General features: G+C 44.1%; 51 protein-coding genes (2 of these 51 running past the window's edge). 37 read left to right on the top strand and 14 right to left on the bottom strand.

The features are described from left to right. Positions 1-266, bottom strand: partial view of a LuxR C-terminal-related transcriptional regulator gene (locus L4C44_RS15930; RefSeq protein WP_060982966.1) — the beginning only. It extends 382 nt beyond the left edge of the window; only the first 266 of its 648 coding nucleotides appear in the window; the start codon lies at positions 264-266; its stop codon lies beyond the left edge, outside the window. Positions 267-544: 278 nt separating this feature from the next. Here L4C44_RS15930 and L4C44_RS15925 point away from each other — a divergent pair, with 278 nt between their 5' ends. From L4C44_RS15925 to tldD, 26 genes are all read left to right on the top strand, one after another. Then, entirely contained in the window at positions 545-1,102 is a 558-nt protein-coding gene (locus L4C44_RS15925) for a single-stranded DNA-binding protein (RefSeq protein WP_017061342.1), read from the top strand. Positions 1,103-1,263: 161 nt separating this feature from the next. Further along, the gene (gene csrD / locus L4C44_RS15920; protein WP_428805353.1) at positions 1,264-3,279 is read left to right on the top strand and encodes an RNase E specificity factor CsrD; all 2,016 of its coding nucleotides are present in this window, start codon (positions 1,264-1,266) and stop codon (positions 3,277-3,279) included. Positions 3,280-3,281: 2 nt separating this feature from the next. Then, a complete protein-coding gene (locus L4C44_RS15915; RefSeq protein ID WP_428805352.1) occupies positions 3,282-4,724 on the top strand; it encodes an MSHA biogenesis protein MshI in 1,443 nt (480 codons plus the stop codon). Beyond that, complete coding sequence (locus L4C44_RS15910; RefSeq protein ID WP_285955112.1) at positions 4,724-5,371, top strand: type IV pilus inner membrane component PilO; 648 nt, start codon at positions 4,724-4,726, stop codon at positions 5,369-5,371. The genes L4C44_RS15915 and L4C44_RS15910 overlap by 1 nt, the downstream gene beginning before the upstream one ends. Next, positions 5,364-5,699 (top strand): MSHA biogenesis protein MshK, encoded by a 336-nt coding sequence (locus L4C44_RS15905; protein WP_285955113.1) that lies wholly within the window; start codon positions 5,364-5,366, stop codon positions 5,697-5,699. The genes L4C44_RS15910 and L4C44_RS15905 overlap by 8 nt, the downstream gene beginning before the upstream one ends. Before the next feature lie 15 nt (positions 5,700-5,714). Next, a complete protein-coding gene (mshL, locus tag L4C44_RS15900) occupies positions 5,715-7,385 on the top strand; it encodes a pilus (MSHA type) biogenesis protein MshL (protein WP_146490466.1) in 1,671 nt (556 codons plus the stop codon). A 52-nt stretch (positions 7,386-7,437) separates the two neighbouring features. Next, entirely contained in the window at positions 7,438-8,277 is an 840-nt protein-coding gene (locus L4C44_RS15895) for an ExeA family protein (RefSeq protein ID WP_146490467.1), read from the top strand. Positions 8,278-8,279: 2 nt separating this feature from the next. After that, the gene (locus L4C44_RS15890) at positions 8,280-9,440 is read left to right on the top strand and encodes a tetratricopeptide repeat protein (protein ID WP_428805351.1); all 1,161 of its coding nucleotides are present in this window, start codon (positions 8,280-8,282) and stop codon (positions 9,438-9,440) included. Beyond that, a complete protein-coding gene (mshE, locus tag L4C44_RS15885; protein WP_048657952.1) occupies positions 9,430-11,154 on the top strand; it encodes an MSHA fimbrial ATPase MshE in 1,725 nt (574 codons plus the stop codon). The genes L4C44_RS15890 and mshE overlap by 11 nt, the downstream gene beginning before the upstream one ends. 12 nt (positions 11,155-11,166) lie before the next feature. Then, positions 11,167-12,390, top strand: coding sequence for a type II secretion system F family protein (locus L4C44_RS15880; RefSeq protein WP_048657953.1), 1,224 nt, complete (start codon positions 11,167-11,169; stop codon positions 12,388-12,390). A gap of 3 nt (positions 12,391-12,393) precedes the next feature. Next, positions 12,394-12,849 (top strand): MSHA biogenesis protein MshF, encoded by a 456-nt coding sequence (locus L4C44_RS15875; RefSeq protein ID WP_327784258.1) that lies wholly within the window; start codon positions 12,394-12,396, stop codon positions 12,847-12,849. Positions 12,850-12,928: 79 nt separating this feature from the next. Further along, positions 12,929-13,504 carry a prepilin-type N-terminal cleavage/methylation domain-containing protein gene (locus tag L4C44_RS15870; RefSeq protein WP_146490470.1) on the top strand — a complete coding sequence of 192 codons (576 nt, stop codon included), beginning with the start codon at positions 12,929-12,931 and terminating at the stop codon, positions 13,502-13,504. Between the two features lie 35 nt (positions 13,505-13,539). Continuing rightward, positions 13,540-14,007, top strand: a complete 468-nt coding sequence (locus L4C44_RS15865; protein ID WP_107898891.1) for a type II secretion system protein — start codon at positions 13,540-13,542, stop codon at positions 14,005-14,007. Between the two features lie 146 nt (positions 14,008-14,153). Further along, complete coding sequence (locus L4C44_RS15860) at positions 14,154-14,645, top strand: prepilin-type N-terminal cleavage/methylation domain-containing protein (protein WP_060982977.1); 492 nt, start codon at positions 14,154-14,156, stop codon at positions 14,643-14,645. Beyond that, a complete protein-coding gene (locus L4C44_RS15855; RefSeq protein ID WP_428805350.1) occupies positions 14,642-15,211 on the top strand; it encodes a type IV pilus modification PilV family protein in 570 nt (189 codons plus the stop codon). Before L4C44_RS15860 ends, L4C44_RS15855 begins: the two co-directional genes overlap by 4 nt. Continuing rightward, positions 15,211-15,951: a prepilin-type N-terminal cleavage/methylation domain-containing protein gene (locus L4C44_RS15850; protein WP_060982979.1), complete on the top strand. Its 741-nt coding sequence runs from the start codon at positions 15,211-15,213 to the stop codon at positions 15,949-15,951. Before L4C44_RS15855 ends, L4C44_RS15850 begins: the two co-directional genes overlap by 1 nt. Further along, positions 15,941-16,369 (top strand): MSHA biogenesis protein MshP, encoded by a 429-nt coding sequence (locus tag L4C44_RS15845; RefSeq protein ID WP_123322484.1) that lies wholly within the window; start codon positions 15,941-15,943, stop codon positions 16,367-16,369. Before L4C44_RS15850 ends, L4C44_RS15845 begins: the two co-directional genes overlap by 11 nt. 2 nt (positions 16,370-16,371) lie before the next feature. Continuing rightward, positions 16,372-20,682 (top strand): DUF6701 domain-containing protein, encoded by a 4,311-nt coding sequence (locus tag L4C44_RS15840; protein WP_428805349.1) that lies wholly within the window; start codon positions 16,372-16,374, stop codon positions 20,680-20,682. A 150-nt stretch (positions 20,683-20,832) separates the two neighbouring features. Next, positions 20,833-21,876 carry a rod shape-determining protein gene (locus L4C44_RS15835; RefSeq protein WP_017062957.1) on the top strand — a complete coding sequence of 348 codons (1,044 nt, stop codon included), beginning with the start codon at positions 20,833-20,835 and terminating at the stop codon, positions 21,874-21,876. Positions 21,877-21,970: 94 nt separating this feature from the next. Next, positions 21,971-22,858: a rod shape-determining protein MreC gene (gene mreC, locus L4C44_RS15830; protein WP_004735927.1), complete on the top strand. Its 888-nt coding sequence runs from the start codon at positions 21,971-21,973 to the stop codon at positions 22,856-22,858. Continuing rightward, positions 22,848-23,336, top strand: coding sequence for a rod shape-determining protein MreD (gene mreD, locus L4C44_RS15825; protein ID WP_004735926.1), 489 nt, complete (start codon positions 22,848-22,850; stop codon positions 23,334-23,336). The genes mreC and mreD overlap by 11 nt, the downstream gene beginning before the upstream one ends. Positions 23,337-23,343: 7 nt before the next feature. Next, on the top strand, positions 23,344-23,967 hold the full coding sequence (locus tag L4C44_RS15820) for a Maf family protein (protein WP_428805348.1): 624 nt from the start codon (positions 23,344-23,346) through the stop codon (positions 23,965-23,967). A gap of 20 nt (positions 23,968-23,987) precedes the next feature. After that, a complete protein-coding gene (gene rng / locus L4C44_RS15815; protein WP_017061363.1) occupies positions 23,988-25,457 on the top strand; it encodes a ribonuclease G in 1,470 nt (489 codons plus the stop codon). A gap of 10 nt (positions 25,458-25,467) precedes the next feature. Further along, positions 25,468-29,340, top strand: coding sequence for a YhdP family protein (locus tag L4C44_RS15810; RefSeq protein WP_428805347.1), 3,873 nt, complete (start codon positions 25,468-25,470; stop codon positions 29,338-29,340). 74 nt (positions 29,341-29,414) lie between these two features. Next, on the top strand, positions 29,415-30,227 hold the full coding sequence (locus tag L4C44_RS15805; RefSeq protein ID WP_146490473.1) for a carbon-nitrogen hydrolase family protein: 813 nt from the start codon (positions 29,415-29,417) through the stop codon (positions 30,225-30,227). Positions 30,228-30,246: 19 nt separating this feature from the next. Next, a complete protein-coding gene (gene tldD, locus L4C44_RS15800; RefSeq protein ID WP_017061366.1) occupies positions 30,247-31,692 on the top strand; it encodes a metalloprotease TldD in 1,446 nt (481 codons plus the stop codon). Between the two features lie 120 nt (positions 31,693-31,812). On the opposite strand, the gene L4C44_RS15795 is transcribed toward tldD, so the two are convergent. Further along, positions 31,813-33,192, bottom strand: coding sequence for a PhoH family protein (locus L4C44_RS15795; RefSeq protein WP_327784252.1), 1,380 nt, complete (start codon positions 33,190-33,192; stop codon positions 31,813-31,815). Between the two features lie 466 nt (positions 33,193-33,658). On the opposite strand from L4C44_RS15795, the gene rapA reads away from it, so the two are divergent. Further along, positions 33,659-36,568, top strand: a complete 2,910-nt coding sequence (gene rapA, locus L4C44_RS15790; protein ID WP_048657968.1) for an RNA polymerase-associated protein RapA — start codon at positions 33,659-33,661, stop codon at positions 36,566-36,568. A 91-nt stretch (positions 36,569-36,659) separates the two neighbouring features. On the opposite strand, the gene L4C44_RS15785 is transcribed toward rapA, so the two are convergent. Further along, positions 36,660-37,937, bottom strand: coding sequence for an NRAMP family divalent metal transporter (locus tag L4C44_RS15785; RefSeq protein WP_102530529.1), 1,278 nt, complete (start codon positions 37,935-37,937; stop codon positions 36,660-36,662). Between the two features lie 158 nt (positions 37,938-38,095). Here L4C44_RS15785 and L4C44_RS15780 point away from each other — a divergent pair, with 158 nt between their 5' ends. Together L4C44_RS15780 and L4C44_RS15775 are read left to right on the top strand one after the other, a co-directional pair. Continuing rightward, positions 38,096-38,830, top strand: a complete 735-nt coding sequence (locus L4C44_RS15780; RefSeq protein ID WP_428805346.1) for a pseudouridine synthase — start codon at positions 38,096-38,098, stop codon at positions 38,828-38,830. A 34-nt stretch (positions 38,831-38,864) separates the two neighbouring features. Beyond that, positions 38,865-39,827 (top strand): D-2-hydroxyacid dehydrogenase, encoded by a 963-nt coding sequence (locus L4C44_RS15775; protein WP_428805345.1) that lies wholly within the window; start codon positions 38,865-38,867, stop codon positions 39,825-39,827. Positions 39,828-39,917: 90 nt separating this feature from the next. Here L4C44_RS15775 and L4C44_RS15770 read toward each other — a convergent pair whose 3' ends face one another. The 4 genes from L4C44_RS15770 to argR form a co-directional block, all read right to left on the bottom strand. Continuing rightward, the gene (locus tag L4C44_RS15770) at positions 39,918-40,355 is read right to left on the bottom strand and encodes a universal stress protein (RefSeq protein ID WP_010434405.1); all 438 of its coding nucleotides are present in this window, start codon (positions 40,353-40,355) and stop codon (positions 39,918-39,920) included. Between the two features lie 107 nt (positions 40,356-40,462). Beyond that, positions 40,463-43,042 carry a TRAP transporter permease gene (locus L4C44_RS15765; RefSeq protein WP_428805344.1) on the bottom strand — a complete coding sequence of 860 codons (2,580 nt, stop codon included), beginning with the start codon at positions 43,040-43,042 and terminating at the stop codon, positions 40,463-40,465. A gap of 255 nt (positions 43,043-43,297) precedes the next feature. Then, positions 43,298-44,266 (bottom strand): TAXI family TRAP transporter solute-binding subunit, encoded by a 969-nt coding sequence (locus L4C44_RS15760; protein ID WP_017061374.1) that lies wholly within the window; start codon positions 44,264-44,266, stop codon positions 43,298-43,300. 342 nt (positions 44,267-44,608) lie between these two features. Continuing rightward, positions 44,609-45,079: a transcriptional regulator ArgR gene (argR, locus tag L4C44_RS15755; protein WP_004740827.1), complete on the bottom strand. Its 471-nt coding sequence runs from the start codon at positions 45,077-45,079 to the stop codon at positions 44,609-44,611. 332 nt (positions 45,080-45,411) lie between these two features. On the opposite strand from argR, the gene mdh reads away from it, so the two are divergent. Continuing rightward, positions 45,412-46,347 (top strand): malate dehydrogenase, encoded by a 936-nt coding sequence (gene mdh, locus L4C44_RS15750; RefSeq protein WP_428805343.1) that lies wholly within the window; start codon positions 45,412-45,414, stop codon positions 46,345-46,347. A 125-nt stretch (positions 46,348-46,472) separates the two neighbouring features. Beyond that, complete coding sequence (locus L4C44_RS15745) at positions 46,473-46,664, top strand: hypothetical protein (protein ID WP_428805342.1); 192 nt, start codon at positions 46,473-46,475, stop codon at positions 46,662-46,664. Between the two features lie 95 nt (positions 46,665-46,759). On the opposite strand, the gene ispB is transcribed toward L4C44_RS15745, so the two are convergent. Beyond that, positions 46,760-47,731 (bottom strand): octaprenyl diphosphate synthase, encoded by a 972-nt coding sequence (gene ispB / locus L4C44_RS15740; RefSeq protein ID WP_146490480.1) that lies wholly within the window; start codon positions 47,729-47,731, stop codon positions 46,760-46,762. Positions 47,732-47,999: 268 nt separating this feature from the next. On the opposite strand from ispB, the gene rplU reads away from it, so the two are divergent. From rplU to folA, 6 genes are all read left to right on the top strand, one after another. Next, the gene (gene rplU / locus L4C44_RS15735; protein ID WP_004740823.1) at positions 48,000-48,311 is read left to right on the top strand and encodes a 50S ribosomal protein L21; all 312 of its coding nucleotides are present in this window, start codon (positions 48,000-48,002) and stop codon (positions 48,309-48,311) included. 19 nt (positions 48,312-48,330) lie between these two features. After that, complete coding sequence (gene rpmA, locus L4C44_RS15730) at positions 48,331-48,588, top strand: 50S ribosomal protein L27 (RefSeq protein ID WP_004735905.1); 258 nt, start codon at positions 48,331-48,333, stop codon at positions 48,586-48,588. 330 nt (positions 48,589-48,918) lie between these two features. Beyond that, positions 48,919-50,091 (top strand): Obg family GTPase CgtA, encoded by a 1,173-nt coding sequence (gene cgtA / locus L4C44_RS15725; RefSeq protein ID WP_017061377.1) that lies wholly within the window; start codon positions 48,919-48,921, stop codon positions 50,089-50,091. Positions 50,092-50,256: 165 nt separating this feature from the next. After that, complete coding sequence (locus L4C44_RS15720; protein ID WP_285955129.1) at positions 50,257-51,024, top strand: threonine/serine exporter family protein; 768 nt, start codon at positions 50,257-50,259, stop codon at positions 51,022-51,024. Next, entirely contained in the window at positions 51,024-51,497 is a 474-nt protein-coding gene (locus L4C44_RS15715; RefSeq protein ID WP_017062945.1) for a threonine/serine exporter family protein, read from the top strand. Before L4C44_RS15720 ends, L4C44_RS15715 begins: the two co-directional genes overlap by 1 nt. Before the next feature lie 39 nt (positions 51,498-51,536). Then, positions 51,537-52,016, top strand: coding sequence for a type 3 dihydrofolate reductase (folA, locus tag L4C44_RS15710; protein WP_146490482.1), 480 nt, complete (start codon positions 51,537-51,539; stop codon positions 52,014-52,016). 78 nt (positions 52,017-52,094) lie between these two features. On the opposite strand, the gene L4C44_RS15705 is transcribed toward folA, so the two are convergent. The 6 genes from L4C44_RS15705 to lptD form a co-directional block, all read right to left on the bottom strand. Next, positions 52,095-52,898: a symmetrical bis(5'-nucleosyl)-tetraphosphatase gene (locus tag L4C44_RS15705; RefSeq protein ID WP_428805341.1), complete on the bottom strand. Its 804-nt coding sequence runs from the start codon at positions 52,896-52,898 to the stop codon at positions 52,095-52,097. Between the two features lie 29 nt (positions 52,899-52,927). Continuing rightward, entirely contained in the window at positions 52,928-53,308 is a 381-nt protein-coding gene (gene apaG / locus L4C44_RS15700) for a Co2+/Mg2+ efflux protein ApaG (RefSeq protein ID WP_004735899.1), read from the bottom strand. A gap of 88 nt (positions 53,309-53,396) precedes the next feature. Further along, positions 53,397-54,212 carry a 16S rRNA (adenine(1518)-N(6)/adenine(1519)-N(6))-dimethyltransferase RsmA gene (gene rsmA, locus L4C44_RS15695; RefSeq protein ID WP_017632191.1) on the bottom strand — a complete coding sequence of 272 codons (816 nt, stop codon included), beginning with the start codon at positions 54,210-54,212 and terminating at the stop codon, positions 53,397-53,399. Then, entirely contained in the window at positions 54,209-55,198 is a 990-nt protein-coding gene (pdxA, locus tag L4C44_RS15690) for a 4-hydroxythreonine-4-phosphate dehydrogenase PdxA (protein WP_061019093.1), read from the bottom strand. The genes rsmA and pdxA overlap by 4 nt, the downstream gene beginning before the upstream one ends. Further along, positions 55,188-56,483 (bottom strand): peptidylprolyl isomerase SurA, encoded by a 1,296-nt coding sequence (gene surA, locus L4C44_RS15685; RefSeq protein ID WP_146490484.1) that lies wholly within the window; start codon positions 56,481-56,483, stop codon positions 55,188-55,190. The genes pdxA and surA overlap by 11 nt, the downstream gene beginning before the upstream one ends. Positions 56,484-56,526: 43 nt before the next feature. Then, positions 56,527-57,671, bottom strand: partial view of an LPS assembly protein LptD gene (gene lptD / locus L4C44_RS15680; RefSeq protein WP_146490485.1) — the end only. Its footprint extends 1,189 nt past the window's final position; 1,145 of the gene's 2,334 nt are visible here — the last part of the coding sequence; its start codon lies beyond the right edge, outside the window — the gene reads right to left on this strand; the stop codon is at positions 56,527-56,529.

Here is a 57,671-nt window from a genome sequence, read left to right as displayed (position 1 = left end):
TGCTGGGGGACATTGAATAAAATGATTTCGTGATTTTTCCACATAACAGTCAGGTTAGGGCAAATAATCAGTAGTTGTGGTACCTCTCTGTAATCGACGAGCAAGATCCGGTTACTCTGTTTTCTATCAACAAGCATTAAATCGTCCGGTGTCATCTTATAAAGGATAATAGATAAGTGCTTTTCTATCTCTTTTACGTGTAGGTAGGTGTCGCTTGGATCGATGCACATAAAGTGTAAAGTGCGAGCATATCGAGACTTTCTCATTGAAACTCCGTGTTCTAGTAACATGAGATTTCACGTTGTCATGCACGCTTTCGCTTCTCTAGCACCTTGTTTATGACTTGCGTTGAATATCAATCTGCGAAGTAAATGAGTGGTTTGTAAGTGGAGAAAAAAGCAACATCGCTCTGAATATCATGATTTGTTACGTTTTTATTCTTTGTAGTGGAGTGAGAATAGGAAGCGATTTATCACAGCAGAAAAGCGTGCTATTCTTGTGCGCTAAAAATTTTCTGAGACTATGAATTTAGACGGAGCAAATCATGGCTAGCCGTGGAGTTAACAAAGTTATATTAGTGGGTAACCTAGGTAATGACCCTGAAATTCGTTACATGCCAAATGGCGGCGCAGTAGCGAACATTACCATTGCAACGTCAGAGTCATGGCGTGATAAAGCAACTGGCGAGCAGCGCGAAAAAACAGAATGGCACCGTGTTGCTCTGTTTGGCAAGCTTGCGGAAGTTGCTGGTGAGTACCTACGTAAAGGTTCTCAAGTTTACATTGAAGGTCAACTTCAAACGCGTAAATGGCAAGATCAAAGCGGTCAAGATCGCTACACAACTGAAGTGGTTGTTCAAGGCTTCAATGGTGTGATGCAAATGCTTGGCGGCCGTGCTCAAGGCGGTGCTCCTGCTCAAGGTGGCATGGGTAACAACCAACAGCAAGGTGGTTGGGGTCAGCCACAGCAGCCACAACAACAGCAACAACAATACAGTGCTCCAGCTCAACAGCAGCCGAAAGCACCTCAACAAGCTCCTCAGCAGGCTCAACCTCAATATAATGAGCCGCCAATGGATTTTGATGATGACATCCCATTTTAAGCTCTGTTTTTAATATATTATAAAGACAGTATTAAATTGGAAAAAGCCGCGTTTATCGCGGCTTTTTGTTACCTACAATTCTTAACGCTTTATTTACAACGTCAATTTATAGTATAAGTAGCAATACGGTATAATGTGAGTTGAAAAGGATTTCGTTATTCATGAGATATACCCCGACACTAAAATTGAGCACCCGATTGGTCGCATTTGTCACCGTGATAGTTATCAGTGCAATGTTCATCCTTTTTATTGGTGGCACACTCTCCTTTAAACGCATTGGGCAGGAGTATTTAGATCACTATTTGGTTGGTATTGTCGAGGTTGTAGATAAAGAGATGGAAGATCCAGACGCCGCGTATTCAATGCAGCGCTGGATGCCTAAGATGTTGCAAGCGAGCAATATTGTTGAGATGAAACTCTCGAACAAGACCGGTATCGTTTATCGTTTCAAAGATACCTCCCCACAGATAGATCCCAATCGTCTTTATGAAAAAAGCTTTATTTTAGAGCGTAATGAAGGCTACCGAATCGAATTTAAAGCGCTTCCTCCTTATATTGGCTACAACTACTCAATGGAAGCGATGTGGTCAATTACTTTGGCTGTCGCATTGGTCTTGTTCTGTCTGGCTCGCGGTGTTCGTTGGTTGAAAGAGCAACTCATGGGGTCTGAGATCTTAGAAGAGCGAGGAAGAATGATCCTTGCTGGGCAGGTTGAACCTCACGCAAAGGGGGATGAGCGTGAATGGCCTTATACTGCAAGTGAAGCCTTAGATGTATTGATTGAAGAGTTGCAAGACGCTCGTCAAGAGCGAAGTCGCTTTGATACCTTTATTCGTACCCATACCTTCCTAGATAAACTCACGGGCACGGCAAACCGAGTTTTATTTGATAATAAACTGGAATCGGTACTGCATGAAAGTGGTGCTCGAGGTGGTGTGTTACTGATACGTATCGACGAATGGGAACAAGTTCGTGATGCTAACGACAAGCAAACTACTGACGGCTTTATTATTGAAGTGGGTGAAGTCTTATCGAATATCGTTCAGCGTTATCCCGATGTCATTTTTTCTCGCTATTACGACGCGGACTTTGCTGTATTTATCCCTCACCAGGGTGCAAAAGATATTGCGACTTTGGCAGCTCAGTGTCTAAGGCAGTTAGATAAATTAAACCCGCCAGAGCCTTTGGAACCTGATAACTGGTGTCATATCGGTGTGACTATGTATACCGAAGGTGAGCGCCACAGTCAGATCATGGATGAAACGGAAACAGCATTAAAGAGTGCCCAGTTGGAGCGTATAAATAACTGGAGCCGTTACCCGAAACAGAATAAGAATGAGTTGGATAGAGGCAGTGTTCGTTGGAGAACCTTACTTGATAAAGCTCTGCTTCCTGAAAATTTAGTAATCTTTGCTCAGCGGTGTTATCTTATGCCGGAATCTGGTCAAGCTAATGAATTACATAGAGAAATATTTACTAGAATTCAGGACCCTGACAAGGGTTTATTGAAATCGTCTCGATTTATGCCTGCAGTAGAGCAAGTGGGTTATCAAGCTCAAATGGATCAATCTGTTTTGAAGGTTTTGTTGCGTTCGCTTAAAGAATCAACTCAATCTATCAATTATTCAGTGAATCTGAATGTTACCCCATTTGCTAATAAACAGCATTTTAAGTGGTTTAGGAGTGAGTTGTTACAACTCTCTGCTCAGCACCGCTCTCAGCTTGCTTTTGAGTTTCCGGAAGGACACTTGATTGCTCATCTTGATTATATGAGACCGGTGGCAAAGATGCTGCGAGGTTTAGGGTGTAAAGTTGTGGTTGGTCAAGCGGGGCGAACGATTGTTAGCACTCACTATATAAAGGACTTGAAGGTTAATTATATTAAGCTTCATCGAAGCCTAATAAAGAAAATTGATCAAAGGCATGAGAATCAGCTGTTTGTTCGAAGCTTAATTGGGGCATGCGGTGATTCTTCAACTCAAGTTATTGCTGTTGGAGTCGAGACAAAACAAGAAAAGAATACCTTGATAGAGTTAGGCATTAACGGCTATCAAGGGAGATATTTCGACGAAGAACAACAAATTATCCCTTTGCCTAATCACGTTGAAAAGGCTGCAAAAGCGGAATCTGTTGTAAAAGTTGGACGAAGAAATCGATGGCGTAAGAGTAGTAGTTAAGAATGAATTTTAAAGCGATTTTAGACAAGATAAAGCCAACGAATAATAAAGGTAGCTCGCAAGTTGTCCTGCTGGGCAATGATGCCATTTATATTTCATCGACAGAACAAGAACCTCAAGTAACCAGCATTCCCGTGGTTAATGGGGACTGGGAGAGTGCGCTAAAAAAATCGCTTAGCAGTGAGGCGTTTACCAGTAATCGTCTCCAGTTGGTTGTCTGTGCTAACTACTACCAGACTTATCAACTTGATAAACCGGACATTCCAGAGAGTGAATGGTCGGTTGCGTTGCCATTTTTACTCAAAGATCTCGTCTCTGAAAGAGTGACTGAGATCACGGCGAGTGCGGTCGCGCTTCCGACGTCGAACAAGCTGCAAGTGTATGTCTTGCCTAAAAAGCTGTTAGATAAGCTTCTAAATATTGCCAACTCGGTTCAGATCGAATTAGTTGGAGTAGCTCCTGAAGATGAAGTCTGGGGTTACAGTGCTGGCGAGTTGTCTAACTTCATCCTTTTACAGCGCAGCTCAAATTCACACTTTAAGTTGGGTGCGTTTGTTGAAAATACCGTTTGTTTTCAAAGAACGATTCGAAGTGTTGTTCCACCTTTAACTGGCGTAGCATCAAGTGCTCTGCAGTTGGATGGCCTTGCTTTAGAACTCCAACGTTCGATAGATTACCTTTCTTCGCAAATTAAAGGCACTCAACTTCACCAGCTGAAAATCTGCTGTGATGAGGAAGATGAGGCTGAATTACAAAGCGCCTTAAATAGTACATTGAGCTCGACAGTTTCATTGTTGGTAGAAGGTGAGCGTGATAATTCAGAGAGTTTGTTGGTTAAACTCGCAGCTGAAAAAGATACTTTTAATGTCAACCTTTATCCTGAACATCTTAAGCCTAAAAAAGAATATTTTACGCTTACCAATGTTGTTGCGAGTTGGGGACTAGTTTGTGTTTTATTGCTTGGTGGTTACTTCGCGATGCAGTATCAAGTTTCTAATCTAGATAAAGAATTAACAGCTCTGCAACAAGACTCCAATCAACTTAACAAGCAAGTTAACCAATTGAATAGTAAGTTAACTCAGCATAAACCGTCTCCAGAGAAAGTGGCTGCTGTTGCGCGTCTCAAACGTGAGACTGAGGCTAAAAAAGAGGCTTTGAAGGCGGTCGGACAATACGACGAATCCCAACAAGTCGGGTATTCTGGCGTCATGAATTCCTTAGCTAAATTAGGCCGAAATGACATCTCTCTTTCGCACATCTACATGACCCATGATACTTTAGATCTTAGTGGTTTGGCTCGTAACGCAAATGTCGTTCCGAACTGGATTGGTCAGTTTAAAAGTGAGCTTAATTTAGTCGGACGTGCTTTTGAAAAACTTAAAATTGGTCGTAATGACCAGGACGTGGTGACGTTTGAATTAAGTACTCGCAGGGAGAGTAAATAATGCAACAGTGGAACCAGCTTAGCGATAAGTTTCTCGCATTAAGCCAAAGAGAAAAATGGCTACTTTTCGTGTGTGGTTTTGTTGGCCTGTCCATGCTGTTATTCACCTTATTGGTTGAGCCCGCGTATCTCGACTTACAAGCGAAAAATGCCAAGACCACGAGCTTGACTCAATCGAATCAAAGGCAGCAGGGTGAATTACTTGTTCTGCAAGCTAAGTTAAATAAAGACCCAGATAAAGAAATTAACCTCGAATACAAGAAACTCATGCGAGAGAGCCAAGACCTTTCTTTGCAACTTTCAGAGATTGTCGATGGGTTGATTACGCCTTCTCAAATGTCGCAATTATTGGAGAGTGTTCTTAATGCCGGTAATGGTCTAAAGCTAGAGTCGCTAGAGTCGTTAAAACCGGAAGCGATTTCGAATAATAAAGAGACCAGTGAATATTCTGGCTACTTTCTTCACCCTGTGAGAATGGAATTGACGGGTAGTTACTTTGATATTTCAGCTTATCTTCAAGCGCTTGAATCTTTGCCTGTTAGCTACTACTGGCGTACATTTGAATACTCAGTAGAAGAATATCCTAAAGCTCGACTGGTGTTCGAGGTATACACACTAGGTACTAGACAGGAGTTTATCGGTGGTTAGAACTCTTTTGTTGTTTCTGCTGTTTGGCAGTTCCGCGGTGTGGGCTGAGCAAGACCCCACTGCACCATTAGGTTGGCTTTCACCCCAACAAAAAGCAACGTCAGCTAAGAAAGCGCCAACTCGTTATCGCTTACCGTCCTTAGAAAGCATTGTATGCAAGGGAGATACACCTTGCTATGTGATTCTGAATGGTCAGATTCTCGGACAAGGGGAAACGATCAGAGGGTACCGAGTTAAGAACATCGATCCAGAATACGTCACTCTGCAGAGAAGCTCTAAGCAGTGGAAATTAGAGATGTTCTCTTTAGATGTTAAGAATAATAATTAAGGTTAGAGTGAAGACATGCGTAAACTTGTAGTAGCAATCCTAGTGTCATCTTTGGTCGGCTGTTCGATGGGGCATAGAGATCCTGTTGAGATTAAAGAATCTTTAAACGAATCAATTAATGAAGCCAATAGCAGAGCGCTTCATGATCTTCCTTCGTCGGTACAAGATGACCTTATGCCTCAGCTTAGTTCTGACTCTATGTCTCCGGGAATGGAAACGGTTAAACGTTTTCGTATTCAGGCAAAAGGTGTTGAAGCGAGAACCTTTTTTGCAAGCTTAGTGAAAGGTACTGAGTATAGCGCTGCTATTCACCCAAGTGTTTCAGGAAAGCTCACTTTTAATTTAACCGATGTGACATTAGATGAAGTGTTAGCTGTGGCTCAGGATATGTATGGCTACGATATAGAAAAGCGTGGCAAAGTCATTCAGGTTTACCCAGCAGGTTTGCGTACAGTAACGATTCCTGTCGATTACTTACAAGTTAAACGTTCTGGTCGCTCATTAACGACGATCACAACCGGAACGATCACGACTTCTGATTCAAACTCATCGAGTTCTTCAAGTTCCAATTCAAACTCGTCTAATTCATCCAACTCTTCTAACTCATCGAATTCTACATCGAACGGTGGTACAGAGATTGAAACGACCTCTGAAAGTGATTTTTGGCCACAGCTTGAGACGGCCGTTGCCCACTTAATTGGTTCTGGTGATGGGCAGAGCGTCGTCGTTACCCCGCAAGCCAGTGTGATTACGGTTCGTGCTTATCCTGATGAAATCCGTGAAGTTCGTGAGTTCTTAGGGATTTCTCAGAAGCGCTTACAACGCCAAGTGATCTTGGAAGCGAAGATCATGGAAGTGACTTTGAGTGATGGCTACCAGCAGGGTATCAACTGGACTAAGATGTTCTCGTCAAATGGTACTAACTACACAATCGGCATGGGCTCTATTGTTAAAGATGCAGCCGGTACGATAATCCCAGGTACATTGCCAGGGATGGACCCAATTGGTGCCGCTTTAGGTGGTCAATCTAATATTGTTGTTTCTGGTAGTAGCTTTGAAGCGGTATTAAGTTTCATGGATACACAGGGAGATTTGAACGTACTATCTAGCCCTAGAGTGACAGCTGCGAATAACCAGAAAGCGGTTATTAAAGTGGGTACCGATGAATACTACGTAACAGATTTATCAAGTGCGGTTGGTAGTGGTGATAACGCGAATGTTGCTCCTGAGGTTGAACTAACCCCGTTCTTCTCGGGTATATCTTTGGATGTGACACCTCAGATCGATGATAAAGGCAGTGTGTTCTTACATGTTCACCCGGCAGTCATTGAGGTAGATGAAGAGGTCAAAGAGCTTAACTTGGGTTCAACTACGGGTGTTGTTACGCTTCCTTTGGCAAAAAGTTCTATTCGTGAGTCTGACTCTGTGATTCGTGCTCAAGATGGTGATGTGGTTGTTATTGGTGGCTTGATGAAATCAAATACCAGCGATGTAACCTCTAAAGTTCCATTCCTTGGTGATATTCCGGCCCTCGGCCACTTATTCCGTAATACCAGTCAGTTGACGCAAAAAACTGAGCTTGTGATCTTGCTTAAACCGACAATCGTCGGTGTGAACACATGGCAAACAGAGTTAGAACGTTCTCGAGATCTGCTTCAACAGTGGTTCCCAGATGATGAGGAGTAGTTACTTACTTTTTCAATGTAGATTGGCAGTATCTAACTAAGCTAGGTTGCTTATGTATCAAGCTCATTTTGGTTTTGAACAACTGCCATTTACCTTAACGCCGAATACCGATTTTTTTTATGGTTTAGCGCCTCATTTTGAAGCGATTCAGACGGTAATATCGGCGTTAGAAATGGGCGAGGGTGTGATTAAGGTTACCGGAGAGGTAGGCACTGGAAAAACCATGGTTTGCCGGATGCTAGTCAATCACCTAAATGATTGTACCGCTCTAATTTACCTGCCAAACCCTGTGCTCTCAGGTGCAGACTTACGCCAAGCTGTTGCTAAAGAGCTCGGTTTGACTATCGACAGTGAAGCAACCTTAGTTGATAACATTCAGCATAAGCTTATTGAATTGCACAATTCGGGTTTAAGAGTGGTAGCGATTCTTGATGAGGCCCAAGCTCTATCGGATGAAGCTCTCGAAACATTAAGGCTGTTTGGTAACCTTGAAACAGAAGATAAAAAGCTGCTGCAGATTGTTTTATTGGGGCAGCCTGAGTTGGATACTCGACTAGAGGCTTACCATCTCAGACAGTTTCGTCAAAGAATCACGTTTAGTTCAACATTGAGGCCACTGACTCTCGATGAAACGGTGGCGTATATTGATAACCGGATCACTAAATCTGGTGGTAATCCTGAGTTATTCAGTTTGAACCAAAAGAAGGCGATCTGTCGTTCGTCACTAGGTATTCCGAGATTGATCAACCAACTTTGCCATAAGGCTTTATTGCTTTCGTTCAGTGAAGATAAGAAAAGTATCGACAACCAACATCTGTTTTCCGCTATGCATGAAACATACGATGTATGTAAGCCTAAATTTAAAACGCCAATACTGTGGGGTTGGAATTAATTATGAGTGTTATTAACAACGCCTTGTCTGAATTGGCAAAGAAAAAATCAGCGACTTCGATTGAAGCGGCAGTTGTACCTAAAGTAAAAACACGTTCCCCATTGGTTTGGGTCGCAGCAGGTTTTACTCTGAGTTTAGCAATGGGCGGTTGGGCGATATCGCAAGGTCCTGCTGTCGAACATTCAATCTCAACTCGAGATGTACAGGTTCAGGTCTCTGTCGTTGACAGTTCCAATGATTTTCAGGAAGTAGCTCAACCTATCTCATCACCAACCAAGAAACTGGTGAAGCTAGACTCTGCGAGTTTTTCAACAGAAAACACTGCGATGGTAAAAAGCGCTCAAGCTAAGCCAGTTGTATCTAATTCGGTTGCTGCGTCTATCCCACAACCTACAAAACAGCAAGCATCAACTAAACCTCTAAGCACGCCCCAAACGACTAAGACTGAAATTCCTCAGCCGATTTACGTTGCTAGTGTGGCAAAAACAGACTCGTCCTCTATCTCTAATGACTTAGGAGCTTCTGGTAGCTCAGAAAATAGTGGAATGTTGATCGAACAGGTCGAGTTAACGCCTGAGCAATTATCTGTGAATGCACAAGGGCGAGCTCAAAAAGCGCTTGATGCGAATGACCTTACTGGTGCTCTGAAAGGCTACACTGAAGCTCTACGTTATACGCCACGAAATGAAGATGTTCGTCAGAAACTCGCGATTCTCTATTTTGGTAAGGGGGATACACGTAAAGCGTACGAGCTGTTTCAGTCAGGGATTAAGCTTAATATTAACAGCGAAAAGCTACGCTTGGGCCTATCTAAGCTTTTGGTTAAAGCAAACCAAGCAGAAGCGGCCTTAAGTCCATTAATACATTTACCGCCGAACCCTACGCAAGACTATCTAGCTATGCGTGCAGCATTGAGTCAAAAGTCTCAGCAAGAAGAAGTGGCCTTGGAAAGTTACCAAAAGTTGGTTGAGATTGATTCAGATAATGCTCGCTGGTGGTTAGGTTTAGCGATCCAGCAAGAACGTCAGCTCGATTTCGTAGCAGCTAAAGCGTCATACCAAGGTGCATTAACCAGAGTAGGTATCTCATCTCAATCACAAAGCTTTGTGCGTGACCGGTTAAAAATACTCAATGCTTTAGAGGAGAGCGGCGATGCAAATTAGATTAAGAAAAAGGCTTGGTGATTTGCTTGTCGAAGAGGGCATTATCACGGAGACTCAAGTTGAGCAAGCATTGGCTGCTCAGAAAAGCACCGGTCGTAAGCTGGGTGATGCACTGATTGAACTTGGCTTCTTGTCAGAGCAACAGATGTTGAGTTTCTTGTCACAGCAGTTAGCGATTCCTCTTATTGATCTAAGCCGAGCTGTTGTCGATGTCGAAGCGGTACAGCTTTTACCGGAAGTACATGCTCGTCGCCTTCGTGCATTGGTGATTGGACGCCAAGGTGACACTTTACGTGTTGCAATGAGCGACCCTGCCGACCTGTTTGCCCAAGAATCTTTGCTTGGTCAGTTAGGAGATTACGCACTTGAATTCGTTGTTGCTCCAGAGAGGCAATTGGTTGATGGCTTCGATCGCTATTACCGAAGAACTAAAGAGATCGCCTCATTTGCTGAGCAGCTTCACGCTGAACACCAAGTTAATGATGCCTTTGATTTCGATATCGCTGAAGAAGACAGTGACGAAGTTACAGTAGTAAAGCTAATTAACTCGCTATTTGAAGATGCAATCCAAGTCGGCGCTTCTGATATCCATATCGAGCCAGACTCAAACGTACTGCGTCTTCGTCAGCGTATCGATGGCGTGCTGCATGAAACACTGCTGAACGAAGTGAATATTGCTTCTGCACTTGTATTACGCTTGAAGCTGATGGCAAACCTCGATATCTCAGAGAAACGTCTTCCTCAAGATGGTCGCTTTAATATCCGTGCTAAAGGTCAGTCGGTTGATATTCGTATGTCGACCATGCCAGTACAGCACGGCGAGTCTGTAGTTATGCGTCTTCTTAATCAATCAGCGGGTTTACGTAAGTTAGAAGCGTCGGGTATACCGAGCGATCTGCTGGTTCGTCTTCGTCAACAGCTGCGTCGCCCGCACGGTATGATCTTGGTTACTGGGCCGACAGGTTCGGGTAAAACCACAACCTTGTATGGTGCATTAAGCGAACTCAACGAACCGGGTAAAAAGATCATTACCGCGGAAGATCCGGTGGAATACCGTCTTCCTCGTGTGAACCAAGTTCAGGTAAACCCTAAGATCAATCTCGACTTTTCTACAGTCCTAAGAACCTTCTTGCGTCAGGACCCCGATATCATTCTTATTGGTGAGATGCGTGACCACGAAACGGTTGAGATTGGTCTAAGAGCTGCATTAACAGGCCACTTAGTATTAAGCACCCTCCATACCAATGATGCGGTAGACAGTGCACTGCGCATGATGGATATGGGAGCACCAGGTTATCTGGTAGCGAGTGCTGTTCGAGCGGTCGTTGCACAGCGATTGGTTCGCAAAGTGTGTACCGATTGTAAGGTTGAGGATGAGTTAGATGAACCTCGTAAGCAATGGCTGAGCGTTCGCTTTCCTAACCAAGTGGGTGTGCCGTTTATGAAAGGCCGTGGCTGTCAGAACTGTAATTTAACCGGTTACCGTGGGCGTATTGGTGTATTTGAAATGTTGGAGCTAGAACAAAACATGATGGATGCGCTAAGAGCGAATGATGCGGTTGGTTTTGCTCAAACAGCCCGACAGTCTGAAAATTACAAACCGTTATTGGCTTCTGCGATGGAACTGGCTCTGCAAGGTGTCGTGAGTCTCGATGAGATCATGCATCTTGGCGAAGGCGATGCTTCTGGTGCCACCGACCCAATTTATTTGTAGGGGTAGAGTGATATGCCAACGTATCGTTATGTAGGTCGCAGCTCTGATGGTAGCCAAGTGAGTGGTCAATTGGATGCGAATAACGAAGATCTTGCTGCTGAAAGTTTGATGAGTAAGGGGATCATTCCAACCTCTATCAAATTAGGTAAAAGTGGCGGTTCAGTCTTAGATATGGATGTATCGAGCCTGTTCTCTCCGAGTGTACCTTTAGAGGTGTTGGTTCTGTTTTGCCGACAGTTATACAGCCTAACCAAAGCGGGTGTACCACTTTTAAGGTCGATGAAAGGCCTTACCCAAAACTGTGAAAATAAGCAGTTGAAGGCTGCTCTCGAAGAAGTGGTTGCTGAGCTTACTAATGGTCGAGGATTAGCGGCATCAATGCAGATGCACCCTAAGGTGTTTAGCCCGCTGTTTGTATCTATGATTGGCGTTGGTGAAAACACAGGTCGTTTAGATCAGGCTTTGCTTCAATTAGCTGGATACTACGAACAGGAAGTTGAGACGCGTAAGCGAATCAAGACCGCTATGCGTTATCCAACGTTCGTGATCAGCTTTATTTTGATCGCAATGTTCATTCTTAACATAAAGGTTATTCCACAGTTCTCTAGCATGTTTGCGCGCTTTGGTGTCGACCTGCCGCTGCCGACTCGTATCTTGATTGGTATGTCGGAATTCTTTGTGAATTACTGGGGCTTAATGCTTGGCGTGATCTTTGGCCTTATCTTTGCGTTTAAAGCCTGGGTTAAAACAGACAAAGGCTTGGAAAAGTGGGATAGATTACGCTTAAAAATGCCTGTTATTGGTGGAGTGGTCAATAGAGCATTATTGTCACGATTTTCACGTACTTTTGCTTTGATGCTAAAAGCCGGTGTACCACTTAACCAATCGTTAGCTTTGTCGGCCGAAGCCTTGGATAACCGTTTTCTAGAGTTGCGAGTTCAAGCCATGAAATCGGCTATTGAAGCGGGTAGTACGGTTTCATCGACTGCGATTAACAGCGAAATTTTCACACCGTTGGTGATACAAATGATTTCAGTAGGTGAAGAAACTGGTCGTATTGATGAACTCTTGCTTGAGGTGGCTGATTTTTATGATCGTGAAGTCGATTACGATCTCAAAACCTTAACTGCCAGAATCGAACCAATCTTGTTAACCATCGTTGCAGGTATGGTGTTGATTTTGGCGCTAGGTATTTTCTTACCGATGTGGGGAATGCTGGATGCAATCAAAGGTTAAGGAATGCTAAATAACCTACAACGCTCACGTTTTGTTATTTGGACTGTGGTTATTCTTTTTCTTATTGTCGGTGTGCTTTCGGCATTTAAAACGGTAGAAGAAGAAGCGACTAACACGGCATTTATTGTGGCGAGCAAGCGGATTTTAGAGCAAGCCAATTTGTTCAAACAGCAGTATTTGTTATCAGGCTCCGAGCAAAACAATGATTCGGAGCACTCCAAAAGTTATAGTCGAACGGGCTGGGTAAAGCCGATTCAAGGTACGGAGCGAGACTGTAATTATTGGCTTGAGGAATTATATCCCCAAGAGAGTATTTTAGGGCTAAGATCGCCAAGTATTGAAGACAAAAGTGATAACATACATTTTCATTGTCGTTATCATTATAGTGATAAGTATCAAATAGATATATTACTCAAAAATGAAAGGTTTAGTGTGAAAGCCAATATTTTGGCTTTGTGAAAATATTGACACTTTTTTTATGGTTTTATACGTGTGCAAATGTATAATGCGCGTTAGCAATTAGATGAGTAGGTAGAAAATGCTTAAAAATCAAAAGGGTTTCTCCCTAGTCGAGTTGGTTATTGTGATTGTAGTCGTTGGTTTATTGGCGGTTGCTGCTTTACCTCGTTTCTTAGATGTGACAGATGAAGCCAAGAAATCAAGTATTGAAGGTGTCGCTGGTGGTTTTGCTACGGCAGTTTTGTCGGCGAGAGCGCAGTGGGAAGCAGAAGCAAGGCCATCAGAGAAGATAGGTGTTGAAACATACAATACTGTAAATTATGATGGTGTTGATTTTTGGTTAACAAGATCAAAGAACAGTAACAATGTTGAGACTGATTTTCGTGATGGTTACCCTTGGACTCTGAATAGCGATTCTAGTACAGCGCCACAAGATATTTCAGACCAAACATGTTCTGAGTTGATGGAAAACTTATTGCAGAATCCACCTAAAGTAGGTGCGGTTTCAGATGTTGCTAGCGACTCAAATTACAAATATTCAGCGCAAGCGAATTCAGGTGATGCAACGTGTACTTACATTCAATTAGAAGGTAGTACCGAGCACCAATTTGTTTACGAAATTAAAACTGGTCGTGTGACCGTAACTTTGCAGTAAGTCTGCGTAAAATTAAACATAGAGAGAGCTTAACTATGAAAAGACAAGGCGGTTTCACCCTAATTGAACTAGTGGTTGTAATTGTTATTCTTGGTATTCTTGCTGTAACTGCGGCACCACGTTTCCTAAACCTGCAAGATGATGCGAAGGAATCAGCGCTTCAAGGTTTAGCTGGTGCTATGAACGGTGCTTCAGGCATTGTATTTGGTAAAGCTGCTATTGAAGGCGAAGAAACTTCAAATACAACTGTAGATGTTGAAGGCGTTCAAACTATTTGGGGTTACCCAACAGCTACTTCTGCAGGTATTGCTGCTGCTATCGATATGGATGGTTTTGTATACCTTGCTGACGGCTCTGTTAGTGCTGGCGCTACAGTTGATTACGGTTTTGAAGGCTTTACTGCTCAATGTGTTCGTTACACATCAGCTACCTCTGCAGCACAAGCTACAGCTAGAGTAGTTAGCTCTACTGGTGATGATGCTGTTGCTGGCGCATGTGAGTAACCTCCATTATCTAGATCTGAAAGGCCAGCTCCTGCTGGCCTTTTTTCTATCTACGACACATAAATATCAAAACTATTCATATACATAAGATCGTCAGTTTCGTTATCTTGTATAATCAGTATTCGCTAGGCAGTTAGAGGCTCATTATGGATAACAGCCCCACACCCAACGGCTTTACTCTGGTAGAGCTGATCATCGTTATCATTATCCTCGGTATTATTTCAACGTTTGCCGCGAGTCGCTTCGTTGGTACCTCTAGCTATTCCACTTTTACTGCACAAGAACAAGCTATCTCCGTTATTCGCCAAATCCAAGTCAATCGAATGCAATCAAACGTCTCCGCTGCTAACGATAGCTTTCGTCTTGCTATTAATAGTGATTGTTTAGGCTCTGTGGCCGCGTGTAACTTAAATCTTTCGAATAGCGCTCAAAAAACACAGGCCGATGCACGTAGTGATTATGTGCGTGAATCAGATATTTCATTTTCTCCAGCGAATACGGTTATCGACTTTGACCTGTTGGGTAACCCTTCGGTAAGTGCAGGTGTGAATATTACGATTAACTCAACCACTTCGAGCAATAGCGCCCAAGTCTGCATTAATTCTCAAGGTTATGTGCGTGAGGGAGTGTGTCTATGATTCGTTCACGTGGCTTTACTCTAATTGAAAGCATTGTGGTGATTATCGTATTGGGCATTGCGATGGTCACTATTACTAGCTTTTTAGCACCACAAGTTGCAAGTTCTGCTGACCCACATTATCAAAACCGTTCAGTGGCGCTAGGCCAGAGTTTGATGAATCAAATATTGGCACGTGGTTTTGATGAACATAGTGATTTTGATGGTGGTTTGGTGCGCTGTGGGGACGCAGATGCGACTGCTTGTTCTGCTCCTAATGAACTCGGAGTGGATGGGGCAGAGGCAACGCCCGCAGCTTTCAATGATGTCGATGACTATATTGGTTGTTGGTACACTGACACTACGGAGTCAGCGTGTGTCTCATCAACGAAGTACCCACTCGCTAATATCCTAGATGAAAATATTGAAGACAGTTATGCCAATTTTCGTGTTGAGGTTTCCGTGTTTTATGATCAAAACATGGACGGTGTTAACGACAACGCTATTGGTACGATGAAGCGCGTTGAATTACAGATCTTTGGTGGTAACAACCGCTATAGCGTGATCGCTTACAAGGGGAACTACTAATGAAGCAACGTGGTTTTACTCTTATAGAAATGATTGTAACGATCGTGGTCGTTGGTGTGATTGGGTTAGCGATTGCTGGGTTTGTTGAATATGGCATGAAAGGGTATGTTGAGACTATTGACCGACAAAAGGTGCAAGTGAAAGGGCAATTTGTTGTCGAGAAAATGTCGCGAGAGATAAGCCACGCGGTTCCTAACAGTTTTGATTCGAGTATTATGCCTGCTTCGGCTTTTGCTCAAAAATGTCTCACCTTTTATGCTATTAAGTACTCAGGCTTTTATCACCTTGATGAAGCGACAGACGAGCTACATTTTATTATCGGCCAGGACTCCCCAATACTTGATGCAGATGACTTTCTAATTATTAACCCAACGAATTACTCTGACTTAGGAGCGGGTTCAACTAAACGGATTTCAGTCTCAGGTTTGATCTCTACGAATAATGTGTTTACCGCGACCTCTGTTAATCTTAGTAGTCAGTCTATTGCTCAACGCCATTATATTTACGATGAGAGTGCTTCGGTGAGTTACTGTTTGGTGAATGATACCGTTCAGAATCAAGGCCTAATTCAACGCAATGGAGTCACCGTTGCGGATAGTATTAATTATGCTGAAAGTAATTTCCGTTATGAAGAACCTAGCTTGCAGCGAGGTGGTGTGATTCACATCGACCTTGTACTAGAGCAAAACAGTGAAGTAAGTGTTTACCAACAAGATGTGCAGGTACTCAATGCGCCATAGAAAATCATCTCAACAAGGCAGTGTTTTGGTCGTCGCAGTATTTGTTATTGTGGTGATGGGCTTCCTTGCGACTTCTTTAGTACAAGTTCAGTGGTCAAATCACGATACATTGACGCGTAAACAGCTTGGAACACAGGCTTGGCTATTAGCACATTCAGCGAATGAGTGGGCACTCACTCAAGTTTATCCATTAACGGTGTCGCCTGCGGTTTCAACGAGTGTGAGCACTGTGTGTAGCAACTTAAATGCCAATCAAGTGAGTAGTGGTATGTCAACCATCTGCACTGTCGATCAATTAACTTGTCGACAAATCGGCGTTTTAGATGGCGTTGGATTTTTTAAAATAGAATCAACAGCTATCTGTGGTTCGGGTATCAACCAAGTACAGCGTATCCAAGAAGTTTGGGTGAGGGAGTAAGTATGAACTTGTTTAGGTATGTAGCTATCTTCTTTTGTTTGTTTTTTGTAGGAAATACTTACGCAAATCAATGTTCTAACTTGAAGGGGAATGAGGATTTTACCATTTCATTCCAGGTAGAAGGTGATGATGACTATCAAGATTTTTATTTAAAACAAGGTAGCCATGGGCATGTCATTTGGTATACAAACCATAAAAGGTCGGATCCATCATATATTTTCAATGAGCAAAATCTGATTGATGATCGCCTGTATGAAGTAACAATTACTAATGATGCTTCTAATGATGAAGTTAAATACTATCGACGAGATATTGATAGTGGATTAGGTGCTAGCCTTATTGAAACTAAGTACGAATCTTTGAAAAATGGTAGCTTATCTCCGGTCTATGATGATGACGATATTACTAACGTCAGTTGTAGTGACGGCATATCCCCTCCGCAGCCACCCCCTGTGAACTTAAACCCTCAGTTTGAGTTTGGTACTCTAACTGATACAGAGTGTACTACGTCTCAAAATGGCCAACGTACTTGTACGATTATTTTTGATAACACTTATGATTCGGCTAAGCCAAAGCCATTAGTCTTCGTTATGCCTACTATCGATGCAGGTCTATCTAAGCTGTCTCTTAATCAAACTGAATTACCTTCAACAGCTTCCGTTACTGCTACTACAAGACTAACTGCCACCATTGTTCAAGAGGTTGCCCCTCATCGAAATGCAGCGAATCACGTTAATTTTGTAAATGATGCCCCAATGCATAATATTGATTACTTTGTTATTGAACCTGGAGTTATCACCCTAGGTAACAAGGCGAAGATAGTCGCAGGATCGATTGAAACTAAGGTTGCCGCTTCATATATTCAAAGTGAACGAGGCAACAAAGTTACGATTAACTATCAGGATTATGGCTTACCTTCCAACTTCTCCAATACTCCGGGGGTTCTTGTTCAACCTCAAACCAAAAGAAACAGTTCTAAGTGGTTTACTGGTATGGCTAGAGAGGTCAAAAAAGATAGATTTTTCTTGTCACTAGAGAAGTCAGAGGTGACGAATAACAATAACCTTACTCAGAAAGAGACCGTGGGTTTCGTTGCTGGTGAGGGGAACGGGTTTATTCAAGGTGCACGTTTTTGGTTAGGAGATGGGCAGACTCTCAAAACGACCGAACTTAATGAGAAGGTCATCTCTCCTATTGAGCAGGGATGTTTAGAATATACCGATATAGCATTTGCGGGTTTTGATGCCCCACCGATTCTAGTTGCTAACAAGAACTCTCGTGACGGTAATAATGGCGGTTGGTTGCGTCGTTGCGATGTCACTAAAAACAAAGTCTACTTCGTAGTTGAAGAGGACATGGATAAAGATAAAGAGCGTGGTCACGTAAAAGAAGACGTTGGTTTCTTCATGTTTGACAGGCCTAATGACATCGGGATTTGTGAAGGTTTTAATAATAAAAGTCCTGTACAAACATGGAAAGGCTCCAATGGGAGTTTGGAAATCAATGGTTCTCCCCAAATAGTAGGGGCGCTGAGAGATGGCGGGAATCGTTATGTAGGCTTTTTAAATTCGAATACCAATGATAGAACGGGTGTCGCTTGTGAAGGCCAGCAATGCTTCGGCTTAGATGATTTACTTATTGATAAAGAAGCATTAGAAGATGTACCAGATAATTTAGGCAACTCGTTAGATATCCCTTATACCCACAATGTCACTTCCTTACCTATCACTGTTGGTGGTGTGAAGATCTACGAATATGACAGCATCTCAATTGGTACTGGTGCTGTGGTCGAAATAGAGTCTGGTAAATATAAAATTGGCACACTTAATATCAATGGCACGGGGGAATTACGCGTCAAGAGTGGCGATACGGTGACCGTCTTTACTAAAAGCTTATCTGTAAACAACGGTAGCTATATCGGTGTTCCAATTGTTAATTGGAGCGGGGATAAGCCCATTCTAGCTGGAGATACACACTTTAGGGTCAACGTATTACAAAGTGGTTCCAGTTTTGTCAGTTTAAATAGCAGTGGCTCTGCAAATAAAACCACGTTTGTAGGTCTGTTATACAGCGAACAGAATGTTGACATGAGCGGTACAGCAAGAGTGTATGGTGCTGTTTCTGCTAAATCAGTCAATATGTCATCAAGCTCTTTAATTCATGCTGAGACCAGCTGTATTGTGCCTGTCGATGATTATGATATAGATATTTCCCCTGCGACGGATCTAGCCTTGATGTGTGGCGACGACTCCCCTCAATTTACGATTAACACTTCGAATAATGGTGTGGCAGAAAGTCTAGGGGTGACTATAGATATCACGCCAAGCCCTGAGGAGTTTGATGTTTCTGTCATACAAGGCTCAGGTACTTACCCTAATTATGTTTCTAATAATGATGGTGAATTAACTTTAAAAGTTGTCGCTAAAGATACTGCCAATATTGACTTTGATACAGGTTATAAGCTAAAGGCGACATTAGTGGATGATTCTGGCAAAGAGGTAGAAAGTCAGTTCAAGTTCGTACCATTTAAATTCTCTTTAGTGGATGGCAATATTCCAACGAATCGTCTTGACGTTATTGCGGGGCAGGCTACACCGACAGTAACTAAAGTTTTAGCGTGTGATTCTGGTGATTCAATTGTTGTTGCTGAAAACTATACAGGTGAGGCTGGGGATGAAATTACCATTACTCACAAGCTTGATAGTTCTTGGAGTGGTTCTGATGGCTCGCTGACTTACTTACCAGAGTTCAAAAAAGGTAGCGCCTCAACTGACTTAACTATCTCTGAATCAGGGCTTTTCAACGTCACTTTAAAAGACAATAGTTTTGATTGTACTGGTTTTGCTGGCTGCCCCGAAGATGGGAGTTACGATGTTGAAGGGAGTTTCTCTGTTTACTCTCGCCCGTGGAAATTTGCAATTTGTACGAATAAGAGTTCGGACGGAAACAGTAACGATAAAGACTCAGACAGTTTCAGTAGTGCGGGAGAGTCATTCGATGTTTATGCTCGCCCAATAAAGCATACAAATTCATCTGCAGTTTGTACTGACGATAACTTGTTGACGAACAATTACTTTAAGTCGACAGCAAGCGTAAAAGTTACAACGACTTTAGATACCCCTCTAATTGCGGATTACCCTGACGCTGAGTTGGGTGATTTAACCCCGGTAGCTCAGCTAACTAAACAAATTTCGTCGAATGACCAGGCTAATAAAGGTTATAAGTTCGAGAGTCTGAAATACTCAGAAGCGGGCAGCTTTAACTTCATTGCGACAGAAACTGGGAGTTTCTACGGTTCAATTTTAGGTGGCTTCTCTGGCAGTAAATCGATAGGTCGCTTTTATCCTAAATTCTTTGTTCAAGGTACTCCGGAATGGAATGTCGCCAATCAAAATGATATCGCATACTTAAGTCAACCATATGATTCTACAATTCACCAAGTATATCCAATGGCATCTGGTGAAAGTGATACGGATAATGCGCTCAATAACTACCGCTTCTTTAATGAAAACTTGCAAGCAAAGTTTGGTGTTGTAGATGATAGCAACATAGATAACGGCTTCTTGCTAGATACGGATGCCGGATCTTGGCCTGCTGATCGTAAACATTGGTTACTGAATGACAATGCAGCTGAGCTGCAACGAGTTACGGATTCAGATGATGTTAGCCGCAGAGATGGCCCTTTCAATACCAGTGATGCTAGCTCAATAGCCACTAATTTTGGTTTAACAGTGACAGGAGTAGATCCTGTGTCATTTACGGACTCTGATCCTGTGACCGATTCGGCAGTATTCCCAGTCCAACCTCCGGCCCGCTATGGCCGAATGGTACTCGATGATATTGGTGGCAACTCAGGTACTACTCTAACGATTCCACTTCGTGCTGAGTTTTGGGATGGCAGTGAGTTTGTTGTGAACGAGGATGATGATCGCAGTACTTTCAATGGTTCAAATGTTTGTAAGCAAGTCATTTGGACCAGTAATGATGTGAAAACCACATTAGCTTCACTTAGTGGCAGTGGAGATGTAAATGATGGTGAAGAAGAAGTAACTGCGGTTCAAAATACGCCGACTGGTACGGATGCACCACGAGAACAGGTTCGTTTGTGGCTAAGAATGGATGACTCGGAGCCAAGCAAGAAGACGGGCGAAAATGACATATTATGTTCTGGTAGCGATCAAGACCAGCCATGGCTGCGTTACAACTGGCGACACTTGGGGGACGAAGATCCCTCCACGGTCGTCACATTTGGTATCTATCGTGGTAACGATCGTGTGATCTACCGAGGTGAAAGTGGCTTAACAGGTCAGTAATAATATAATTTTTGCCCCTTAAGTTAGGAATCTGTAAGAAATTGCGGGTTTCAGTCCATGTTTGTACTTCAATGCCTTGCCGTAACAGCAAGGCATTGGTACATTTAGTGCAATTTTTGTCTTCTAATTCTTGCAGGATGAGCGAAGAATATGTTTAAAAAACTTCGTGGCATGTTTTCAAACGACCTATCGATTGATTTAGGTACAGCCAATACCCTTATTTATGTAAAAGGCCAAGGCATTGTTCTTGATGAGCCTTCAGTTGTAGCTATTCGCCAAGATCGTGCGGGTTCTGCAAAGAGTGTCGCTGCTGTTGGCCACGCTGCTAAGCAAATGCTTGGTCGTACGCCTGGTAACATCTCAGCGATCCGTCCAATGAAAGACGGTGTAATTGCCGACTTTTACGTAACGGAAAAAATGCTCCAGCACTTCATTAAACAAGTGCATGACAACAGTGTGCTTAAACCAAGCCCTCGCGTTTTGGTTTGTGTTCCTTGTGGTTCTACGCAAGTAGAGCGTCGTGCTATCCGTGAATCAGCACTAGGTGCTGGTGCTCGTGAAGTTTACTTAATCGATGAACCAATGGCTGCAGCGATCGGTGCTGGCCTACGTGTCTCTGAACCAACAGGTTCAATGGTTGTTGATATCGGTGGTGGTACTACTGAAGTTGCGGTTATCTCGCTAAATGGTGTGGTTTATTCGTCTTCTGTTCGTATCGGCGGTGACCGTTTTGATGAAGCGATCATCAACTACGTTCGTCGTAACTACGGCAGCTTGATCGGTGAAGCGACAGCAGAGAAGATCAAACACGAAATCGGTTCAGCTTACCCTGGCGATGAAGTAGAAGAGATCGAAGTGCGTGGTCGTAACCTTGCTGAAGGTGTACCTCGTAGCTTTAGCCTAAATTCAAACGAAATCCTTGAAGCACTTCAAGAGCCTCTATCTGGCATCGTATCTGCAGTCATGGTTGCGCTAGAACAGTGTCCACCAGAGCTGGCTTCTGATATCTCAGAAAATGGTATGGTACTAACAGGTGGTGGTGCACTGCTTAAAGACCTTGATCGTCTGCTAACTGAAGAAACAGGTATCCCTGTTGTTGTTGCAGAAGAGCCATTAACGTGTGTTGCTCTAGGTGGTGGTAAAGCTCTAGAGATGATCGACATGCACGGCGGCGATCTGTTCAGCGAAGAATAGTATCTAGTGTTAGGCTCTTTTCTTACCTAGTTTTATGTAAAGAGCCTAGGACCTTGTCTATAGGATCAAATGTAGCTCTAGGACCAAATATAGAATGAAGCCAATTTTTGGTAGAGGTCCCTCTCTACAATTGCGCCTGTTTTTTGCTGTAATTTTATCAGCCAGCCTTATGCTGGCTGATAGTCGTTTAGATGCTTTCTCAAATGTTCGCTATCTATTAAACAGCATGGTTGCCCCAATTCAATATGCAGCTAACCTTCCTCGTACGATGTTTGACGGTGTATACGACCGTTTTAGCACTCGTAAAGGGCTAATCGAATCAAACCATAATATTAAACGAGAAGTCTTGCGACTGAAGAGCGAGCTGATTTTGCTTGAGCAATATCAAGAAGAAAACAAGCGCCTTCGTAAGCTGTTAGGATCTCCGTTTATCCGTGATGAGAAGAAAGTCGTTACAGAAGTTATGGCGGTAGACACTTCACCATATCGTCATCAAGTCGTGATCGACAAAGGTCAGATTGATGGAGTGTATGAAGGTCAGCCGGTGATCAACGAGAAAGGCATTGTTGGCCAAGTGACTTTTGTTGCTGCTCATAATAGCCGTGTCTTACTGCTAACGGATGCAAACAATGCGATTCCCGTCCAGGTTATCCGTAATGATATCCGTGTGATTGCTTCTGGCAATGGCATGATTGATGAAATCCAGCTAGAGCACATTCCAACCAGTACCGATATACAGGAAGAAGATCTGTTGGTGACATCGGGTCTTGGTGGAGTCTATCCAGAAGGTTATCCAGTCGCCTATGTTACTGCCGTTGATTACGATCCAAAACGAGAGTTCGCCGTTATCAAAGCAGAGCCTGTGGTTGAGTTCGATAAGCTCAGATACTTGTTGCTTGTATGGCCTGATGAAAATAAACAGATGCAAGCGGATCAATCCAGCATAGAACAAGCATTGTTAGAGGGTGAAGATGGCCAATAGCGTTTTGAGAAGCAAGGTCGTAATTGGCTGCTCATTTTTAGTAGCCCTTATTCTGCAAACGATCCCTTGGCCTGGTAGCTTAGATCTATTTAGACCATCTTGGTTGCTGCTGGTTACGTGTTACTGGGTTTTGGCTCTGCCACATCGTGTTAACGTAGGTAGTGCTTTGATTCTAGGCTTATTGTGGGACCTTTTGATCGGTTCTACTCTGGGTATTCGAGGTATGATGATGGCAATAGTGATGTACATTATTGCGATGAACTTCCTCGTTATTCGTAACATGGCGCTATGGCAGCAAGCGATGATCATTGCTGCGTTAACGGTGTTGTTTGAGGTATTGATCTTCTTTGGTGAATATTTGATCCAAGATGTCGTTTTCAACCCATTATCGCTATGGAGCGCATTGATAAACTGTATACTTTGGCCTTGGATGTTTTTATTAATGAGACGCGTGCGTCGCCATTGGCATGTGAGGTAGCGTGACAATGCAAAAGAAACATTTAGTTTTGGCATCCGGTTCACCACGCCGCAAAGAATTACTATCGCAACTCGGTTATGAGTTCTCTGTCCTTGTAACCGATGTTGAAGAGTGTAAACACGCTCAAGAAACCGCCGAAGAGTATGTTAAGCGACTATCTTTAGATAAAGCCTTAGCGGCATTGTCTTTATTGAAAGATAACCCTTCTGAAAGGCAGCATGTCGTTCCTAGTTCTGATACTGTAGATAATGGCTCTGATATAGTCGTTCTTGGTTCTGACACAGTCGTCGTTAGCCAAGGGCAAGTGCTTGAGAAGCCCAGCGATTTTGCTGACTCTAAGCGTATGCTTACTCAGTTAGCGAATGAACGTCACCAAGTGATGACAGCGGTTTCTGTGGTTTCAGAAGAAAAACAAAGAACAGAAATCATTATTACCGACGTATGGTTTAAACCCCTCAGTGAAAAAGAAATAGAACAATACTGGCAAACAGGGGAGCCATGCGATAAAGCCGGTAGCTATGGGATCCAAGGTTTGGGCGGACGCTTCGTTACCCGAATCGAAGGTAGTTATTATGCCGTTGTCGGCTTACCTTTATTTGAAACGGATCAGCTACTGCAAGAATTCCTATAATTACTAATCTGAGGTGCACCATGAGTGCTGAATTGTTGCTGAACGTGACCCCGAGTGAAACTCGTGTGGCCATGATTGAAGGGGGGGCTCTTCAAGAGATCCATGTCGAACGAGATGCTCGACGCGGTATCGTAGGAAATATCTATAAAGGACGTGTAAGCCGTGTTCTTCCGGGAATGCAGGCGGCTTTTGTGGATATAGGCCTTGAGAAAGCAGCTTTTTTACACGCCTCTGATATTGTTCCACACACTGAATGTGTTGCTGAAAATGAAAAGAAGCAGTTTCAAGTTCGTGACATTTCAGAACTTGTTCGCCAAGGGCAAGACATTGTGGTGCAAGTGGTCAAAGACCCTCTTGGTACTAAAGGTGCCCGCTTAACCACTGATATCACTCTACCGTCTCGTTATCTGGTATTTATGCCGGGCGCAAGTCATGTTGGTGTATCTCAACGTATCGACAGTGAGTCTGAACGCAACCGTCTTAAAAAAGTTGTGTCTCGTTACTGTGACGAACACGGTGGCTTCATCATCCGTACCGCAGCAGAAGGTGCAGACTCAAATGAGTTGGCACAAGATGCCGCCTTCTTGAAGCGACTGTGGCTAAAAGTATTAGAGCGTCGTGGAAAACACAAAGCGCGTACTCGCTTGTATGGTGAGCTTTGCTTAAGCCAACGTATCTTACGTGACTTCGTCGGTACTGAACTGAGCAAGATTCAGGTCGATTCTCGTCTAGAATATGAAAACTTAAAAGAGTTTACCTCTGAATACGTGCCTGAACTGACAGACAAGCTTGAGCTGTATGAAGGTGATAAGCCAATTTTTGATATGTACGATACCGAGAACGAAATTCAGCGTTCATTGGATCGTAAAGTTGAATTAAAGTCTGGTGGATATCTGATTATCGACCAAACTGAAGCGATGACCACGGTTGATATCAACACTGGCGCGTTTGTTGGTCGCCGTAATTTAGAAGAGACGATTTTCAACACCAACGTAGAAGCAACTCAGGCGATTGCTCGCCAGCTACGTTTGCGTAACCTAGGTGGCATCATCATTATCGACTTTATTGATATGTTGTCTGAGGAACATCGTAAGCGAGTACTAACTTCTTTAGAGGCTGCGCTCGACAAAGACCGTGTAAAAACCAATATTAATGGCTTCACGCAGCTTGGTTTGGTTGAGATGACTCGTAAACGTACTCGTGAAAGTATTGAGCATATCCTGTGTTCTAGCTGTCCTGCTTGTGAAGGTCGCGGCAGTGTGAAGACAGTTGAAACCGTTTGTTATGAAATTCTTCGAGAGATCACGCGAGTGAATCGTGCGTACGACGCCGATAAATTTGTGGTCTATGCGGCAGCTGCCGTGGCTGAGGCGTTAGAGGGCGATGAATCTCATGCGCTTGCCGAGCTTGAAGTGTTTATTGGTAAGCAAGTTAAAATTCAGGCTGAGCCTCTGTACATACAAGAGCAGTTTGATGTTGTTATGATGTAATGGAAATTTTGTGAGCTCAAGCGTTACTCTGATTCTACGTGCATGTTTATGGTTAGTGGTTACTCTCTTGGTAACACTAGCCATTGCCGTAACTACACTGCGTGTAGCCTTACCTAATTTAAATAAGTATCAATCTGAAATTGAGCTTTGGGTAAACCAACATTCCGGTTTTGAGTTTTCTATTCAAGACGTGGGCGGTTTTTGGCGTAACACTCACCCTTCTATTGCTCTGCAAGGCGTTAAAGCTAGCCTCCCCAAGGCAGAAGATGTGACCTTCTCTGTTGAGCGTGTTGAAGTCGAGTTTGACTTGATTCAATCGCTCGTGCAGATGCGCCCGGTTGTGGCAGATCTAGTCATGAATCAAATGTATCTTGATATCCGCTCTATTGATCTGTTTGCCGGACAAAATGGCAAAGACGAACCTAAAGATCCTGGATCTTCCAAGCGAGTGATACAAGAGCTCGATAATTTGCTTCTGAAAACTTTGGTGGATGTGACCGCTAAAGATTCCTCTCTTTTATATCGAACTATTTCTGACGAAGAACGTCAGCTTGATATCGAAACTCTGAAATGGCAAAACTCTGGTAAGCATCACCTTGCGGAAGGCGTGGTGAGTATCAAAGATGCCAATCTAAACTCTTTGTCAGTGAGCGCTAACTTTGTTGATGGCGGCTCGTTAACGGATATGACGGGCGAGTTTTATGTCAGTGCGGACAGCATTTCGGTTAAGCCTTGGTTAACTCGTTATATGCAGGCGGAATCCGGTATTGAGACGGGCACTGTGAGCTTGAATAGCTGGCTAACACTGCGTAATAGCAAACCTGTGAGCGCTTATGTTGAAGTTCTGCCTTCAGAATTGACTTGGAACGAAGATGGCAAGCATGACCTGATGCTTGAGTCAGGTATCTTTAAGTTGTCTCCCATTGATGATGGTTGGCAAGTAAATGGCCACTCACTAAACCTTAGAACAGACGACACACCTTGGCCTGAACTCGACATTGCGTTCAAGTGGAACCAAGGTCCCTGGGAGCTCAATGTCTCTGAATTAAACATTGAGACAATTACGCCGTTGATTAAGCTGCTGCCTGACTCTGAACAATCAACCAAAATGATCAACGTATTGGCGCCGGGTGGTTCTGTCTCTGATATTCGCGTATCTATGGGGGCAGACATTGAGAGCCTGCGTTACTCTGCCAGTTTTTCTGAGCTGGCGATTGAGCAGTGGGAGTTAGTCCCCGGCTTTAGTCAAGTATCAGGTAGTGTGTTTGGTTCGGCTTCGGAAGCGAAAGCCAGCCTTCACGTTATTGACGATGTGTTTCCTTATGGCGATGTTTTTCAAGCGCCTCTGAATATCAAACAGGGTCAGGTTGATATTGTTTGGCAACAAGATGAGAGTGGCTGGAAACTGTGGTCGGATAAAATCACGGCAGCAACGCCAGATTTACAAGTACTAGGCGCATTCCGTTTGGACTTCCCAAAGGATGCGAGCCCATTCTTATCTTTCTACGGTGAAGCGGACGCTTACAATGTCGGTGAAACATGGCGTTATTTACCTACGCTGGCTCTTGGGCAAGATCTGACAGACTACCTTTCTACTGCGATTCAAGCGGGTAAAGCGGATACCGTAAAACTGTTGTGGCATGGTGATTTATCTCAATATCCATACACCAACCATGATGGTATTTTCCAAGTTTGGGTCGGATTAGAAGACGCTAAATTCAGTTTCGACACCGCGTGGCCACTGATTACTGACCTTCAGCTTGATCTGTTATTTGAAAATGATGCAATGCATCTAGATTCTCGCTCAGCACAGCTGATGGATGTGACAGCCGACCGGATCACTGGACGTATTCCTTATCTAGGGGAAGGCGGCCATATTGAGATTGAAGCGAAGGCAACGGCGTCTGGCAATGCGGTGCGTGATTATATGACGGCTTCGCCACTGGTTGACTCAGTGGGCGCAGCGTTAACCGCACTTCAAGTGAGTGGTGATGTCTCTTCCGAGTTCCAGCTCAATATCCCGTTTGATTCTGAAAAAGAAGCAAGAGCATGGGGTTATGCTGACCTTAGTGGCAACCATGTTGAGATTGAAGCGCCGCCAATGGTGCTTGAGAACACCACGGGCCGTATCGAGTTTGATAATGATGTAGTGACGGCAAATGGCCTCGCCGCTGATTTACTTAAGCAAGGTATATCACTCGACTTTAAAGGTCAGAATGATGGCCCTGGCTATGCTGTTGATATCGATGTGTTAGGTGATTGGGATGTTAAGCCTCTAGAACCTTACATTGGTGAGCAGTGGTTAAGTCGCTTGTCAGGCCATGCGCAATGGCAGAGCCAGATTGATATCCAACTTAATGATATCGGATTTACTTACCAACTTGATTTACAGTCTGATCTTAAATATCTGGCGAGCGATTACCCGTATCCACTGGCGAAAAAATCACTAGAAAGTGGGGCGGCAAGGCTACAAGCATCGGGCAATCAAGAAGCGATTACCGCGCGTCTGCAATTGCCGAACACTAAGTACCAAGCTGAGATTGATATTACAGGTGACGTTCCTGAGTTAACGGCGACTAATTTAGTTCTGGGCCGTGGTGGCTACAAAATTAGTCCTGTTGTAGGTCATCATGCGTTGATTCGTACTGACAAATTCAATGCTGATGATTGGTTATCGGTTGTAATGGAACCAGTGCAGCCATCTAATGCTGTGCTTAGCCAAATGAACACGCCAACCATTCCAGCACCAAGCCGTATTACCTTTGAGAGTAATGAGCTGATCTTGGGGGGGATATCTTGGAATGATGTCGATTTTAGCGCCCGCAAGAACAAGCAAGCGTGGCAAATGGAAGTCTCTAGCCAAGAGCTCGAAGGGGATATTAATTACCTGCCACCTTACGATTTGACCGTTTCACTGGATCGTCTACATCTGTTCGTTCCTGAATGGAGCGACAAGAAAAATCAAGAACAACTGCTGCAACGTAAAGCACAAGAAGCGCCATTGATCTCTGAGTTAGATAGGAAGATCCACGATGTGATGCCGAACCTGAAGCTGACCCTGAACGATTTTTGGCTGCAAGGCTATAAGGTTGGCAAGGTCGATGTTGAAATGACTAGGAACGCAGATCGTATTGAGTGGAACAAGATTCAGGTTCGAAGCGGTGGTAACAAAGCAGATGTTAGCGGCTGGTGGGAATTGCAAGGTGATAAGAGTCATTCATCGCTAGCCGTTGACGTTGAGGGTGAAAACAACAGTGAGTTAATGGAGCGCTTCGGCATTACTTCTGGGATTCAAAAAGCGCCATTCGCGCTAGAAGGTCAACTGAACTGGGATGGTTCGCCTTGGGGGATCAAAATGGACACCCTTGATGGCAACGTTAAAACCAAGTTTGGTAAAGGTATTATCTCGGATGTGAGCGGTGCGGCTCGCTTGCTTGGTCTGTTTAGCCTAGATTCGATCATCCGTAAGATGCAGCTCGATTTCTCAGATGTGTTTGATAAAGGCATGGCATTCAACAGCATCACAGGAACGGGTGAGATTCAAAATGGTATCTTCCTGACTAACGACCTCAATATGGATGCGGTGGCTGGTGAAATGAAGATCAAAGGTATCGCTAACCTCAACACACGACAGGTTGATGCTGAGGTGAACTTTACCCCAGATATTACCTCAGGTATTCCAGTATTAACGGCCTTTGCGGTAACTCCTCAAACGGCGCTGTACGTATTGGCGGTAACCACGGTTATTTCACCGGTTGTTGAGGTCTTTACTCAGGTTAACTATTCGGTGAAAGGCCCTCTGGATTCACCAACGGTGAGTGAGCTTTCTCGTAGCTCTGGTGAATTCCAGCTTCCAGAGAAACTCCGAAAATTGGCTGAATAGTTGTTAGACACTAGTGGGTTAATATACGACTAAAATTAAAATTCTGAATCATAATAAATGGAGAAGCGGTACACATGGATTGTGTTGGATTGATTCAAATGACTTCAGGCCCTGATCCTGAAAGCAATCTCGATTATCTCGCTCAAGAGATAGTTAAGTGCAAAGAGCTAGGCGCTAAGTGGGTCGTTTGCCCTGAAAACGCATTAGTTTTTGGCAGTAAAGCTGACTATCACCACTATGCTGAGCCTTTAAATGATGGACCTTTGCAAAAGAAAATTTCTGAGCTAGCAAAGCTTCACCGAATTTGGATCGTTATTGGTAGTATGCCGATAAGCACAGCTAAAGGTGTGACTACTACAACCTTGGTGATTGATGATTTTGGTGGTTTAGTCGCTCATTACGATAAGCTGCATATGTTTGATGTGGATGTCGCCGATGCGCATAAGTGTTATCGAGAGTCGGATATTTTCACACCAGGTGACCGAGTTGTGACAACGGAAACGCCTTTTGGTCGCTTAGGTTTGAGTATTTGTTATGATGTGCGCTTTCCTCACTTGTATTCAGAGTTACGTAAGCAAGGTGCACAAATCATGGTTGTACCTGCAGCGTTCACCGCTGTAACCGGTCAAGCGCACTGGGAAGCACTGTTAAGATGCCGCGCCATTGAAACACAATCGTGGATTGTCGCGGTGGGGCAAGGTGGTAAGCACCCTTGCCAAAGAGAGACATGGGGACACTCTATGGTGGTTGATCCCTGGGGACGAGTAGTCGCACAGTTAGACCAAGACCCTAAAAGTATGGTGGTTGAGATCGACATATCCAGTTGCGAGTCAATTAGGCAAAATATGCCAATCACGCAACACTCTCGATTCACCAATCAATTTTAATTACAAACAAGAGCCATCTATGAGCATTAATCAAATTGAAGAAGCGCTACTGAACCCGACAGGGCTTACGGAGCAAAATATCGCAGATACATTGGCGAGCATTGCTACCCGCCAAATTGATTATGCTGATATCTACTTTCAGTCAAGCTGGCACGAATCTTTGGTGCTAGAAGACAGCATTATTAAAGACGGCTCTTTCAATATCGATTGCGGTGTTGGCGTTCGTGCCGTATCTGGCGAAAAGACCGGTTTTGCTTACTCTGACCAAATTCAATTGGATGGTCTTAAGCAGAGCGCAATTGCGGCTCGCGGTATCGCTAAACAAGGTCAAAACGGCAAGGTTCAAGCGTTCAAACGCAACTCTAATCAAGCTTACTATGATGCAGTTAACCCGCTAGCGAGCTGGGAAAAACAGCAGAAAACAGAATTACTCAAATCATTAGATGCTTACATTCGCACTAAAGAACCTATGGTGACGGAAGTATCGGTGAGCCTAAGTGGTGTGCATGAGCAGATGTTGGTTGCTGCGACTGATGGGACTTACGCTGGCGATATTCGTCCGCTGGTTCGTCTATCTATTAGCGTACTGGCACAGAAGGGTGATCGTCGTGAGCGTGGTAGCGCTGGTGGTGGTGGCCGTTTTGGTTATGACTTCTTCTTAAGTGATGACAAAGGCACTCAAGTAGCTTATCAGTTTGCGGATGAAGCGATTCGCCAAGCATTAGTTAACCTTGAAGCGGTGGCTGCGCCTGCTGGTGCAATGCCTGTGGTTCTTGGTTCTGGCTGGCCGGGCGTTTTGCTGCATGAAGCGGTAGGCCATGGTTTAGAAGGTGATTTCAACCGTAAAGAGTCGTCAGTATTCTCTGGCAAAGTTGGTGAGCAAGTAACTTCAAGCCTATGTACGATTGTCGATGACGGCACATTAACGGATCTACGCGGTTCATTGAACGTCGATGATGAAGGTGTTAACGGTCAGTACAATACGCTAATCGAAAACGGAATCCTAAAGGGTTACATGCAAGATAAGTTGAACGCTCGTCTAATGGGTGTAGCACCGACAGGTAATGGTCGTCGTGAGTCATACGCGCACCTTCCAATGCCACGTATGACGAATACATACATGCTACCGGGCGAACACACGCCGGAAGAGATCATCGCGACGGTTGAGAAAGGTATCTACGCACCGAACTTCGGTGGCGGCCAGGTTGATATTACTTCAGGTAAGTTTGTATTTTCAGCTTCTGAAGCGTACATGATTGAAAACGGTAAGATCACTCATCCAGTGAAGGGCGCAACGCTAATAGGTTCTGGTATCGAGGCAATGCAGCAAGTATCTATGGTTGGTAACGACCTAAGCATCGACCGCGGTGTTGGTGTATGTGGTAAGGCTGGTCAAAGCGTACCTGTAGGTGTTGGTCAGCCAACATTGAAACTAGACTCTCTAACGGTTGGTGGTACTGAGTAATTTAGGTCAGCAGCACGAGTTAGCTTCAAAAACTCTCGTCATAAAATAGATTGAAAGCGCCTCCAATGTGAGGCGCTTTTTTGTTTTTAGGTTACTGATTCAGTGAACAAACATAACTGTCTACATGTTCTCTTCAGCAAACTCTGCCAGTCGGCTACGTACCACACCATTAAGGTGGATATTGGCACTGCCTTCGAAGTTTTTAAAACGCTCGACCATGTAGGTGAGGCCTGACGTCACAGGGGTTAAGTAGGAAGAATCTATCTGAGCCAGGTTTCCTGAACAGACGATCTTGGTACCTTCACCACAACGGGTGATGATGGTTTTGATTTGAGACGCGGTGAGGTTCTGACACTCATCCAGAAGTACAAACGCATTCTGGATCGAGCGGCCACGCATGAAGTTGATGGATTTGAACTGGATATTGGCTTTATCGCAGATGTATTTCATCGACCCTTCGGTACAGTGATCATTCTTGTGCAGCGCCTCGAGTGTATCGGTCACTGCAGCTAACCAAGGTAACATTTTCTCTTCCTCGGTTCCGGGAAGGAAACCAATGGATTCACCGATGTCCGGTGTGTTTCGGGTTACGATGATCTTATCGAAATGTTTGCGCTCAATGGTTTGTTCAAGAGCGGCTGCCATGGCAAGCAAGGTTTTCCCGCTCCCCGCAGCACCAGTTAAAATCACCAAATCAATATCGGGATCAAGTAAGGCATCAATCGCCATGCCTTGATAGACGTTCTTTGGTGTGATGTCCCATGCCCTGCGATTCATCAGTCTTTCGCGGCTGAGGTCTCTCAGGGTAATGCTTTCCGGCTCAATTTCTTCGACTCGAGCCGCAAAGTCACTCTCCTCGTCAATCACATATTGATTGAGGAAAGTGGGCTCGAACGGCGCTTTTGCTAAGGTGTGCAGCGTCTTTCCGCCTAAACTTCTGCTCTCGACATTATCGATACAATCCCAAAATGCGCCTTCCAGTTGTTGGAAGCCTTTGGTTAGATATTGGATATCATCAATCAGTTGGTCGGTTTGATAGTCCTCAACAAAACGGACACCGGCTCCTTTGGCTCGCAAACGCATGTTGATGTCTTTGGTAATAAGAACCACTTCGCGCGGCGCGCGTTTATTTTGAAGATAGAGGACGGCGTTGAGGATTCGGTTATCGCCTGCCTTGTCATCGGCGAAGGCTTTGATGCTTTCTTGAAGTTCGTAATCAGCGAGTATTGAAATACTGCCAGATGCGTTTATGTCTTTAGAAAAAGGGATGCCTTCCGATATTTGATCTGGTGTGGCTTCCCTGAACAGGTCTTCGAGTGTTCGAATCGCAATTCTCGCATCTCGAGCAACGTCTCTTTTACTGTCTTTGATTCTGTCGAGTTCTTCTAGCACTGTCATGGGGATAACGACATCGTGCTCTTGGAAAGAAAATATAGCGAAGGGTTCGTGAAGTAGGATATTGGTGTCTAAAACAAATAGCTTCCGGTTGGTCTCGCCCATAGCATCTCCTTGCCGTAGTACGGCTTGCTTTGCATCGATTGAACGTAGATAAAGCTCATATAAAGATTAGTATCTGATTCTGGTGATAGTCAACTACTCACCTAAACTTCATCTAGAGGAACAGCGCCATATTGTGATGAGTGAATATGGCGTATTCGTTTGAGAGCAGCAATCTGCTACCTATAGATTAACCATGAATTTTTGACAGTTTGATTGCACTGGCGAAAACAGAAAAAAAGCACGAAATCATCTCCTTTAGGCGTGACCTAAATCACAGCATCGAGTAAGATTAGCGACCTTTTTCTGCACCATTTTCTTGAGATATTTATTATCTAGAGCGCACTTAAAAAGTGGCTGCAAACTAGGCATTTTTGGCTATATTTTTAGTTCAGGAGCGAGAACGTTCTTGTTTGAAACTGCAGTTAAAAAGACCAAATTCCAACTATAAGATTGAGGTAGTCGATTCATGACATTTGCTTTGGGGCAACGCTGGATAAGCGATACGGAGAGCGATTTAGGTTTAGGTACCGTTGTAGCAATGGATGCTCGCACAGTGACACTAATGTTTGCAGCGTCAGAAGAAAACCGTGTTTATGCACGTACTGATGCTCCCGTAACCCGAGTAACGTTTAATGTAGGCGATGTCATCGAATGCCAAGAAGGTTGGTCTCTGTCTGTCGAAGAAGTTATCGAAGACAAAGGACTGCTAACCTACTTAGGTACTCGCGAAGATACCCAAGAAACAGAAGTCACTCTGCGTGAAATCTTCTTAAGTAACCAGATCCGCTTTAACAAGCCACAAGATAAACTGTACGCAGGTCAAATCGACCGTATGGATAACTTCGTGTTGCGTTACCGCGCGTTGAGTAACCAGTACCAACAACACAAGAGCCCAATGCGCGGCTTGTGTGGTATGCGTGCTGGCTTGATCCCTCACCAGTTATACATCGCTCATGAAGTGGGCCGTCGTCACGCTCCGCGCGTTTTACTGGCTGATGAAGTTGGCCTAGGTAAAACCATCGAAGCGGGCATGATCATCCACCAACAGGTGTTGTCTGGCCGTGCTGAACGAATTCTGATTGTGGTTCCTGAAACTCTACAGCACCAATGGCTTGTCGAGATGATGCGTCGTTTCAATCTGCACTTCTCTATCTTCGATGAAGAGCGTTGTATTGAAGCGTTTGCTGAATCGGACAACCCATTTGATACCCAGCAGTACGTTCTGTGTTCTTTGGATTTCCTACGTAAGAGCCGTAAGCGCTACGAGCAAGCACTTGAAGGCGAGTGGGACTTGCTGGTTGTCGATGAAGCGCATCACCTTGAGTGGAGCCAAGACAAACCAAGCCGCGAATACCAGGTGGTTGAAGGCTTAGCGGAAAATACGTCTGGTGTGCTACTACTAACAGCAACGCCTGAACAACTAGGTCGTGAGAGTCACTTTGCACGTCTGCGTCTGCTTGATCCTGACCGCTTCTACGATTACGAAGCATTCGTTGAAGAAGAAGACCAATACGCACCGGTTGCTGATGCTGTTACTGCATTGTTCTCTGGTGTGAAGCTTGAAAACAGTGCGAAGAATCAGATTACTGAACTGCTTTCTGAGCAAGATGTAGAGCCGCTGTTCCGTGTTATCGAAGGTGATAGTAGCGAAGAAGAGCAAGCGTTAGCTCGCCAAGAATTAATTGATAACCTTATGGACCGCCATGGTACTGGCCGTGTTCTATTTAGAAACACGCGAGCTGCAATCAAAGGCTTCCCTAAGCGTAATGTAAACCTACTGCCGATGGAGATTCCAACGCAGTACACAACCTCAATGCGTGTATCGGGCATGATCGGTGGCAAGATGGCTCCCGAAGCTCGTGCTATGAAGATGCTGTACCCAGAAGAGATCTTCCAAGAGTTTGAAGGTGAAGACTCAAGCTGGTGGCAGTTCGATTCACGTGTTAACTGGTTGATTGAAAAAATCCAAGATAAGCGTAGTGAAAAGATCCTAGTGATCGCATCACGTGCAAGTACGGCGCTTCAATTAGAGCAAGCACTGCGTGAGCGTGAAGGTGTGCGTGCGACGGTATTCCACGAAGGCATGTCGATTCTAGAGCGTGATAAAGCTGCGGCTTACTTTGCTCAAGAAGAGGGCGGTGCTCAGGTTCTGATCTGTAGTGAAATCGGCTCTGAAGGTCGTAACTTCCAGTTCGCGAACCAGCTAGTAATGTTCGATCTTCCGTTCAACCCAGACTTGCTTGAACAACGTATTGGTCGTTTGGACCGTATCGGTCAGCTGCGTGACATCGACATCCATGTCCCTTACTTAAAAGGCACGTCACAGGCGATTCTTGCGCGTTGGTTTGATGAGGGTCTAAATGCATTTGCAGAGACATGTCCAACTGGTCGCACAGTTTACGACAAGTACTCAGATGTTCTTATCGAAATGCTGGCTTCTGGTAATACAGAGCAGCTTGATGAAGTGATTGAAGAGTCTGCCAAGCTAAATCAAAGCCTAAAAGCGGATCTAGAAAAAGGCCGCGATCGCCTATTAGAGATGCACTCAAACGGCGGCGACAAAGCACACGAAATCGCAGAGAAGATTGCATCAACTGATGGCGATACTAACCTAGTAACGTTTGCACTGAGCTTGTTCGACACGATTGGTTTGAACCAAGACGACAAGGGTGAAAATGCGCTAGTCGTGACACCATCTGAGCACATGATGGTACCAAGTTACCCTGGCTTACCATACGAAGGCGCAACCATCACGTTCGATCGTGATACAGCCCTTTCTCGTGAAGACATGAACTTCATCAGCTGGGAGCACCCAATGATTCAAGGCGGTATTGATCTGCTACTGAGTGAAGGTGTGGGTGCATCAGCGGTATCATTGTTGAAAAACAAAGCGCTGCCAGTGGGTACTATCCTGCTTGAGTTGGTTTACCTTGTCGATGCGCAAGCACCGAAACGCAGCGGTATCAGCCAGTTCCTGCCTAAGACACCAATTCGTTTGATGATGGATGGCCGTGGTAACGATCTCTCTGCTCAGGTTGAATTTGATAGCTTTAACCGTCAGCTAAGCCCTGTAAACCGTCACTTAGCGAGCAAGCTAGTGAACTCGGTACAAGGCGAGATTCACAAGCTAATCGAAGCGGGTGAGACGCATGTACTGCCGAAGGTTGAAGAAGTTCGTCAGCAAGCTCAGAAAGATATGCAAACTAACTTGAACGGTGAACTAGAGCGTCTACAAGCGCTTAAAGCTGTGAACCCGAATATTCGTGATGAAGAGCTTGAGGTTATCGAAGCTCAAATCAATGAACTGACAGGTTACATCAGCAAAGCTCAGGTTCAGCTAGATTCATTACGCTTGATTGTGGTTTCTCACAACTAGTTTGAATTAGCGAAATGCTTCAACGAAATAAGGCCTTCATTACGAAGGCCTTATTGTTATCTAGCGTTTGAAAGGTGTATTGACTGAGGAATTACATCAACCACTTCCACCAAACAAATACCGCTAGGAAACCAAATAGGTAAACAAGACCCGCTACAGACAACCATTTTAGTTTGGTGCCAATCGCTAGAGCTTCAGGAAGCTTGGCTTTGTTTACCAAAATGAAGTTAAGCAGAGCGAAGAACGGTGTCGTTGCAAACGCAAGTACCATTGCAAAATCCAACATTGGCATCAGCGCAGCACTAAAGAACATCACAATCGCCAAGGCCGCGATAGAGACAATGATGATCCAGCCTTGTAGCATGCGTGGGCTCGACTCTTTTTTAAATAATAGTCGCTGTGATTCAGCAAGTACGCGTGAGTAGCCATCGATAACGGTAATGGTGCTGCCAAAGATACAGAAGAAAGCGACGATCGCGATCAGTGGACGAGACCATTCACCAATCGTAGAAGCATAAATACCGACTAACTGGTGAGTAAAGCCAACACCAGAGCGAGACAGTTCAACCCCCGAGCCGTGAAGTACCAGAGCGCCTAACGCAACGAACACTAGTGCAAGTAGTGCAGTACCAATGTAGCCAACATTGAAATCGAATAGCGCTGATTGAGCCGTGACTTCTTGTTTCTCTTTTTGGCTCTTTAGCCACATAGAGGTGATGCTGGATATCTCGATAGGCGCAGGCATCCAACCCATAGTCACCACGATAAAGCCAATAGCAGCCAATGACCAAGGCGACGGTGGAACAAAAGCCGCATCAGGTTCGACTGGAGAGCCTATAGCAATGGCGACTGCAGCTAAGGTTGTGATGGTCAGGATCGCCATGATCGCTTTGGACAGCGTATCAAGCGCGCGATAATGGCCAGCAAACAGAATGATCAAGCAGGTCGCTAAAACGATCATGCACAATGTGCTGGTGGCCAATTCGAAAGGAATAAAGTAACTGAGTAGGCTTGCACTAAATAACAGTAGTGCTGCAGTATTTACCACGGCGGAAATGGCACTCAATATCGAAAAGATTACAAGGTAAGGTCTGCCAAGGTTAGAGTAACCTTCAACCAAGCTTTGTCCTGTGCCAAGAGTATATTGGATACCGGCTCTAAAGAATGGGTATTTAAATATGTTTACCAGGATAATAAGTGCGGCGAGCTGCCAGCCATAAATTGCACCAGCTTTGGTCGAGGCAACTAAATGTGAGCCACCTACAGCTGCTGCGGCCATCATAATGCCTGGGCCAAGAGACTTGATTAAACTTGATAGAGGAGCAGAGGTTTGTGTTTTTTCGGTGGTTGTTTTAACCGTACTTTCCATCATTTTTCCTTTGATGCTGACTTCTTATTTTCCGTTACCCTATCAATACCATGTTTTGTAAAGTCGTCAACTTTTATGTACGGAAATGTTGAAAATTGTATTTAATAATAAACAAATTAACCGTAAATTATTTACTCACTAGTAATTTAGAGGCTTCAATGGCGTTAGAGCAGTACACACCACCACGTGAATCGTGGATCGACATTGTCTATCAAGATGACGATATTCTTGTGGTGAACAAGCCAGCAGGCCTACTTTCAGTGCCGGGAAGATTGCCAGAGCATTACGACAGTATGTGGAGTCGGTTGGTTGAGGAGTTTGCTGATATTCAGGTCGTGCATCGCTTGGATATGTCGACATCGGGCTTGATGTTGTTAGCTAAACATAAGCAGGCTGAGCGGCATTTGAAGAAGCAGTTCCAATATCGACTGACACATAAGCTCTATTACGCACGAGTGTGGGGGGTAGTAGAAGAAAAAGAAGGGCTTATTGATCTGCCACTCATCTGTGATTGGCCGAATCGCCCTAGGCAGAAAGTGTGTTTTGATGATGGCAAGCCATCACAGACTCGTTATATGGTAGAGCAACAAGAGACTCAAACCACTTTGTTGAAGTTACTGCCGATTACCGGTCGCTCTCATCAGTTGCGTGTGCATTGTATGGAAATAGGGACGCCCATTGTTGGCGACGAGTTTTATGCAACGCCTGAAGCTTTTGAGTATAGCGATAGATTAGCTTTACATGCGTGTGAACTGAGCTTCTATCATCCGGAGAACAACCAACTGTTCAAAGCCTTTGTTCCTTGTGAATTTTACCCTCAAGCGTCACCACAAATTGAACAGCACTTTGAAATTGCGCCAGAGCTTCCAGACTACAGAAAGCTAAAAGCTTAGAATGGTGTCATCAATACCAATTCAAGGACGTACAATGCCGAAGTTGAAAGTGGTCTTTCTTGACCGGGCTACCATCCCATCTCAAATCAATTTAAAACCTCTTAGCTCTGAACATCAGTGGATGGAGTATGATTTTACTGCTCCAGAGCTAGTTGCAGAGCGTATTGCGAGAGCGGATGTTGTTATCACCAATAAGGTTGTGCTTAACGCTGATAATTTAGGTCAAGCACAACAACTCAAGTTGATCGCTGTGTCAGCGACTGGCGTCAACAATGTCGATGTCGACTATTGCAAGGGTAACAATATCGCGGTGGCTAACGTACAGGGCTACGCGACTCAATCAGTGCCTGAGCATGTGATTGCAATGTTGTTTACGTTAAAGAGAAACCTTGTCGGCTATCATCAAGATATTGAAGCGGGAGAGTGGCAAAAGGATAAGCAGTTTTGTTTCTTTACACATCCGATCCAAGATATTGCAGGCAGCACATTAGGTTTGATCGGTAGTGGAAGTTTAGGGCAAGCGACCGCGATTCTGGCCAAAGCAATTGGTATGAAAGTTATTTTTGCTGAGCGCAAAGGGGCTGACTGTTGTCGAGAAGGCTATTTGCCTTTTGAAACTGTTTTAAAGCAAGCGGATGCGATCAGCCTACATTGTCCATTGACTGAAGCGACTCGCAATCTGATTTCGGAGCAAGAGCTAACAATGATGAAACCGAGTGCAGTCTTAATCAATGCAGGGCGCGGTGGATTAGTTGATGAGCAAGCCTTAGTTGAGGCTTTGAAAAAACATGAGATTGCAGGCGCAGGTATGGATGTATTCACACAAGAGCCTGCAGACAATTTGAATCCACTCTTGGCTAACAGTCACTTACCTAATTTACTGCTAACGCCTCATGTTGCATGGGGCAGTGATAGCTCAATTCAAAAGCTGTCGGATATCTTAATCGATAACATAGATGGCTTTGTCGCAGGTAATCCGCAAAACTTAGTGCGTTGATTTACGATTGGTATTAAGCGAGTAGAATTCAAAACAAAAAAGGTTGGCTTTTGGGCCAACCTTTTTAGATCGTTATGTCGATTAAGTGATTTAGCCTTGCGGCTTAACTACCAATACATTGATTGGTGAGTTCTGTACCACTTTGCTTGCAACAGAACCAAGAACCACTTTGTCGATTTTCGAACGCTTATGGCTAGGCATCACAATAAGGTCGGCGCCAAGCTTTTCTGCGTAATCAAGAATCGTCGTGTAAGTTTTACCTTCAGCTACGTGAACCTTATACACCACTTCATCGTCGATGTGTTTGTCGGCAAACTCTTTCAGCTGATTTTTAACATCAAGCTTCATTTGGTTCGCCGCATCTTTCGGGAAGTAAGACGCCACCATCGACATGTGAATGCCCGGTAGTACGTTCAGAATGTGGATTTCAGCATTGCTGTGTTTCGCGTGCCATACCGCTAGCTCGACTGCTTTATCAGAAAAGCCTTTGTCGTTAAGATCAACGGGAACAAGGATTTGTCTATACATGTATTCGTCTCTTTTTGAGCAGCGCTTAGCACATACCAAACGCTGTAATTATCTTTTCCATGTAGTAAAAAAGCCAAATAGAGTAGAGCGCTACTTGGCTCTATCCATTACGCGCTAATCTCATCCTTACGAGCACGCCTTCTTTGGTTCATCGCTAAACCAATCAAAATCAGTAGGGCAGGTAAGAATACCCACTCTTTCATTGGTCGATCTGCATCTTGGATAACGGATTTAATTTCCCAATCAAAGTCAATGCCAGCGGCTTCTGCAGGGCTACCAAACTCAACCATATCAACAATCATCTTGTTGTCAGCTTGTGTCAGCATTAGGCCCATTGAAGCAATGCGGTCTTCACTTGTTGTCGCAGAATCTTCAAATGGAAGGCGGACTGTCTTCTCAGAATAGTTACCTTCTAAGTTTTCGCCACCTACTCTCAATTCAAGTGATTGTCCCACAGATAAATTTTCTGTGATTTGAGCGATCTCAACTCCTGGCGAAAGAACTTTCTCTGGATAAATCATGTCCCACCAGAAACCTGGGCGGAAGAAAGAGAAAGTCAGAACGATAAGCAGTATGGTTTCCCACCACTTGTTCTTAGTGAACCACCAACCTTGAGTTGCTGCTGCAAAGATAAGTACCGCAGTAACCGAAGAGAAAATCGTTAGCGCTAAGTGCCACCAAGAATCAATGCCCATCAATAGTAGTTGGGTATTGAATATGAACATGAATGGTAAGATTGCGGTCCGGATATCGTAGGTAAAACCTTGAATACCTGTACGAATCGGGTCTGATTTCGCAATAGCTGCTGCGGCAAATGCTGCCAGACCTACCGGAGGTGTGTCATCCGCAAGAATACCGAAGTAGAACACGAATAAGTGCACCGCAATCAGTGGGATGATAAGACCGTGCGCAGCGCCCAGAGTAACAATTACCGGAGCCATTAGCGTTGATACAACGATGTAGTTTGCTGTGGTTGGTAAGCCCATGCCTAGGATCAAGCTGATTACTGCGGTGAATAGCAACATAAGAATGATGCTACCGCCTGAGATGAACTCAACGAAATCAGTCATTACAAGGCCGATACCCGTTAGAGTCACCACACCAACAACCGTACCTGCAGCAGCTGTCGCTACACCGATACCAATCATGTTACGTGCGCCTGAAACCAAGCTCTCTGCTAGATCAACGAAACCAGCTTTAGTTTGCTCTGCAAGATCGTCTGATTTGTTCATCAGAGTCATCAAAGGACGCTGAGTGATCAAAATGAAGATCATGAATACGGTTGCCCAGAATGCAGATAGACCTGGCGAGAAACGTTCAACGGTTAGGCACCAAACTAGCACTACGATAGGCAGTAGGAAGTGAAGGCCAGACTTAATCGTTGGGCCTGGATCTGGAACTTCAGTTAGGTTCTCGTCGATCTCCATGCCACCTTCAGCGGCGTATTTTGCTGAAACGCGAACCAGAGCAACATAAGCGATTAATAGCGCCACTGTTACGATTGGTGTTGCTGCAGCGCCAAAGACATCTTTTGTCCAACCGACACCGTAGTAAACCGCAGCACTGATGACACAAAGGCCTAAGATAGTGCCAGTGAAAGAGAGTAGGCTTTGTACGATAGTTGGTGTGTGACGACGAGGTAAGCCGGTCATGCCAGCTTTACATGCTTCTAGGTGAACGATGTAAATCAGAGCTATGTAAGAGATCAGAGCTGGCAGTAGCGCCGCCTTGATAACTTCCACATACGAGATGCCCACATACTCAACCATCAAGAATGCCGCAGCACCCATGATAGGTGGCGTTAGCTGACCATTGGTTGAAGCTGCCACTTCTACCGCACCAGCTTTTGTACCCGGGAAACCAACACGCTTCATTAGCGGGATAGTAAAGGTACCTGTAGTTACCACGTTTGCAATCGAAGAACCTGATACCAGACCAGATAAACCAGACGCCACAACAGCGGCTTTTGCTGGACCACCTTTCATGTGACCAAGCAGAGAGAATGCAACCTTGATGAAGTAAGCACCAGCACCAGCACGTTCTAGCATTGCACCAAACAGTACAAACAAGAATACAAACGACGTTGATACGCCAAGGGCTACACCGAATACACCTTCCGTTGTTAGCCACAGGTGCGACATTGCCTTGTTCAGGCTCGCACCTTTATGGGCGATAACGTCTGGCATGTGTGGACCGCCAAAGGTGTAAAGTAGGAATACTGCCGCCACAACCATAAGAGGTGGACCTAAAGCGCGTCGTGTTGCTTCAAGCAGTAGAATCATACCAAATACAGCTGCAACAATATCGAATGTTGTTGGCGCGCCCGAACGACCGGCAAGTTCAGTGTAGAAAATATAGATATAAGAAGCTGAAAAACTACCTACTAGCGCCAATATCCAGTCGACTGCTGGGATACGATCCCGAGGCGAATTCTTCATGGCTGGATAAGCGGTAAAGGCTAGGAAAATAGCAAACGTAAGGTGAATTGCTCGAGCTTCAGTGTCGTTTAAAATTGCGAAGTTAAAAATGAACGGCAGCGGAGATGCATACCAAAGTTGGAACAGTGACCAACATAGAGGCACAAACCATAAAATACGGCCTTGGATACCACGAGGGCTACGCGCACCAGTATCTGATTGTGCCACCATTTCTTGCACATCTGGAGACGGTGATGTTGTCTGCGTCATGTACTTTATCCTTATTATTGATGGTCTGCCTTTTCTTACGAACAACCAAACGTTATTTATTTCCTATCTAGTGTAGTGAATGGATAGGGAAATGCGTTCTTTGTTCGTCTTTGTCTTAGGCTTGATACGAAGGTAAGTCCTCCAAACTGGAGAAACTTAAAGGGTTGCTCTTTTCACTTAAGTTATTTTTATAAAACGTGAAAAGCCAATAAGGAGGGCTAGCCTCCTTATTGGTGTAGTAGGCTTAAAGTAGAATTACTTTAGAAGGCCCACTTCTTTGTAGTATTTTGCTGCGCCTGGGTGAAGAGGGATAGAGATACCCGCTTTAACCATGTCTTCTTTTTTCAGGTTAGCAAATGCTGGGTGTAGGCGTTTGAAAGTGTCAAAGTTTTCAAATACTGCCTTAGCAACGTTGTATGCAACTTCTTCAGAAACGTCTGAAGTTGTTACCATTGTTGCTGCAACACCGAAGCTGTTTACGTCAGCGTCAGTACCACGGTACATGCCTGCAGGAACTGTGCTGTAAGCGTAGTATGGGTTTTCAGCTACGATCTTGTCGATCTGTGGACCTGTTGCTGAAACCAGTTTTGCATCACAAGACGTTGTTGCTTCTTTGATTGATCCGTTCGGGTGACCCACCATGTAGATGAATGCATCAATCTTGTTATCACAAAGTGCTTGTGAACGCTCAGAACCTTTAAGTTCAGAAGCAAGCTTGAAGCTGTCGTTCGTCCAACCCATTGCGTCCATTACAACACCCATCGTTGCACGGTCACCAGAGCCTGGATTACCAATGTTTACGCGCTTACCAGCTAGGTCAGAAACATTGTTAATGCCAGCATCGGTACGAGCGATGATGTTGAACGGTTCTGTATGTAGAGAGAACATAGCGCGAAGTTTCTTGTATTCGCCCTGATCTTTGAACTTACTTGTACCGTTGTAGCCGTGGTATTGCCAGTCCGATTGAACAACACCGAAATCTAGTTCACCAGCACGGATGGTGTTAACGTTGTAGATTGAACCACCAGTAGACTCTACAGAACAACGAATGTTGTGGTCTTTGCGGCCCTTGTTCACTAGTTTACAAATTGCACCACCAGTCGGATAGTAAACACCCGTCACTGAACCAGTACCAATTGTGATGAACTCTTGAGCGTTAACAGCGCCAGCGCCCATTACAGCAGCTGCAATAGCACCAACTTTAATAAGTTTGGTAAATGCCATGAATTTCCCTTCCTTTATTCATTATTAACCCTGAAACAAGTGTAGTCGTTTCTGGAGTTTCCTATTTGGAAACGGCACCTTTTTCAATCCATGTGATGAAAAAGTGGCTGAATAATATCAAAAATTGGCAGAAAATTACTCGAATGTTAAAAGATATAGCTAAAAAATCTAACAAATGATGTCTAGATCTCGTGTTTAATTTGCTACTGAGTTTTTTAAAATCAATGGTTTAGTGTAATTTCGGGAGGGGAGCATGGATATTCTAGGATGTGATTTGGATCACGAAGCAAATAGATGCTCGTGATCCATTAGTAAGGCTGATAGTTATGAAACTGTGATCAATTATCCTGCGTATTCAAACAGTTCGCACACAGAATCAAACAGTTGCTTAGTGGTCACTGACAAGGTTGGAGTAATAAAGATAGTGTCATCGCCTGCGACTACGCCCAGTATGCCTTCTGACTTACCTAATGAATCCAATAAACGAGCAATAAGCTGCGCAGCACCTGGACCAGTGTGTATCACAACTAATGCATTGTTGTGGTCAATGTCTAAAACTAACTCTCGTAAAGAGCTAGAAACTGTCGGAACACCAAGTTCAGCAGGAAGACAGTAAACCATCTCCATTTTTGCGTTACGAGTTCGAACGGCACCAAACTTGGTTAACATACGCGAGACTTTAGACTGGTTGATGCTTTCAAAACCTTCGTGTTTTAGGGCATCTACAATTTCGCCTTGTGAGCCAAAACGTTCTTCTTTTAGTAAGGCTTTAAATGCACGAACTAAGTTGTCTTGCTTTTCTGTATTGCGCATATGTCATTCTTATTCATTAACAAAGATGTTTGCATATTCTCGCATACATATTCAATTTTAGCCAAAATATCCCAGTAATTTGTTAGTTATATCACTGTAAATATTTAATAGAATAATGTGTTATTTGCGACGACTTATTTTGTTATTTCAGTTGATTATCGCCATAATGCGAACTCGCTGTGTAGCACGGTTTTATTGACTTGCGCGAAGTCGCAAAGCTAGCGTTAATTGATTGTAATCACTTTGTGATTAATATAGTTTTTTAACTTAGATTTAGCTCAAGAATTACCCTACAAAGAATTTATAAGAGAAAGCTCTCAAGGAGAATAACAATGAAAGTAGCTGTTATTGGTGCCGCTGGTGGCATCGGTCAAGCCCTAGCCCTACTACTTAAGAACCGCCTACCTGCTGGTTCAGATCTTGCACTTTACGATATCGCACCGGTAACACCGGGTGTTGCTGCCGATCTTAGCCATATCCCAACGCCTGTTTCGATCAAAGGTTACGCAGGTGAAGATCCAACACCAGCACTAGAAGGTGCGGATGTTGTACTTATTTCTGCAGGTGTTGCTCGTAAGCCTGGTATGGATCGTGCGGATCTTTTCAATGTGAACGCTGGCATTGTTAAGTCTCTTGCAGAGAAAATCGCAGTTACTTGTCCTACTTCTTGTGTTGGTATCATCACTAACCCAGTAAACACGACAGTGCCAATCGCGGCTGAAGTACTGAAAAAAGCGGGCGTTTACGACAAGCGTCGTCTATTTGGTATTACGACTCTTGATGTGATTCGTTCTGAAACGTTCGTTGCTGAACTAAAAGATAAAGATCCAGGCGACATCCGTGTTCCTGTTATCGGCGGTCACTCAGGCGTAACTATCCTTCCTCTGCTTTCTCAAGTTGAAGGCGTAGAGTTCACTGATGAAGAAATCGCAGCGCTAACGACTCGCATCCAAAATGCAGGTACGGAAGTAGTAGAAGCTAAAGCTGGCGGCGGTAGTGCGACACTGTCTATGGGTCAAGCGGCTTGTCGTTTCGGTCTTGCACTAGTTAAAGCACTTCAAGGCGAAGAGAATGTGATTGAATGCGCATACGTTGAAGGTGAAGGCGAGCACGCACCATTCTTCGCACAACCAGTTAAACTTGGCAAAGAGGGCGCTGAAGCGATCCTTAGCTACGGTGAGCTGAGCGACTTCGAACGTAACGCTTTAGATAGCATGCTTGAAACACTAAATGGCGACATTGAGATTGGTGTTGAATTCGCTAAATAAGCGAGACGCTATTTAACTCAGCCTAAAAGTTAATTAATAAGAGCCGGTCATTATGATCGGCTTTTTTGATCCTAGAATTCAAGCTACTCGTATTTTCCTCTACAACCAAGTTGAGGGTAAATTTTATGGCTACTGTTCAGAAGGGTATGAATGTCGAATATTTGGGGCACCTAGGAAAAGTATTGGTTATTGATGAGCAAGAGCAGTATGCCTTAGTAGAGACTTACAATGGGCATGAGCAATACGCAGTGCCAATGGAAGAGCTTGAAGAGCTTGAAGCACAATTGCCACTATCATTAGAAGCGAGCCGATATTGAACTTGGATCTTTTATAAATATTTGTTCAAAACTAAAAAAGAGCCCTGAGGCTCTTTTTTATTATTTATATAGAAGCTAGTTGTCTATCAACGAGCTTACTTACTGCGTTTAACTGCCAAGTGTGCGAGCGTTGTTAGCGCTTGCTTATATTCAGAGTCAGGAAGTACAGAAAGCTCAGCAATCGCTTTATCGGCTTCTTCATAGGCTTTATTTGTTGTGTACTCTAAAGAGCCTGTCTCTTTCATCACAGCCATAATATCGTCGAGACGTTCCATCCCATTCGCTTTTTCAATCGCTTCACGAATCATGCTTGCTTGTTCAGAAGAACCATTGTGCATTGCGTAAAGTAGAGGCAGCGTTGGTTTGCCTTCGGCAAGATCGTCACCAACGTTCTTACCCATCTCTTTACCGTCAGCTGTGTAATCCATCACATCATCAATCAGTTGGAATGCGGTGCCTAAGTACTTACCGTAGTTCTGCATTGCTGTTTCGATTTCTGGTGATGATTCGCTAAGAATGGCACCGATTTGCGTTGCAGCTTCAAACAGGCGAGCGGTCTTAGAGTAGATCACCTGCATATAGCTTTCTTCTGTGGTGTCTGGGTTGTTGCAGTTCATTAATTGTTGAACTTCACCCTCGGCAATTACGTTTACCGCTTCGCTCATCAACTCAAGGATCTTTAAGGATCCTAGCGTTGTCATCATTTGGAATGAGCGAGTATAAATAAAGTCGCCCACCAAAACGCTAGCTGCATTACCAAAAGCGGCATTGGCTGTCGCTTTACCGCGTCTCATGTCTGATTCGTCGACAACATCATCATGGAGCAGGGTAGCGGTGTGAATAAACTCGATAAAGGCTGCTGAGGTGATGTGAGCTTCACCTTGATAACCAAGTGCACGAGCAGATAAAAGAGCAAGCAAAGGGCGTAGGCGTTTGCCACCGCCGCTAACGATATAAAAACCAAGCTGGTTGATTAAACTTACGTCAGAATTAAGTTGGGCTTGAATTGTTTCATTCACTTTTGCCATATCATTGGCAGTAAGCGTTTGGATAGCTTTAAAATCCATTGTTCATCCGGCTGAAGTTAGACCCTGTAAGGCTTATACGTTGTATTTAATTGTTGAATAATACACTAAAAAACGTTGATTAATACATCGCTAAAGGGCATGATTGCCGCACTTTTCTTTGGCGAACAGGTTTTCGCCAATTTTTTAAAAATATGGCTTGTCATAGCGCCATGATTCCCGTAGAATCTGCGCCCTATTGATTAGTTTAGCGCACACCCGAGTTGTACAATTAACAACCATAGGCTGTGCGGAAAAAGCGGAGTAAAATATGTACGCTGTTTTCCAATCTGGTGGCAAACAACACCGAGTAAGCGAAGGTCAAACACTTCGTTTAGAGAAATTAGACGTTGAAACTGGTGCAACTGTAGAATTTGATAAAGTTCTTCTTGTTGCTAACGGCGAAGAAATCGCTGTTGGTGCACCTCTTGTTGAAGGTGGCAAGGTTACTGCTGAAGTAGTACAACACGGTCGTGGCGATAAAGTAAAAATCGTTAAGTTCCGTCGTCGTAAGCACTCGCGTAAGCAAGCTGGTCACCGTCAGTGGTTCACTGAAGTGAAAATCACTGGCATTAACGCTTAAGTATTAGGAGAGTTTAACAATGGCACATAAAAAAGCTGGCGGTTCTACTAATAACGGCCGCGATTCAGAAAGCAAACGTCTTGGTGTTAAGCGTTTTGGTGGTGAATCTGTTCTTGCAGGTAACATCATCGTTCGTCAACGTGGTACTAAGTTCCACGCTGGCACAAACGTTGGCATCGGTAAAGACCACACTCTTTTCGCTCTTACTGAAGGTAAAGTGAAATTTGCTGTTAAAGGTCCTAAAAACCGTAAGTTTGTAAGCATCGAAGCTGAGTAATTTAATCTTTAACTAGATTATTTTATTAGCTTTCAAGCTGAATTCAAAAGCCCTGCCGATTCGGCAGGGTTTTTTATTTATAGCAAGAATAAAAAAGCAGACGCTCTGGCTTTAATTTTTAATAAGCAGTTTGGTTTTTAAGAAACCATTTGTTTTTTAAGAAAAAGAAACCATTTGTTTTTTAAGAAAAAGAAAGCAAAGAACCTCTCCTTATTTGTTCCTTGGTTGCAGGTCGGCCTAGATCTTAGGTGATCGATCTAAACACGGATCTGCTAGAATTTATATCACTCCTTGATGAGTGGTAACGCAACGTAAGTGCGGAGTTAAAAAATGAAATTCGTTGATGAAGCGGTAGTAAAAATAGAAGCCGGTGATGGCGGTAATGGTACAGTTAGCTTTTGGCGCGAAAAATTCGTCGCTAAAGGTGGCCCTGACGGCGGTGACGGCGGTGACGGTGGTGATGTTTACATCCAAGCGGATGAGAACTTGAACACACTGATCGATTATCGTTTCCAACGCTTTTACAACGCAGAGCGTGGTGAGAACGGTCGCGGTGGTAACTGTACTGGTAAACGTGGTAAAGACATTACACTGAAAGTACCTGTAGGTACTCGTGCGGTTGATATCCATACCAACGAAATCGTTGCTGAAGTTGCTGAACACGGTAAGAAAGTAATGGTTGGTAAAGGTGGTTGGCACGGTCTTGGTAACACGCGTTTTAAATCGTCTGTTAACCGTGCACCTCGTCAAAAGACAATGGGTACTAAAGGTGAAGTTCGCGAACTGCGTTTAGAGCTTCTTCTATTAGCTGACGTTGGTATGCTTGGCCTACCAAACGCAGGTAAATCTACTTTTATTCGTTCAGTATCTGCTGCGAAACCAAAAGTGGCTGATTACCCGTTCACTACCTTGATCCCAAGCTTGGGCGTGGTAAGTGTCGTTCCTGAAAAGAGCTTCGTCGTTGCCGATATCCCTGGTCTAATCGAAGGCGCAGCTGATGGCGCAGGCCTTGGTATTCGTTTCCTTAAGCACCTTGAGCGTTGTCGTGTTCTTCTGCATATGATCGATATTATGCCGATCGATCAGTCTGATCCTATTCAGAATGCACTAACGATCATTGATGAGCTTGAGCAATACAGTGAAAAAGTTTCACAGAAACCTCGTTGGTTAGTGTTCAACAAAGTTGACCTAATGCCTGAAGACGAAGCAGACGAAAAGATTCAAGAAATCATCGATGCTTTGGGTTGGGAAGGCGAGTACTTCAAGATCTCTGCTGTGAACAAAATCGGCACCAAAGATCTTTGCTTCAAACTAGGTGAGTTTATGGAAAACCTACCTCGTGAAGTTGTAGAAGTTGAAGAAGAAGAAAAAGTAGACTTTATGTGGGATGACTACCATAAAGATGCGATGAGCGGTAAGAATGTCGTCACTGAAGATGACGATGACTGGGACGATTGGGATGACGAAGAAGATGACGGTCATGTTATCTATGTTCGTGACTAATCCTCTTAGTTTCTCCTAACGCATCGGTCGCTTCTTACAAGTACACTGATAGTTTTATTAAACCGCAATGAAAATTGCGGTTTTTTTGTATCTAAATCATTATGTACAGTCGGATTTTAATGCAGAATTTATTTCTAGAAATTTAACGCCTATGGGAAGGAAATCATGGCACCAAAGCAAAGAGCGATCTCAAGACTTGTCGCTCAATCAGGACAAATGTTACTGGCACACGGAGCTGAAAGTACACTGGTCGGCGATATTATGCGCCGTATCGGCATTGCTTGTGGGGTGAATGAGGTTGAAGTCGCACTGTCAGCCAATGCGCTCGTTGTCACTACCGTGATGAATGATCACTGTATTACCACCACACGAAGCTGTGCTGATCGTGGCATTAACATGCAAGTGATCACTGACATTCAGCGAATTTGCATCATGATGGAGAAGGGAATTCTCGATTATGAATTAGCATATAAAAAGATTCAAAACATCAGCCCTGAACGCTACAACCGTTGGCTAGTGGTTGTGATGATAGGGTTATCGTGCGCCTCTTTTAGCCGTCTTGCGGGCGGAGATTGGCAGGTATTCATGATGACTTTTATTGCCTCAGCCTGTGGCATGATCGTCAGACAAGAAGTTGGCCATCGTCATTTCAATCCTTTATTAAATTTTGCGATCACTGCATTCGTTACCACTACCATCTCTGCTCAAGCTGTACTTTACAATATTGGCGGTCAACCCACGATCGTGATGGCTTCATCAGTATTGATGCTAGTACCAGGCTTTCCTCTGATTAACTCTGTTGCTGATATGCTCAAAGGTCACATTAATATGGGGTTAGCGCGCTTTACCATGGCCAGCTTATTAACTCTGGCAACGAGCTTGGGTATTGTTGCAGCGATGAGTTTATCTGATGTTTGGGGATGGGCGAGCTAATGAGTATTTTCGAACTGTTTTTAGGTTTGCTCAATGATATGTTTTTCGCCGCGATTCCTGCGGTTGGATTCGCATTGGTGTTTAACGTCCCACAGCGCGCGTTAATTTATTGTGCATTAGGAGGCTCTATTGGTCACGGTAGCCGTTACCTGATGATGCACTTTGGTATTCCAATCGAATGGGCGACATTTTTCGCCGCGACTGTAGTTGGTATGATAGGGGTTCATTGGTCACATAAACTGTTAGCGCATCCTAAAGTATTTACGGTTGCTGCCTTGATTCCTATGGTCCCAGGCGTGTTTGCCTTCAAGGCAATGATTGCTATGGTAGAGATTAACAGAGCTGGCTACACTCCCGAGTTACTGGCAATGTTGATGGAGAACTTTTTGAAATCAATGTTCATTATCGCTGGACTAGCGGTTGGCTTAGCTGTACCTGGGCTGTTATTCTACCGACGCAGACCTATCGTCTAGCATCAAATCTCTCTCAGTTAAGGACAGGACTTTCGATTTATGATCATCAGTATGATTGCAGCAATGGCCAATAACCGTGTAATAGGTAAAGACAACCAGATGCCTTGGCACTTGCCTGCGGATTTTGCATGGTTCAAGCGCTCAACTATGGGTAAGCCTGTAGTCATGGGGCGTAAAACCTATGATTCGATCGGTCGTCCTTTACCTGGCCGATTAAACGTTGTGATTAGCCGTGATGAGAGCTTAGAGATCGAAGGGGTGACAACGGTTACTTCTATTGAAAAAGCTCTGGATCTCGTTAGTGATGTTGAAGAGGTGATGATCATCGGTGGTGGTTCAATCTATGAAAGCTGCCTACCTAAAGCAGACAAGTTGTACCTGACCTATATCGATTTTGATGTTGATGGCGACACTCAATTCCCAGACTGGGGAGAGGGTTGGAAACAAAGCTTTAATGATACTTATCAAGCGGATGAGAAAAACAAACACAATATGGAGTTTGTGATTCTCGAGCGTTAACTGTGGTTATTAAGAGTTAGGCTTTGAAAAATGCTTGCGTTACTGTACCCAGCAGCGCAAGCGTTCGTATCTCTGTTTCTATAGCGCTTTTTGAGTAAAAAACTGTTTGTCTTCCCAGCGAAGTGCGGTTAAGTCTCCTCCCCAAACGCAGCCAGTATCAAGTCCAATCACGTCTTTTCCGTTATAGCCTTCAAGTGCAGCCCAGTGTCCAAAAACAACGGTTTTATCGAGCTTTATGCGTTGTGGAAGGTCAAACCACGGTACTAATGGTTCATCGGTAATTTCATTGGGTGGTAGCTTACATGCCATGTCGAGTCGACCATCTTCAAAACAGAAGCGCATTCTTGTTAGGCTATTGATTGCATATCGATAGCGCTCAATATCATGTAAATCCTGATGCCATAAATCAGGCGTGTTGCTGTACATGTTTTCGATAAGCCATTGCCATCTGTCTGACTTCAGCAAGGATACTATCTCTCGATTTTCGATACGTGCTGTTTCTATGCTCCATTGCGGTGAGATACCCGCATGGCACATCACGAACTCCGGGTGTTCCTGAAGCAAAGGTTGTTGCCTTAACCATTCGAGTAGTAATTCACGATCTTCAGCATCAAGAATCGCTTGAGTCTTATCTTTTGGTTTCGCTGGAAATAGCCCTAAGGACACCGCCAGAAGGTGTAAGTCGTGGTTGCCTAATACAACCTTAGCTGCGTCACCAAGGCTACGAATAAAGCGTAGAGTTTCCAATGATTTTGGGCCTCGAGCGACTAGGTCTCCAGCTACCCATAAGGTATCTTGGTCTTTATCAAAGTTAATAACTTCAAGCAGTAATTGAAGTTCGTCGAAGCACCCTTGGATGTCTCCGACAATATAATTCGACACAATAATTTCCTGTAGATACGGATGTACGGCTAATTAAGAATATTAGGGATTGCGAGTCTGAATGGGTCAACTTCGGTAATAAAATCAATGCCCTTGTTATCGGTCATCACATAGTGACCTTGCATAACGCCAACAGGGGTTTCGATGACAGTGCCACTTGTGTAGGTGTATTCGTCGTTGGCTTCAATCACGGGTTGTTGCCCAACCACGCCATCACCTTCAATGGTGAGCTGCTTGCCGTTAGAGTCGGTAATTAACCAGCGGCGAGACATCAGCTGCACCGTTGTTTTACTTAGGTTTTTGATGGTTATGATGTAGGCGAAGACGTAACGGTTCTTCGTTGGCTCAGATTGCTCCTCTATGTATTTAGAGTGAACCTGGCATTTGATACAAGGCGTAGATATATCCATATTCGCACCTTTTGTTGTTGGTATACTTAATGTAATTAAAGTATTACATAAAAAAGGCTCCTAACCGAAGTGTAGGAGCCTTTTTTATTTATTTATCAGCGTTGTGACTGTCGTGCAGCCAGTTTGCCATGTCGACAAACTGCTCGAGCGTTAAGTTTTCAGGACGCATACTTGGGTTGATACCAAGTTCTTCAAGTACTTCCTTATCAATTAAGCTCTTGTAGCAGTTACGAACGGTTTTACGACGTTGGTTAAAGCCTTCACGACAAACACGATCTAACCATTTTAGATCTTTTGCTGGGTAAGGTAACACTTCGTATGGCTGCAAGCGTACAACTGCTGAGTCTACTTTCGGTGGCGGAACGAAAGCCGTTGGTGGCACTTCCAGTACTGGTGTTACTTTGCAGTAGTATTGAGCCATTACAGTAAGACGACCGTAAGCTTTGCTGCCAGGACCTGCAGCCAAACGGTTAACCACTTCTTTTTGAAGCATAAAGTGCATGTCTTGCACGTCTTTATGGAATTCAAAAAGGTGGAACATCAATGGTGTAGAGATGTTATATGGCAAGTTACCAAAGATGCGTAGCTTATTGTTTGGCTTAACGAGCTCTTGGAAGTCGAACTTCATCGCATCGCCTTCGCGGATTGTTAGCTTATCAGCCAAATCCGGATGGTTACGAAGACGCTCTGCAAGGTCTCTATCCAATTCGATAACGGTAAATTTATCGACAAGCTTACCCACAGGCTCAGTAATAGCGCCTAGACCAGGGCCGATCTCTACTAGATTTTGACCTGGTAGTGGGTTAATGCTCGATACGATGCCATCAATAATGTATGGATCGTTAAGGAAGTTTTGACCAAAACGTTTACGCGCTTTGTGTCCTAAGTGGACATCATTTCTCATTGCTTTTTCTCTACTAATTCAATGGCGTGCGTGAGCGCTGTTCTAAAGCTCCCTGTATCGGCTTGGCCTTTCCCTGCCAAGTCTAAGGCGGTACCGTGGTCGACTGATGTGCGAATAAACGGTAAGCCAAGCGTGATGTTCACTGAGCGACCAAACCCTTTGTATTTCAATACCGGGAGTACTTGGTCGTGATACATACCTAAAACAGCATCTGCATCTTGCAAATATTTTTCATTAAAGATGGTGTCTGCTGGCAATGGGCCAACTAAATTGATGCCATCTTTTTGGCGAATTTTTTCTAGCGTCGGGGTGATGGTTTCTATTTCTTCACGCCCTAAGCAACCATCTTCACCAGCATGTGGATTCAAGCCACACACGTAGATAGTTGGTTTCTCAATAGCAAATTTTTCAACCAAGTCTTTATTCAGAATAGCAATAATTTGCTCTAATCTGTCTTCGGTCACTGCTTGAGATACATAAGCTAGTGGGATGTGCGTTGTTACGAGAGCAACACGCAGCCCTTCAGTTGCCAACATCATCACTACCAGTGGTGTATTGGACTTCTCTGCAAAGAACTCGGTATGGCCACTAAAAGCAACGCCAGCTCGGTTAATTACACCCTTGTGAACAGGGCCGGTGACAATAGCATCAAATTCATCATTCATACAGCCTATTGCTGCGGTTTCTAAAGTATTTAATACGTAATGGCCATTAGCCTCGTTGAGTTGGCCCGCAATTGCCATTTCAGCAAGTGGAATGTGTTTCACTACTAGTGTGCCAGCACGTTGAGGTTGCTTAGCCGCGTTTGCGTCGTAATCTAGCAGATCCACTTCGATACCAAGCACTTTAGCTCGTTCAGCTAGCAGTGTCTTATCGGCACAGACTACAAGTTGATGAGGCCAGCTTTCTTGAGATAGAGCCAGAGTCAGATCTGGACCTATCCCCGCGGGCTCTCCTGCAGTTATGACAATACGTTTAGTTGTCATCTTGGTCGTCCTCAACCATTTCCACAAAGGCACTTGCTCTCACTTCTTGTAGCCAAGCACCAGCTTCTTCGTTGAATTTACGGTTAAATAGAATTTGGTAAGCTTTATTTTTCAAAGCTGAATCAGTACGGTCTACTTCGCGACGGTCTAGTACTTCAACAATGTGCCAACCGTGCACGGTTTTGAATGGCGCACTGATCTTACCTTCGGGTAGTGTTTCTACTTGGTGTTTGAATTCAGGTACGTATAAATCTGGCGTTTGGTAACCTAGCTCACCGTCTTGTACTGCAGAACCTGGGTCTTGGCTGTATTGCTGAGCAAGGTCGCCAAAGCTCGCTTCACCTGCGTTGACACGACGAGTGATTTCTTCAAGTTGCTCTTTGGCACCGTCATCACTCAAGATGACCGTTGGCTTAATCAGGATATGACGAGCATTAACTTCCGTTACCGCTACGGTTTCTAAGCCTTTCACATCTTCAATTTTTAGAATATGGAAACCAACGCCGCTTCGGAAAGGACCTATGATGCTGCCTTTATTTTGCATTTTGATTTGATCAGCAAAGATGGTCGGCATCTCTTCTTTGCGCATCCAACCCCAATCACCACCTTGTAGTGCTTTAGGACCTTTAGAGTAAGTATATGCCATGGTGCTAAAATCTTTGCCTGAGTTCAGTTCTTCGACAAGTTCTTTAGCTTGGGCTTCTAGCTCTTCTTTGGTTTGGTCATCATTGAAGCGAAGTTGAATGTGTCCAATCTTGTATTGAACGGTTGCGTTAGTCTCTTGCGCTAAGATATCCGCTAGGTTATCGACCTCTGCAGGAAGGATGTTAATACGACGGCGAACTAGAGCATTGCGAGCCTCACTTGCCGCAATTTCTTTTCTTACTTGCTCTCGAAATGCATTGTAGCTAAGGCCTTCTTCAGCAACCGATGCGGTAAGTTGTTCTACCGTTTGGTTGTTGTCTTTGGCGATACCTTCAATAGCTTGATCAAGTCGAGCATCATCAATACGAACACCGATACGTTCCGCTTCTTGAGTCTGAATAGTATCGATGATCAGTTTTTCAAGCACTTGCTCGTTGAGCACGTCTTGTGATGGCAGTGTTTGACCGCTTTTTTTAGCGTTTGCACGCAGCGTCTTCATAGAAGCATCGATGTCACTTTGTAAGATAACGCCTTCGTTAACGATAACTTTTACGCTGTCTAGCTCGATCGGCGCTGCATAGCTTGTTGATAAAGTACAAGCTGCTGCAATGGCAATTAATGTGCGTTTCCACAATGTCATGTGTAATCCTTTAAATTTACTGATGTCTTATCAGTAAAGAAAATTAGTTGTTTAAGAAGAATGGGCGACCGTAGCTTAGCGAGTTGTCGGAGCTGCTATCCCCAACTGCTCCAGAGTCAGAACCAATGTTGGTACCAAAGCCTACAATACCGAAGTTAACGCTGAAGTTATTTTCATATTCAGGCGTAGTATTTGGATTACTAATGTTATTTGTCAAACGGTTACTATAAGTAAAGCCGATGTACCAACAATCCGATCTGTAGTTTAAACGCGCTAACCACTCTAGATCTTCTTGTGTGGTTAAGTCATAGAAATATTGAGCACTGGTATTCCACTTTGGCGAAATTTGGTAGGCACCGAGTAAACCTGCTTGAGATATACCATCTCTTGTTATTGATGATACGTCAAAATCTACAGTTTCATTTATGTATTCTTCTGTAACGTAGCGATAGTTGGTTTGTATGTAACCACCAGCAAAGCGGTATTCAAGTGTACTATTGGCTAATTGCATCGAAGATGAGTCAATGTCGTATTGCACGCCACCATGGTAGAACAGATAGTCATCGTAGTTGAAGTCCATTTCGATAGCCCAAGAAGAATAATTAGTTTTATCATTAGATCCTTCACTGCTCAGGGTTTGTTTTGTATCTTTATCAAAATAGAATATTTGACCAAATGATATATTTAGTCTTTCTTTGTATTCGTCATCAAAGAAACGAGATGAAGCCCCATAACTGACTTGGTTTGCAGCTGCGATACGGTCTACACCACTGTATTTACGGCTTCTAAATAGACCGTAATAATCGGTTTGTAACAGCGTAGTATCATAAAGACCAATATCGCTTTGATCTTCTTCTGGCACGTAAAGATACTGGACTTGCGGTTCGAGTGTTTGAGTATAGTTGCCAACAATAGTGGTGTCGCGTTCTAGGACGATACCTGCGTGGCTTCTAAACTCTGGAATAACTCGGCTTACCGATTCTTCTAAGCCTTCATAATCAGAACCCGCACCTGTATCAACGCCATCAAGATCTTGTTGATAGTAAGTACCAAGTAGTCGAGCTTCTGTGGTCCAAGTACCCCAAGTATTCCCTACTGGGATGGTAATACCGGGTTCCACGTGAATACGGTTCGCCGATGGCTTGCCTGCAGCGTCGGTATCAAATATTGAGACATGACTTATCATGT

The organism is Vibrio satsumensis (assembly GCF_050337435.1).
Lineage (GTDB): Bacteria > Pseudomonadota > Gammaproteobacteria > Enterobacterales > Vibrionaceae > Vibrio > Vibrio satsumensis.
Note: the sequence above shows the minus strand (reverse complement) of the source record. Positions and strands in the feature narration are given on the sequence as shown.

Bases quoted from the DNA above. Each gene is read 5' to 3' on its own strand.
- ispB (WP_146490480.1), bottom strand. From the start codon at position 47,731: ATGGATTTTAAAGCTATCCAAACGCTTACTGCCAATGATATGGCAAAA.
- cgtA (WP_017061377.1), top strand. From the start codon at position 48,919: ATGAAATTCGTTGATGAAGCGGTAGTAAAAATAGAAGCCGGTGATGGC.
- rapA (WP_048657968.1), top strand. From the start codon at position 33,659: ATGACATTTGCTTTGGGGCAACGCTGGATAAGCGATACGGAGAGCGAT.
- L4C44_RS15715 (WP_017062945.1), top strand. From the start codon at position 51,024: ATGAGTATTTTCGAACTGTTTTTAGGTTTGCTCAATGATATGTTTTTC.
- L4C44_RS15805 (WP_146490473.1), top strand. From the start codon at position 29,415: ATGGATTGTGTTGGATTGATTCAAATGACTTCAGGCCCTGATCCTGAA.
- mdh (WP_428805343.1), top strand. From the start codon at position 45,412: ATGAAAGTAGCTGTTATTGGTGCCGCTGGTGGCATCGGTCAAGCCCTA.
- L4C44_RS15880 (WP_048657953.1), top strand. From the start codon at position 11,167: ATGCCAACGTATCGTTATGTAGGTCGCAGCTCTGATGGTAGCCAAGTG.
- argR (WP_004740827.1), bottom strand. From the start codon at position 45,079: ATGCGCAATACAGAAAAGCAAGACAACTTAGTTCGTGCATTTAAAGCC.
- L4C44_RS15785 (WP_102530529.1), bottom strand. From the start codon at position 37,937: ATGGAAAGTACGGTTAAAACAACCACCGAAAAAACACAAACCTCTGCT.
- L4C44_RS15780 (WP_428805346.1), top strand. From the start codon at position 38,096: ATGGCGTTAGAGCAGTACACACCACCACGTGAATCGTGGATCGACATT.
- L4C44_RS15875 (WP_327784258.1), top strand. From the start codon at position 12,394: ATGCTAAATAACCTACAACGCTCACGTTTTGTTATTTGGACTGTGGTT.
- L4C44_RS15925 (WP_017061342.1), top strand. From the start codon at position 545: ATGGCTAGCCGTGGAGTTAACAAAGTTATATTAGTGGGTAACCTAGGT.
- L4C44_RS15795 (WP_327784252.1), bottom strand. From the start codon at position 33,192: ATGGGCGAGACCAACCGGAAGCTATTTGTTTTAGACACCAATATCCTA.
- L4C44_RS15720 (WP_285955129.1), top strand. From the start codon at position 50,257: ATGGCACCAAAGCAAAGAGCGATCTCAAGACTTGTCGCTCAATCAGGA.
- L4C44_RS15840 (WP_428805349.1), top strand. From the start codon at position 16,372: ATGAACTTGTTTAGGTATGTAGCTATCTTCTTTTGTTTGTTTTTTGTA.
- L4C44_RS15855 (WP_428805350.1), top strand. From the start codon at position 14,642: ATGATTCGTTCACGTGGCTTTACTCTAATTGAAAGCATTGTGGTGATT.
- tldD (WP_017061366.1), top strand. From the start codon at position 30,247: ATGAGCATTAATCAAATTGAAGAAGCGCTACTGAACCCGACAGGGCTT.
- L4C44_RS15765 (WP_428805344.1), bottom strand. From the start codon at position 43,042: ATGACGCAGACAACATCACCGTCTCCAGATGTGCAAGAAATGGTGGCA.
- mreD (WP_004735926.1), top strand. From the start codon at position 22,848: ATGGCCAATAGCGTTTTGAGAAGCAAGGTCGTAATTGGCTGCTCATTT.
- L4C44_RS15845 (WP_123322484.1), top strand. From the start codon at position 15,941: ATGCGCCATAGAAAATCATCTCAACAAGGCAGTGTTTTGGTCGTCGCA.
- L4C44_RS15760 (WP_017061374.1), bottom strand. From the start codon at position 44,266: ATGGCATTTACCAAACTTATTAAAGTTGGTGCTATTGCAGCTGCTGTA.
- rpmA (WP_004735905.1), top strand. From the start codon at position 48,331: ATGGCACATAAAAAAGCTGGCGGTTCTACTAATAACGGCCGCGATTCA.
- rsmA (WP_017632191.1), bottom strand. From the start codon at position 54,212: ATGAGAAATGATGTCCACTTAGGACACAAAGCGCGTAAACGTTTTGGT.
- apaG (WP_004735899.1), bottom strand. From the start codon at position 53,308: ATGGATATATCTACGCCTTGTATCAAATGCCAGGTTCACTCTAAATAC.
- L4C44_RS15895 (WP_146490467.1), top strand. From the start codon at position 7,438: ATGTATCAAGCTCATTTTGGTTTTGAACAACTGCCATTTACCTTAACG.
- L4C44_RS15865 (WP_107898891.1), top strand. From the start codon at position 13,540: ATGAAAAGACAAGGCGGTTTCACCCTAATTGAACTAGTGGTTGTAATT.
- L4C44_RS15910 (WP_285955112.1), top strand. From the start codon at position 4,724: ATGCAACAGTGGAACCAGCTTAGCGATAAGTTTCTCGCATTAAGCCAA.
- L4C44_RS15820 (WP_428805348.1), top strand. From the start codon at position 23,344: ATGCAAAAGAAACATTTAGTTTTGGCATCCGGTTCACCACGCCGCAAA.
- L4C44_RS15860 (WP_060982977.1), top strand. From the start codon at position 14,154: ATGGATAACAGCCCCACACCCAACGGCTTTACTCTGGTAGAGCTGATC.
- folA (WP_146490482.1), top strand. From the start codon at position 51,537: ATGATCATCAGTATGATTGCAGCAATGGCCAATAACCGTGTAATAGGT.
- surA (WP_146490484.1), bottom strand. From the start codon at position 56,483: ATGACATTGTGGAAACGCACATTAATTGCCATTGCAGCAGCTTGTACT.
- mshE (WP_048657952.1), top strand. From the start codon at position 9,430: ATGCAAATTAGATTAAGAAAAAGGCTTGGTGATTTGCTTGTCGAAGAG.
- L4C44_RS15775 (WP_428805345.1), top strand. From the start codon at position 38,865: ATGCCGAAGTTGAAAGTGGTCTTTCTTGACCGGGCTACCATCCCATCT.
- L4C44_RS15890 (WP_428805351.1), top strand. From the start codon at position 8,280: ATGAGTGTTATTAACAACGCCTTGTCTGAATTGGCAAAGAAAAAATCA.
- L4C44_RS15835 (WP_017062957.1), top strand. From the start codon at position 20,833: ATGTTTAAAAAACTTCGTGGCATGTTTTCAAACGACCTATCGATTGAT.
- mshL (WP_146490466.1), top strand. From the start codon at position 5,715: ATGCGTAAACTTGTAGTAGCAATCCTAGTGTCATCTTTGGTCGGCTGT.
- L4C44_RS15770 (WP_010434405.1), bottom strand. From the start codon at position 40,355: ATGTATAGACAAATCCTTGTTCCCGTTGATCTTAACGACAAAGGCTTT.
- L4C44_RS15915 (WP_428805352.1), top strand. From the start codon at position 3,282: ATGAATTTTAAAGCGATTTTAGACAAGATAAAGCCAACGAATAATAAA.
- L4C44_RS15850 (WP_060982979.1), top strand. From the start codon at position 15,211: ATGAAGCAACGTGGTTTTACTCTTATAGAAATGATTGTAACGATCGTG.
- pdxA (WP_061019093.1), bottom strand. From the start codon at position 55,198: ATGACAACTAAACGTATTGTCATAACTGCAGGAGAGCCCGCGGGGATA.
- mreC (WP_004735927.1), top strand. From the start codon at position 21,971: ATGAAGCCAATTTTTGGTAGAGGTCCCTCTCTACAATTGCGCCTGTTT.
- rplU (WP_004740823.1), top strand. From the start codon at position 48,000: ATGTACGCTGTTTTCCAATCTGGTGGCAAACAACACCGAGTAAGCGAA.
- csrD (WP_428805353.1), top strand. From the start codon at position 1,264: ATGAGATATACCCCGACACTAAAATTGAGCACCCGATTGGTCGCATTT.
- L4C44_RS15745 (WP_428805342.1), top strand. From the start codon at position 46,473: ATGGCTACTGTTCAGAAGGGTATGAATGTCGAATATTTGGGGCACCTA.
- L4C44_RS15870 (WP_146490470.1), top strand. From the start codon at position 12,929: ATGCTTAAAAATCAAAAGGGTTTCTCCCTAGTCGAGTTGGTTATTGTG.
- rng (WP_017061363.1), top strand. From the start codon at position 23,988: ATGAGTGCTGAATTGTTGCTGAACGTGACCCCGAGTGAAACTCGTGTG.